Genomic DNA, 56,467 nt, shown 5'->3' on the forward strand with positions numbered 1-56,467 from the left:
AGGTTAGACGGCTTCAAGCTTCTGCATTTCCATGAGACCGCGCTCAACCAGTTGGTCGATCAGGCCGAGCGCGCGGGCACGTCGGGTTGGATGTTCTCTATTTGAAGCATACAGCTTAAGCGCCAGTTCGCCGACTTCGTGCAATTCATATGCTCGAGGATCCCGACCAGAATCATTCCTCTTTCGGACAGTTTCTTCAAGGAGCTTGAGCATAAGATCGTCGAGGCCCGGAGGTGCATGTTCAAGCCGATGCAGGAAATAGGTTCGCTCGCTCTCGAAATACCTGGATGCCGCATAAGCCTTAAACACCTCAGCATGAGCTAAGATGTCTTCAGCCTTCATACGGCGAAAACAGTCAAACGCCTCGTGTCGTACGGCTGTCTCGTCGTCGTCGAAAAACCGGATCAACCAGTCAGTGCAAGTAGTTCCGAAGCGGGCGGAGTCGAAATTGGCAGCGGCGATCGCAGCTGCTGCAGAGCGATAGTCAGCATCGGCTTCAATCAACTTTTCGGCGAATGACAACCAGTGTCGATCATCGAGACATCGCCGGAAGATGGCTAGCGCGCCGAATCCTCTGGCGAGCGGGTCCTCGTTTATCAGATAAAGGTTGATTACTTGGGTAAAGGCTTCGATTTCAAGGTCAGCGACCCAGCTCAGGATCTGCTGCCCATCGTTGGAATATAGAGCTTCGGGACAGGTGCGGGCGATGCGGAGCACCCACCCGATGCCTTGCTTGCCTTCATGTTTGAGTGCACACATCAACAACCCGGTAAGCGCAGACTGGACATGTGGAGCTGCGGGGGCGCCGACGATCCCATCCATCGTTGAGCGGTACTTCTCGAACGTTTTTTTCGAGTGCCAGCAGATGCTTCCAAGGATTTCGAGGGCGGATCCACGTGCCGAGTTAATCGCCTTGGCGCGAAGTTCGCCACCAAAGGTAAAGGCCTTCTTCCAGTCGGGTTCCTTTTCGCGCTCGCCGCGGTTTATGTCGATAATTCCAGTGCTGTCATCAGCTTTCGTTGCAACGATCAGCACCAGAGCTTCAGCAAGCGGACCGATAGGCCCTTTGCACCCCCGAATCATCCAGATCAACGAGCGGTCGTCCGATTTCGCGGCAGGATTTGCATCCAGAGCAACGAGCACCCTTTCGATCATATCTGCGTCGGGCTTAGCTTCCGCTATGCCGGCAGTGACGCCCCAGGTAAAGTCCTCGTGCGAACCCTCGGGAAACCGATCCAGCAACATTATGAAACGCTCTGGCGTTTCTTTCGTGCGCTCCTTCAACTCACACGACAGCTCCCTCGCGCCCCCACGCAATCCGTCTTCGCCCGAGAAGCGTCTCTCGCGCGGCAGGCTAAACTTCGCTATCGCGCGCAGCCAGGCCCGGTCACTCATGAGCTTGGTACGTTCACCGTCGATAGGTGAACGGACCATGCCTCCGCGGATGCCGTCGGGTTGTTCCGGCTTCTGCCCGACGAACTTTCGGTCGAGTTCAGCCAACCGCTGCCGGGCATTTGTTGATAACCAGTCCGAACCAATCTGGCGCAGCACTGACCATTCACGCTTTCCGGAATCGTTGAGACACCAGATCGGATAGTCATTGAGCTTCGGTGTGAGCCGAGGCTTGTCGTCCGTCTGCTCCCGCCGCGCGAGCGCTCGCGTCGCACTGTCGATTTCGGGCCGCAACGCTAGAACCGCATTTTCGCAGCGCATGCGCTCATCGGGTGTGAGCCAAGGCATGGCTGCAGCGATCGCGCGCCCGGCTGAATGCCCGTCAGCACTTTGCCAGCCTGCTTTGAAAAGTCCGGGATTACCGACCTGTTCGACGAGCAAGTCTCGCAGCGCCTTCGGGTTTTCCGCAACGGTCTCGAGCAAGAAATGCAAACTTGTGATATAAAGTTCTGGCTCTAACTCGCGGAGCAATCGAGCTGCGGCTGGCGGGTTCTGTTGGGCGACCTGAGCCAACGAGCCCCGCACTACATCCAATAAGTCGATTGCTTGTATTTCGGTCTGATCCCGGTGCCGCCAATACCAGATCGAATCCTCAGCGGGCCTCGAACCACCCTTCACCGAACGTTCCATTGCTACCCGCATGAAAGGCAAGATCTGCTCCAGGAACCCGAGGGGCGACGCCTTGGCGAGCTCACTCAACCAATGTAGCGAAGTACCTCCATTCTCGTAGCGATGCCCGAATGGATGTCCTTCAGGATGGAGGCGGAACCAGCGACGAAGTTGCGCGCCTAAAATACATGCCGCTTCGTCCGGCGCAGTCTTAATCCAGGCGCCGTAATAGTCGTCCCAATCGTCGGCGCCGGTTTCCCAATCATCAGGTATTGCCCTGTCGAGCGTGGCGATCAGACAATCGGCGAGGGACTTGGCATCCGACTTTGGATCGATGAAACGCAACATTGCAAATACATCGCGAATGCGCTCTGGCCGACGCTCTAGAAAGTCGTTGAGCAGCCGGGACACCTCAATGGGTGCGATCGGCGCGATCGATCTCAGGAAGCCTAGCGCCCAGTTTAGATCCGCCCCATCGCACCCAAGCCAATCTTTTATCAATCCCTGGCTGTTGAGCAGGTCGAACCAAGGTTTGCGCTCGTAAATGACGTTGCCCGACTTGACCGGCAATCCATCGCGTTGAGCGTAGCGTGCGATCAACTCCCATTCCGCCATCGTAGGGTCGGGGATCGTCGCAAGCCAGCGCACGAGCGTCTCCCGGATATGCGGACGCACCCGTGCGTCGCAAAGGACCGTGCCCAAGTCGACAAGGTACCGGTTGCGTTCGCTCTCTCGCTCGAACGCAAGGATTTGTCGGGTCTGAGTGCGTCGGAACAAGGTCTGTTCGCTAGCCAGCAGGAAATCGATAATTGGTTTGCGCTGTTGCGCAAAGGCTCGGGCATGCAAGTAATCGAACAGCGATTCATGAAGGAATCCGATTCGGAGGCCGCGCACGACGATCAGTTCGGCGCGCTGCAGGATATCAATCGCTCCAGCGAAAGGGTCGAGCGTCGCTACCGGAGCGAAGAGTTCCTGCCGCTCGCTCATTGTCGAGGCGAGTGCAGTCAGGGAAGCAAACAGGCTCCAGCCAGGTCGAAAGTCGCGCTGGATCTCCTGATCGCGCGCAGCTAGCAATCGGCCATAAAGTTCGGAAAGATGTTCTACTCGGCGCAAGTCACTGACCCCACTCTGCGCGAGTGCAGCGGCGAGCGTCAGGCCGATCGGAAGTGCCAAGAGCGCCATCAGGCGTGCGTTACTGGGATCGTGCAGAATGCCAAGCCGGGTGAGAACCGCGTCAACTTCGGCACGTTGGAACGGTGCCACGTCGACCCGTATATTGCCCTTGGCCTCGGCAATCTGCCTGAATGCATGATCATTTTCGAGGTCGAAGCTGCGGCAGGCGAAGATCAGTTGGACATGCGGATATTGTGCAGCCTTGCGAACCAGCTCAAGCACAACACGACGCAGTTCGGCGACCCTTCCCGAAACCTCACTGACTGCATCGGCCTGGTCGACGACCAGTACCGCGCGGTTGTCAGAGGCTAGCTGTTCGAGAACTACCGCCGGGTTATCCGCTGTGCCGACTGTTTGCGCGCCCAGTTCGTCGAGTGTTGAAACGGCGCCAGCCTGATCGACGCGGAATGCGAGATGGAGCGTGCCTTGGGCGCGGAGCTGCTCAATTACTTCGCTGAGGATAGCCGACTTACCGATCCCAGCAGCGCCGGCCAGCAGCACGACTCCTGCGCCTGCACGCAGCCCGGCGAGCACTTCGTGTACCTCTGCACGATCAATGCGGTAGAGGCCGGCGCCGAGCGGCGGGTAGGAACCCACGTAGCTAGAGGTTGCATCGCGGATACGCCCAGGTAGCGCGCGGTCTAGTTCGTATTGCTTGGTTTCGATACCTGCACTGCTTAGGAAGCTAATGACATCGTCATATACGAGCGGGCGATTGAAGTTGCGTTCTTCCTCGAGCCATGTACGGAACTGCGCCGCGATCGCATCGGGATCGCCCTTAAACCAATAGGTAATCCGCGCACGCAGGTTTTCAGCGAGATCGGCCTCGGACAACGTGCGGAACTCTGTCCGCCCGAGGAACCGAAATGCCTCCGCTGAATCGCAACCCAGTCGCTCCTTGAGCAGACACCAGTGTTGAGTTTCCTTGTCCGACAGGCTCGCCTCGAACGTCTCGGGACTGTGTGTCGCAGGCAGCTTATCCTGAAGCAGCTTTAATGGCGGTGAGGGATCACTCGACACGAAAAGGCAACGTGCCCCCACGTTCGCAGTTTTGATTCGAAATGCGGCGAGCACGCCGGCGGCGTCGAGAGCGGCGATCGACCAAGTGCCTGTAGCGGTCTGGCGCTTGCACTGATGCCATTCAGCCCCGGCGATGCGGGTCAGCGCAAATTCAAATCCCTGTTCCTCGTCTCCGAGGGCCTCAACCGTAACCCCTCGAACGGTGCCATCCAATAGCCCAAGCAGTTGATGCGTCAGCCAGCGTGCTTCGAAGCGGTTACCCGCTTTATCCGCAATTCCACCCCTGTGCATTACACTCGCCCGTTGTCTTTCGGCAGTCCCAAGTGCATGGAACAGACCTAGAACATTCATAATGGCATCGCAACTGCTGCCGATATCTTGCGGCCAAGTTCGATCGCATACGCCCGCGTCGTCGTGATAGTTGTTAAATATGCTTGTAGAAGGCGATTCCAGCAAACTTCATCACTGTCTCGCGAAGGACGTGCACCGCTTAGAGAATGACGAAGACACGCAACAATCACTACGTCCCGCAATGGTACCAGCAAGGTTTCTTTGAGCCGGGTCAGAACACCTATTCGTATCTCAACCTGAGCCCACCTCAGCACACGCTACCAGATGGGCGGGTGGTCACTGAGAAATCGTCATTCGTTTCACCAACTTCACGCGCATTTTGTCAGAGGGATCTTTATTCAACGTTCTTCGGCACGTCTGTAGTTGATGAGATTGAGCGCAAGCTCTTCGGTGATATCGACACGCGCGGAGCTCACGCGGTACGCGCTTTTGCCGGCGAGGATGCCGGAGAGTGGCGTCGTCACTTCACAACATTCTTCGAGTACCTCGACATCCAGAAAATCCGCACTCCCAAAGGATTGGACTGGCTTAGCGCGCAATATCCGCGACTAACACAGAACGATCTAATGTTTGAGATGCAAGGCATCCGGATGATGCACTGCACGATCTGGGTCGAGGGGGTGCGAGAGATCGTTTCGGCCCAGGATGCCGAGGTCAAATTCATTGTGAGCGACCACCCGGTCACCATCTACAACTATGCCGTCCCTCCGGGCGCCATCGCATATCCGAACGAACCCTCGATCGCGTCTAAAGGCTCGCAGACTATCTTTCCACTGAACCGAGATTTTTGCCTCATCCTTACCAACCTCGAATACGCGGAAGACCATTCGGCCAATCCGCTCGAGAAGCGGACGTTTGCGGGGAACTATCGCAACTCGATCGTGCGCACTGACGCCTTAATCCGTACTCGAATGCTGACGAGCGACGAGGTTATTCGAATTAACCGCGTGCTCAAGGCGCGGGCGAAGCGGTACATCGCTGCCGGCAAAGAGGAATGGCTCCACCCGGACATGTCGTCGGCGGAGCCTTGGGCGGATCTGCGCGATGTCTTCCTCCCACCAAAGAACGGGCTTTGGCACTTCGGCGGCGAGATGTACGCGAGCTTCGAAAGCGGGGAAGTTTACTATCAGGACGCGTTTGGCCGAACCGAAAAGGAGCGCGAGTTTCTAAAAAAGGAGTCTCCAGCGAAGCCGCCTCACGTTCGCGCCCTCTGTGGTTGCGGATCCGGCCGCGCATTTGGTGTTTGCTGCGAGCGTAAACCTGTTGCCCTTCGCCCAACATGGGTGGAGCGCAGCATTCGCGAGCGCAATTTGATGCTGTTCAACGGCATCTCCGAAATCCTCGGGATCACGCAAGACCGGGATTGGGTCACCGTGCGCCGGGAGATCACCGACGAAAAGATTAGACACGCCTATGGCGTCTACAGCGCCTTGTGGCCCCGCGATACGAACTTGCTGGCGATGTTACCCAAGCCGGATGGCGCGGCGCGCGCGATTTATACAGGCGTTCTGCACCCGTCTGCAATTTCGAGGTGCGCGCTCGGCTTGTCGCTGTATTTCGACGAACTGCTGATTGAGCATCCCTTCCTCCATCCAGAGACGGTCAACAAGAAGTTAAGTCCGCTCGAGCACCCCAAGATGTATCGACAGGAATTCCTTAAGTCGGTCATCTTGTTCACGACGATGATGCCGCTTGTCGAACGGGGGCTGGTGACCCTGTTTCCGGATCCCTGCAATTTCGATTTCCACCTACGCAATCAGATGTTCGAAATGGCACAGGTCCGCACAAAGGGGTTGAAAGTTGACCCAGAAGAAGAAGCGGGGTTCATGGAGATGATGAAGGAGGAGCATAAACGGGCAATGTTACTCTTGCCACGCGAAGCCCTTCGGCGCCAAGTTCTCCGCGATTCTCCCGAGCTCAATAAAGCGGCTGTCGAGGCTGTTCTCGATGGCTTCGAAAGGCTTCGTCAACAAGACCCACTTGCTGTGCTGCAAGAGGGTTCGCTTGAGGATGGAGAGGACGGCGGGCAACTCACGCCATTTAAAATGGCACCAAACTTCGAAATAGCGATGTACCTCGCTCAGGCCACTGGCTCATGCATTGTCACTGACAGCGTGTTTCGCTGGCGCGAACTTACGGTGGCCGCTCAACGCGGCAGGTTGGGCGGACGGCCGTTGACCCAGCTACGCGCCAGCATGGAGCAGGCCAATTTTGCCATCCCTTGGGATGTCCAGGAGATCAGCACTCTAGCCGAGCGAGGGGCATTTGACGTTTATCCAAAACTGATGCGGAAGATCTTGAGGTATCTTTCGGCACTTCCAGAGAGAGGCTCAAAGCCGAATTTCGAGGCCAGCGTCAATGCCGAATTTGGGCGCATCCAAGCCTTAAAGGCTTCTATTGGGAAGAAGTCTACAACGCATCTGCCGAGAGCTCGGATATCCTGCCTTTGGCCCGCTGGTGGCATCCAAGACAACACAGTGAATCGGCTCCTGTTGATGTCCAGTTCCGAGCACCATCTGTCCAGCGTACCGATGGCTCTGTTTGTTGAGCGCTGACCTACAGACTTGTCGAGTTGAACGCCCAGCGCCAAATGCCGATGATGGCCGCTTGCAAGCACTTACAAAATTGACCCCAACGTCCGATTTGATGAGCAAAGCCCCGATCGTTGTTCATTGGTCGATTACCGCGCGGAGGGTCTTGCCGCGGCGTGGAACTGCCTCCGTTACATTCTGCCTGTTAGCTCTTAGAATGGGGCGATAAGCGCACTCCGGGCCCGCCACCGTTTTCTGCAATGAAGTCAATTCCTGCAGCTTCGAACGTTGCTCTAAGCCCAGCTATCGTGGACTGTTTCAACGCCTCACCTCGTTCAAATCGCACAACCGTTTGAGTTGAGACGCCAGCTGCTTTTGCAAGTTCCAGAACGCCCCAGCCCAATGCAGCCCGTGCCATGCGGCACTGCACCGGATTCATAAAATCACCATAATATGGTGATTTTGATTGATCATATGCTGCACTTTGTGTAGTCTCGATTTCAACTAGGCGGCCGGATAGGTGATGCAACACCGATCCGGCCTGGCCACGTGCAAGCTGTTGTGGAGCTCGGATCATGGCTGATTCCGACAATAGCACGACTTTGTCTTCCGTCACGCTCGTGGGAAGCGGCGAGGGGGCTATAAAGGCATCCCCTCAGTCCGACGAAGCAGACCCTGCGCTTAACCTGCTACGAGATTGGTTGCGGGCGCAGCATGTCTCGCAGGTTCTCTGCCGACTTCAACAACGGCTGGAAACGCGTGTTCTCGGCGCCGCCTGTCCGGCGTCGATGGATTCGAAGGTTGGCTATTCGATCGCCTACCAGGCGGAAGTCGAGGCCGCGACAGCGGCTTTGAAGATTCAGGATCGTCTTCCGCGTACGCCTGCACATTCACTTCTCGGCGTTGTGGCGAAGCTCGAAATTGTCGTCGGCGCAGATCGCGACATCGACGACCCGACAGATTTCCCCTGGCCACACATTGAATCGATCCTGCGTGATCTGAAGGAAATCGCCGGGAGTGTGCCGCTTGAGCGGCCTGACAGATCCATCGTTCAGGCGGATTGTCGGCGGTATCAAGCCATGGCCGCCGATCTGATCGGTCTCGGAAACCATGTCGCTGATCTCCCGCTTGGTCAGGAACCGGCCATTGGTGTCGATACAGAGTAGAAAAGGATACGTAGGCGCATATAACGGCCATTCGGCGCTGAGGCGATTTCGGCCATCCTTGTCCCGATGCGGATATGCCCGGGACAGAAGCCGTGAAGACCGCGCGGCGCAATGCCAAACGCTGCGTTGGACACGATGCAGAGAGCGATCTGTATTCGCGCCGGCGCATCGTGGACGAGGCTTTCTTAGAACGAACGGCTCGCTTGTTTGGGGCTCGCACGGGGCGATCGCTGTCAACCGAAGATGCACGGCAAATCGTCGACAATCTCGGCGGGTTTTTCCGCATCCTTGCCGAATGGGAACGGATTGACCGGGACAAATAGCGACGCGTTGTGCTCACCTAAATAGCTTCGCTTTTGCGGCCGTGCGCTAAATGAGGGACGCCCCGATGAACCACCGACTTGTCCGGATCGCCAAGCCCGCAGGCCTTGTAAAGGCGCTGCTTTACGCGCGCGTCTCCTCAAAGGAGCAGGAGAAGGAGGGATTCTCCATCCCCGCGCAATGCAAGCTGCTGCGCGACTACGCCCTGCAACAGCGGTTCGAGATTGTGCAGGAGTTTATCGACGTCGAGACGGCCAAGACGAGCGGCCGGACGAACTTCACCGAAATGGTCAAATATCTGCGAAAGCATCCCGGCATTCGAAGCGTCCTGGTCGAGAAGACCGACCGGCTTTATCGCAACCTGAAGGACTGGGTGACTCTTGATGAGCTGGATGTCGAAATCCACCTTGCGAAGGAAGGTGTGACGCTGTCGCGAGACTCGCGCTCGTCCGAAAAGTTCATGCACGGCATCCAGGTCTTGATGGCCAAGAATTATATCGACAACCTGTCGGAGGAAGCCCGCAAGGGGCAGATGGAGAAGGCGGAGCAGGGCATCTGGCCGACAAAGGCTCCGCTTGGTTATGTCAACACGATGGGCAAGGATGGCAGAAAGGTTATCGAGCCGCATCCTGAACTGGCTTCAGTCGTCACACAGCTGTTCGAGCGCTACGCAACCGGCCAGTATTCGTTGAAGGCCCTGGCCAAGGCAGCTCATGGCGATGGGTTGATCTATCCCAAGAGCGGCAATCCGGTTCCGGTCAGCACGGTGCATATGATCCTGCGCAACCGCCTCTACACAGGGCTGTTCCAGTGGAACGGCAAATTGCACCAGGGTAAGCACGAACCTCTCGTGTCGATAGAACTATGGGAACGGGTTCAGGGCATCCTGACGGGCCGAAATGCGGTCCCGACTCACCCGATCGGAAACGAGTTTGCCTTCACCGGCCTGATGACCTGCACCGAATGCGGCTGCGCTGTCGTGGCGGAGATCAAGAAAGGTAAATACGTCTACTATCATTGCACGGGGCACGCGAACAAAGGCCGAGGCGGATACGCAGATTGCCGCCGCAAATATGTCCGCGAGGAAGTGCTCGATCAGGCATTCGCCAACCTGCTCGATCGGTTGCATTTCGACGAAGAGATACTGGAATGGGTAAAAGCAGCCCTCATGGCCAGCCATGCCGACGAGCGCCGCGAGCATAAACAGTCGATCCACCGATGCCAGGTTGAGTACAAGCGGCTCGAGGATCGGCTGCACGCCATGTATCTCGACAAGCTCGATGGTCGCATCGACAACGCCTTCTACGATCGAATGTCCGCGCAGTGGCGAACCGAACAAACGCGGCTGCTTCGCGAGATAGAGCGCCATGGCAGCGCCGAGGAATCATACATGGAGGACGGCATCCGGCTCTTGGAACTGGCGCGCAACGCCAGCCGACTCTTTGCGAAACAGCCAGTGCACGAGAAAAAACGGCTCTTGAATCTCGTGCTGTCGAACTGCCAGTGGGACAAAGGCGAGGTTCACGCCGTATTCAGACAACCGTTTGATCTACTTGCGGAAACGGTCGCATCTGGAGAAGCAAACGGCACACGGCAGACGGCTTTATCGAAAGGGAGTCCAGTTTGGCTGGGGAACCTGGATTCGAACCAGGACTAACGGAGTCAGAGTCCGTGCGAGTCCGTTGTTTTTGTTCTTGTTTTTGCCAATTTTGTTGCAGCTAGGTTGCAGAGCGCCCGCGTCGCCTATTGGTGGCTGCTGTCATGTCGTCTCGAAGCACTTCAAAGGTGCTTGGGCCATTTCTAATACGATACGTATTTACCTTGGAACCATGTCGTCCACCCTCGGTGCTGCGATTCCTTATAACAGTGCCGTTGCTAAGTGATGTCTCTACCTCGATACCAGCATACCTTAGATCGTCGATTAGCTGCACGACCGATTGTTTATTGGGACATCCTAGCTTCTTCACTAGGTCTTCCGGTGACATGGGTCCCTCACGGATCAAGTCGTAAAGCTGACCCCATTTGGGATAAGGATGCTGGCTCACAACGCTGCCTCGTTGCTTTGTTGCACTGAAATCCGTTAGTGTGCTTCTCCAGATACAGGAGAACAGGCAATGTCTGTCAGGAAGCGTTTAGGAACCGATAAGTGGTGCCACGACTATTTCGATGGCAACGGCAAGCGCCACCAAATGCTTTATCGCACCCAGAAGGAGGCGAAGGAGGCGGAAGCCAAAGTGCGCATGGAGCTCAAGGGCAATATCCATGTCGCTGATCCCAATTCCATCACGGTCAAGGAAGCGGGGGCGGATTGGCTGAAGGCGTGCGACAAGCTCGAGCGCTCAACCCGCGACCAGTACAAGGGGCACTTGGAAAACCATATCTACCCGAACATCGGCAAGACGAAGTTGAGCAAGATAGGGGTGCCGTTTGTCTATGCGTTTCTGGACAAGCTTCGGGAGCAGGGCCTTTCGGAGCCGATGGTGCGCGCCGTCAGGGTAAGCCTCGGTGCGATGCTTTCAAACGCCCAGAAGAAGGGCTTGGTCGTTTTCAACGCTGTGAAGGAGATGGGGCGCGACAGCAAAAAGAGCGATGGTCGACACAAGAAGCGCCTCAAGGTTGGTGTCGATATTCCCACCACCGAGGAAGTGAAGCGCATTATCGACGCTGCCGAAGCCGGTCGGCCACGTGTCTTCCTTCGTGTTGCTGCCATCACCGGCATGCGGGCAAGCGAATTGCGTGGGCTCATCTGGGACGCGATCAATCTGACGAAGGGCGAGATCGAGATAGCCCAGCGTGCCGATGCCTACGGCGCGATTGGCTCGCCAAAGTCGAGCAGCGGCAAGCGCACCATACCCATCGGGCCGAAGGCTATTGCTGAGCTGCGCGAATGGAAGCTGCAATGCACATCGCGCGTCTTCGTCTTCCCGAGTATCAAGGGGAAGAACAAGGGTGGCGTCATGAACCACTCCAACATCATCAAGGACTGGTGGCACCCAGCTCAGATGAGCGCTGGCGTGACGATCGACACAGGCAAGGTTGATGACGAGGGTAAGCCCGTCCTTGGACCGAAATATTCGGGCCTCCATGCGCTGCGCCACTACTTCGCGAGCTACTGCATTAACGCGAAGGAGGACAATGGACTTGGGCTTGCTCCCAAGGTGGTCCAGGAGCGCCTAGGGCACTCGTCCATCGTCATGACGCTCGACGTGTACGGCCATCTATTCCCGAAGGGCGACGCAAGTGCTGAGCTTGCTGCGGCGGAGGCGGCGCTTTTCTAAGCTGCTTCGGTCAAAGCCGCCGCCCGTAGCGCGACAAGCACGCGTGCCGCCCCAAGTGCTAGGGCGACGCTGGAGCGGGGTCCAAAATGCTCTCCTACCGGTATGTCGCTTCTGAGCGAGACACCTTCACATCGTGCAAGTCGTGCTTTGCCAATAGCTTCTTAATCAGATCGACGCTGCTGATGTTTCTCGGACCAATTATCACTTCTTTGATGGCAGCGTTGTCGGGCAGCTTTAGCGAAAATTCTCTATAGGGTATGATTCTATCGGTAGTCGCCCGAAACTTGCAGTCGTGGTCGCTCCCCGTCAAAAAAGACACGAGCCTCCATTCAAGCTCCTCCGAAAAAGCTGGGTTTTTCACCTGATAAAGGTGGTTGAGAAGCGTCAGGGTTTCATAGAGAAACTCGTTGAAAAGCTCGGCTCGTAGCGCTTCTTTCTGTTCCTTCTCTTCTTGAGTCATCCCGGCTTCCATCAACAAGTTTCTCGGAACGTCGAACGCCCCTTTTTCAGCGAGATCCTTCAATTTGGCGAGGACTGGCTGAAGGAGTTCGCGCTGCTTGCTTTCGGAGTATTCGACTTTCGAGACGATAAAGCCTTTGCCGTCTGTTACACGGTATTTGGCCGAGACCGCTGCTAGCTCGTCCTTGCCGAAGCCTATGCACATACCCGACGCGTTACTCGCGTAGCCTCTCCACTGGCTAAGCATGTCGCCTGCCTCGGAAAGACAGAAGCCCAGCCCATCGGCGAAATCGCTAAGGCCTTGTATGTGGAACAGCATCTTGTTGGTTTTGTATTCACTGATTTTTTCATCCCGAAGGAGTTCGCCAAATACCTTTACCAGCCACTTTCCCTCCATCGTGTCATTCGAGAGGGATAGCGACGAAAGCCAAATAGATTGGTTCGAAATGATCGACCAAAACGTTTCTGTTGAGCAGTAGTGGTAGAGGATCATGGTCTCTCTGCCTTCCGGGTCACGATGTTATCACCAGGGTTAGTGGGAGGAGTAAAGAGCATAAACCGCAACGAGGTACGATATGGCAATCATGGTGTAGGCAATCTGGAGCGAAGTCATCTTGGGCGAATCTCCGTGTGAAAGATGACTCTGTAAATACTCGGCTTTCGGTTGCGCTTGGGAGGGGGGTTCCAAAAAAGTGAACGTTGGTGCTCGCGATTCACAGGCATCAAAAGTCAGGTGACAACTGCCAGTCGCTCTACCATAGGAATATGTTCCTCCATGCTGTTTTCGTCCATCTGAGGACGCAACCAGACAGGAGAACAGCAATGTCCAAGAGCAAGACTGACACCCCCAAGCCCGCCACCAAGAAGAGCATGGTTGAGACGATGCTGCGCGAGGGTGGCGCCAGCGTCCAGCAGATCGCTGAAAAGCTTTCAATCAGCAAGCAGGCAGCTTACTCGCTGATTAGCGATGTGAAGCGTTCGGGCGTCACGATTACCGGTGCCCTCAAGGACGGCGTGATGTCCTACAGCGTGGACGCTCCCAAGAAGCCCAAGGCAAAGGCCGCCCGGACCTTCGGCAAGGGGCAGGCAGTCAGCGCCGCCCCAGAAGCCCAGTGAAATAGCCGTCAGACGGAGCGGCGCGGCGCTTCCCACGGAAGCCCGCGCCCTCGTCGCTATCGAGAAAGCTCTCCACCAGCCCTTCGACCGAGTGCCGCCTGCCATCGCGGGTCGCGATAACAGTGCCGCCACCAAATTCGTAGCTCTCATCGACCTCGAATGTCGTGTCGCGCGAAAGCAGCGCGATAGCCCCTTCCATCAGCCCGTCGGGAACTCCAGCGTCTTTGCAGGTGCTGTAGAGGGCGGCATCGATCTTGTCCTGCACCCGTGACTGCTTGGCAGTCGCCAAGTCTGTCTCATACTTGGTCTTAAGACCGTCGAACTGAGCTTTAAGGGCTGCAATTTGGGCCGAGCCATCGCGGATGACATCAGCCACGCTGGTCACCAGCCTGAAGCCCCTGCTTGGGTCTTCTTCTTCAACGTAGGCGGCACGGTAGGCTTCCGGAATGTCATCCAGCGCATCCGCCGCGATGCGGCGCGGCAACCGCAACAGTTGCTCTTGATCATGCACCTGGACGTAATAGTTGTTCGGGTCTGCCATGGGTTATACTCCTGCGGCGTGAGCAGCGGCGGCCTCAGCCTCGCGCTGCGCGATTGCTGCCTGACGCGCCATCGGCGTGTCGGCTGCTGACTTCACGATCCCAACAAACAGGCGTCCCGACCGCTCCATAGCCTCCACCGCCTTTGTCAGGCGTTGCAAGCGGGCATAGTCAGCGCCGTGGGTGTGCTGCCGATAGTGATGGCGGATGGAGTCCAGCTGCGCTGCGCCAAGGCCCGTGAGCATGGCAGGGCCGCGCAGCACGGCGGCGATAACGATCTCGTCGTTTCGGGCCTTCGCCTGCGCGATGGCGTCGGCGCGCTCCTTGTCGCCCATGGCAGCGAGGCGCGCCCTGATTTCGGCCTCGATACCCAGTGCAACGCTATCCTTGGGCGGCGGTGGTGCCCCGGTACGCTTCTCGATATTGGCGATCTCCGTCTTGGCTCGCGTCAGCGCGGCGTCAAGCTGAGCGGCAACGCGTTGGCCAGCTTTGGATGCAGCGGTAGCGACGCGCAGGACATTGGCTTCGGGCGTTTGCGTTCGATCTGCCAGCGCTGCCTTTTCAAGATTAGCGAGCACCGTTGCCTGCTCGCGTGCCAGCTTCACCGCGTTCGAAAGCCCGCTGATCACGGGGTCAGCGACAGGAGCGCCGGTTGCCGGATCGGTCTCCGCGAGCCGATCCACGAATGCTTCATTCAGGTCCAGGGGGACTTTGATTGCCATGACTATTTCTCCATCAGACTTTGCAATTTTCGATCACAAACAGCGCGTAGCTGACGCGCGCCACGGCGGGACCAATGTCTATGAAACCAAGGCCGGTGAATGCTCGCCGTCGCGGTGCCAGCATGACGCGAACAACTTCGCCACCTCTTTCGAAGCTCATGAATACGCCCTTGAAGCCCTCGACCAGCACTTTGCTGCCGGGCTTAAAGACCGGCCTTTCAACGGATCGCAGCTTGCTCTCATGGGTTTGCAATCCGCTGTATCCGCCGTGTGCGGACGGCGCCTTGCGGAGGAGCTTTACATCCCGCCCACCGCGAGGATTGGTGATGAATCCAGCTGTCACGTATGTTGATCGCGTAGCCTGCCCGCTGCCAGGTGCTGAAATGACGATATCGCCAATCTGGAAACCCATCACAGCGCCCGATTTTCCAGAACGAGCAGGGCAATGCTCATGCTCGCAATAGCTGCGTCCAGCCCGATGCTAAGGCCCGTCTCCGTGGTCATCGTTCTCGCGTCCAGCAGCACGCGGGCGAAGCCGTTCTGCGTTTCCAGATAGCTCCCTGCCAGCCCATTGACGGTAACGCGGTCGCCCTCCTGAAAGGGCTCGCTTTCAACCACCGTCAGCCCAGCAGCATCCTTGAGCAAGCCAGTCGAACGGCTGTCATCAGACTTGCGGATTAGGCGAGCGTCTTGGCCGCCATGCGCGTTGCCAATCAGTTCCAGCACGACCCATTTGAGGCCGCTTTCCGTGACGACAATATCGCCCTCGCGTGCCATCAGATTTCCCCAGGTTGAGCGAGGCGCTGCTCCACCGCTGAAAGGTCGATTGGCGGCTTGGCGTCGCGGTCCCGCTGCACGAGCAGGGCGAATTGCCAGCGTGGGATCGTCAGATGCTCGGAATGGCCGTCGTCGAAGTCGCGCTGCACGGTGACGAACAACTCAGCGAATTCGCGCGGCGCTCTCGCCAGCATCTTGCCGCTCTCAAACTGCTCGATGAAGGGATGGGTGGGCTTTGGCGCAGCCACCGCCACGTACAGCGCATCCTCCTTGAACAGAGTGATGGAGCTATCGGCACCGAAGCGCGCGCTCGTAAATCCGGGGTCGAAATAGTTGCGCTTGTGCCCGCGGTGCAGATCGCATTCGGGGCGCAGCGTCATCAGAAGTTCGGTGCCGCTCGCTGTGTCGTGATCCCTGATAAGCAACAGGTGGCGTCCAGCTGGCAGGTCGATGGGCGCGCCGTTCTCAATTACAGCGGCGACGATCCAGACGTTCCCTTTGCGGGATTTGATGATGTCACCGGCTCGCATGTCGTGGCTCATCGTGAATAAGTCCCGTCGATGATTTTCATTGGGAGGGCTTTTTGCAGTAGGGAATGAAGCTCGTTGAGCTGCTCTGCTTTCAGCTTTTCTAAGTTGTGGTTTGGCCCTACCAATTCCAGCAGAGGCTTGAGCCGTTCGCGTTCATCTGCGGTGAGCTGGTTGAGACGGTATTCTTGCATCTGCCTAGAGGTGCCATCGCGCGGAGCGTTGACGCGGTCCAGCCCAAGCGATTCCAGAGTGCGGCGCAGGCTGTTCTGCGTGGTTTGGTAGGTCAGCAGGTCCTTCAGGGTGACGAGGGTGTCCTTGCCGATCTTGGCGAACTCGACCTCCCAGTTTTCCAAGATGATGGTCATAGTGGCGGCGGCTTTGATCAGGGTGAATTGGGCCTGAGTGACACGCTCTTCGCCACCAAGGTCTACGACGTAGTTGGCGATTAAGTCGTGCATTCGCCGCGCCCACTTCGAGCGCCCATCGATGCCCGGCAGGAGGTCCTTGCCCATGGTGACGCGCGACTGGAAGTTCCGGTGTCGCGGAACTGGATACTTTGCCATGGCGTGCATGTTCGCTTACGGCGAGGGGATCAGCGCGCTCTCGACCACCAGCGGGCGGGGGTAGATGCCCAGCGCGTAGGTCTCGGTCACGAAGGTTTCGTTGCCGCCGGTTGTGAGGTTGGCACCGGCCACCAGCGCGCGGAAGTAGACGACCGTGTTGGTGTGCTGCTCATCGATCGCGTCGGCAATCTCGACCTTGAAGTTGTACTTGAACTTGGTGGCTTCGGCAGCGCGCAGAGCGATCTGGCCGGGGTCCGTGGAGCTGCGTCCGACGACGAGCGCCGGGTCGCCCGCATTGCGGGTGCCTTTTGCTTTGTCGACGAAGTCATCGCTCACGGTTGGAAACTGGACGATGTTGGCGACAGAGCCGAACTCGCCCATGTTGCTGACCTGCCCGATCTCGACATAGTTGTCCGCCTCAAACTGGCTCTGGTTGATGGCGGCCATGCTTGTGCCAATGTAGATCTTCGAACCTGCGAATGTGTTTGCCATAGCTGCTTGCTCCACTTGGTGCTGGCTGTCTAAAAAGCTGCGCAAGCTGCTATCGGCAGGCTTGTTTTGCTTCTAGTTGACGTAGTGGAAAGCGTAAGGCGACTGCAACTTTCACTGCAACTAGAACTTTTAACCATTATTTTCAGTAGTATTTAGAATCGCTTAGGGGTGACCGAAATCACACTTGAGGATGAATAATATTCTAGTCCTGCCGGAAACTTAGCCCAGTGGTGTCAACGAGGGGCGCGCGCAATAAAACGGCGGTCTTCGCGATGAATGTCTGATCCTCTGAATTTTCCAGGTGGAGCAGCATACGCAGGCAAGGCGTTCTACCGACCTTGCCGACCCTACAGCAACGTTAAGCCGCAGCGTGCAGCTTCCAGTTGGCGTAACACTCCCAAAAGGTCGGTAAGGTCGGTAAGGTCGGTAGCAGCTTCTTGAACCCTCTGGATTTGCTGGGACTTTTCACTACCGACCTTTCGCTTTTTCGCACTGGAACAAAAACAAGGTCGGTAGCCACCGCCTAAAACGGGATGTCCTCGTCATCGACGCCGTAGACTTCCGGCCAATCGTTAGTCTGCTTGGACTCCCTATCAAACCACGCTCGACACTCATCAAGTCGCGGCAACTCCCACCCCGGAGCCGTTGTCGGTATCGGTCTTCTCTTACCGTCACCATCAGTATCCCACTTCGTCGTCCCGACGCGCTTGTCCCTCGGCCATCCATCAGGAAGTATCGAATTCAGGAACATGCCAAGCTCCGTTTGCGTGCCTCGATGCGCCTTAGCACCAGCGTTGCCGGAGTGTTCGAGATAGGCTTGATACACCTTCTCCTTCACCACCTCACGCTTCCAGCCGCTGGCGCTTTCCTCGTCGGTGTCGTCGCTGCGCTTAAGCGTGATTTCGCCGTTCCAGAGGCATTCAAACCACCACGCCGTCTTCTTATCCATCGAATGGATCTTCTGCCTAAACAGGGCAGGGGTCATCGGGGCATGCCGAGGGTTGAAATTGGTCAAATCCAGATGAAGCAGGTCATATAACATCGCCGCCCGCCCACCTTCGTCCAACTGCTTAGCTATGGCGCCGAAGTATTCATGGTCTTGCTGCTTCGCCTTGGATACGTCGAGGACAAAGAAGCGCCTCTCATCCAGTCCGCTTGGCACGGCCCATCGCTCATTGGATGCGACCCAGACGTGGCAATAGTTCCTCGACATAACCACGTCGATCCGCTTCTTCTCGACCGGAATAAACTCATCGGTGATGAGCCGCTTCAAAGTGCCTTCGCCCTTCTTGTCGCCGGCCCAGAAAGCTTCGTCCAAGAACAGGATAACCGTGTCCTTGAGGTGAGCGTTGAACTTGCCGCTGACATGCTCGGGGTTCGAGACAGACACGTAATGCTCGCGCATCAGACTTCCATGCGCGTTGACTACTATGCCCTTGCCGGTGCCACGCCCTCCCATGAGCACGACCGCAACTTCTGGGACTTGCTGCGGGCGCTGCACTGCAAAGGCCATCCAGCCAAGCAGATAGTCGAGGAAAATGGGGTTGGAGCTGCACAGGTTCTCGAAGATGTGGCTTTTCAGAAGCGACCAATCGCCTTGTATCGGTTCGACCGAGAAGCCCTGCCATGTGTTGAACCAACCTGGCGTGTCATCGCCGGGGGCGAACGTTGTCCCGTTGAATTGGCGGCGCTGCGGGTGCGCGAGCCACGCCGCGCCCTTGGCGGCATACTTCTCGCCAAGCTGGACATAGGCATTGCAATAGAGGTTCTTAAAGTCGGTGAAGCTGCTGTAGGTGAGGACACGCCGTTTCATCGCCGGGTCCCAGTCCCGGAGGTTGAGCACGAATGCTTTCCCAGCCTCCGCCACGACAGCATGCCGGTCGTTCATCTCCTCGACCCATTCAGGAATAGGCCTACCTTTCTCGTAGCTCAGCACTCGATTGATGATTGTCTGAACCATGCCAAGCTTAAGCGGCGGGTCGCATCGCTCGGCGTTGACCAACCGCAACTCGGCATCAATCTTTTCATCCTCCCACCCCTTGGCTTGGAGTGAACACCCGTATTTGAACAGGGTGCTGTTTCGCCCGTGGTAGGGACCGCCACTCTCTGGAATCACATCTGGCAGGACGAACTTCTCGCCACGTTTAAGCGGCACCAGTTCAACCGGAACACTTGGGGCGACTAGGCTCTCCACCGCCGCCGCCTTTGCATCCGCCTTGTTCAGAAAGTCATCTAGGGACAGGACATCGCCGTCGTCCGCTACAGCATAGCGGTTCGTCTTTGACTCGAAGAAATAGGGGAGGTTCAGCCAATTGCCGACATCGCCCTCCTTGCGCTGTGTCTGCTTGGGAAAGACTTCGGTCCCAGGGTAACCAAGCGCGGCCGCGCAGGCGACGAGATAACGGCGCACGAAATCGGCGTCAGATGGCTGGGCGAGAAACAGGAAACAATGCGCGCCGCCCGACTTGGATCGACAGACGACCAGTGGCAAGCGAAGTTCATCGATCTTCTTGATCAGGGCCGTATGATCGATGCCGATCTCGTCAATATCAATGCATGCCCAGCTTACCTTGTCGTTGTCGTCGAGCGGCAAGATCCCAAGGGAAGCCTTGCCCTCAAGATGGTCATCAAAAAGCGCTTGCGTCACGGGCTCTTCAATTGTCGTCGCCTTGCCTTCATTCTTGCCCTTCTCGTTCACGCGCTGGATCACATACCGACCGTAGGCGGCAGTGTATCCGCGAAAACGCGCGGCAAAGCGCTCAGACGTTGATGGTGGTTGTGTCATTGCCCTACTCTTTAAAATCCATTGCAATTTGCGGTTGAAATGGGGTAGGGTTTTGCGAGCATTGCCCAAGCTCGGGACGTGCTGTGCTTATGATCTCCTGTCGCGCCGGTCCTGTTCACTCAGGGCCGGCGTTTCTTTATGGGTCATCACGCTGCCTCCTTCTCAAGGAGGTAAGCGAGCAGGGCCTTGCGGCTCGCCACGTATCCGCCCGCAACTTTCTTCACAGGGAAGTCGGCATATCGGTCGATGAGATATTCGACAGCTCGCTTGTCGCGATTGATGACTTTGCCAATCGCTTCGAGCGTCCAAACGATGTCGTGATCTTCGTCTTGCTTTATCGCCATATCGGCTCTCCGTTAGAGACGCCGACGAATCCACTAGACAGTCGGCGCTGAGGCTGCGCTACCGCCGGGTGTTGCTCCCGACACTGTCTAGGTGCCCAAATGAGGGGCTGAGACGTCCATTAATGCATTTTTAAGGACCACCAACAAGGGCAAATTTGCGCAATGAATCACAGTGGTTAACTCCCGCCCGGGGTGGGGCAGGAGCTCCCGTTTTGTTGCAGTTCAGTTGCAGGGGGTGTGTCGGGGTTCTTGGTCCCCTCGTTGTTTTTATTCGTATTTTGTTGCAAACCGCTGCAACAAGTGACGCGCATCCGATGAAGCTAAAAACGCTGCAATTACAAGGAGTTAGAGTGGCTGGGGAACCTGGATTCGAACCAGGACTAACGGAGTCAGAGTCCGTGGGTCTACCGTTAACCTATTCCCCAGCAGGCGCGTCTGGTGTCGCGCTAGCCGAGCGGCTCATATGCCGCGAGCGCTGCCTTGTAGCCGCCATCGGAAAATAGTCAAGCCCGCAACTGAGATCAATTGCAGCCTTTTTGCGGATGCTCCCCGCGGAGGCGGCAGGAGGGTTCAACTGCCGCCTTTGCTGTATTGCGAATGCTCGAAATAGAGCACCATGCAAAGGCCGATCAGAAGCGGAATGATGAGATAGAACAGGCGGAACACCAGAAGCGCGGCAAGCACGCCCACAGGGTCCATGTCGGACAGGCCGGTGAGGAAGACGACCTCGAACACGCCAAGCGCGCCCGGCGCATGCGACAGGAGCCCGATCGAGAACGAGACCATGAACACGCCGAGCACCACGAAATAACCGGGATTGCCGGCTTCGGGCAGGGCAAAATAGATGATCGCGGCGGCTGCCAGCAGCTCGACCGGCCCGATCAGCAACTGTCGCGCCACGATCGGCAGCGCCGGGTAGTGGAGCTCGAAGCTGCCGATCTTCAGCGGTCTCAGCCCCAGCCAGCTGCCGAAGGCATAGGCGCCGACGAGGATGAGCATGGCCAGCCCCGCGGCGAAGGCGGCGCCATGGTGCGGCGCGCCGGTGAAGCGATCGATGATCTGCGGCTCGAACAGCAGGACGAGGCCGCCGAGGAAAACGCTGGACAGGATGAAGGTGAACCAGCAGATCGCCACCAGCACGCCGATCTCCTGGCCGGTCAGCCCCCTTGTGCCATAGGCGCGATAGCGGATCACCGCGCCCGAGAACACCGAGCCGCCGATATTGTGCGACACCGCGTAGGTTGTGAAGGAGCACAGCGTGACGAACAGCCACGACACTCTCTTGCCGATATGTAAGAGCGCAATGTGGTCGTAGCCGGCGAGCGAGGCATAGGCGACCAGTGAGCTCAGCGCCGCGAGCACCCAGCCGCGCGGCGGGATCGCGGCGATGCCGGCCCAGACATCGTTCAACGAAATGCCGCGCAATTCGTGGATGAGCAGCCACAGCGAGAACGCGACGGCCGCGATGCCTATTACCGGCCAGAAATAGCGCCTCCAATTCATGGCGTCGTCATCATGCGTTGCAGCTCATTGTTTGATGGTGCCCAACCTCTTCGAACCCGCATTTGAGACATGCCTGATTGAAGCCGGCTATTCAACCGGCACGACATTGCCCGACGTGACCTTGGCAAAATTCGGATCAATGCGCTCTTGGTGATTGTGAACGGCACTGCTACTCTGTTGCCAACTTGAAACAAACCGAGGTGCCTGCTGCGTCCGTTCCCGGTTCGCGCGGCGCCGGAAGGAACTGAAGTGGAAGACCACGATACCGGCGCGGGCGCGTCGGCAGTGGGCATGTCCGGGGCATCGCCGACGCAGTCGGCGAGCCCGCAACAGGTGCGATTCAGTCGCCACGCGGGTGCGCACCAAAGACATGCCGACCCCAGACATCCCGGCCCCAAACATGCCGGCCCCAAACATGTCGACCAGAGACAAACTGGCGCCAGTCAGGCCGATCAGCCGAAAGGCAAGACGCGCAAGCGCCGCAAGCGCAAGCGCGGTCGCAAGGTGTTCGCGCGCGACGAGAACGGCGCCGTGCCGCAGCCTGCGCCTGCCGGCACGACGGCAAGCCAGCCTCCGAGCCCGCCCTTGCAGGCTGAGCGAAGGCCGCCGCTCCAGTCTCCACCACGTCCGCCGCCGCAGGAATTGCCTGTCTTCGCCGCGCTCGACCTCGGCACCAACAATTGCCGGCTGCTCGTCGCGGTGCCTGGACGTCATGGCCAATTCCGCGTCATCGACGCTTTTTCGCGCATCGTCAGGCTGGGCGAGGGGCTGACGGCCAGCGGCCGGCTCGGCCAGGCGGCGATGGATCGTGCTGTCGAGGCGTTGAAGGTGTGCGGCGAGAAGCTGCGAAACCGCAAGATCAGGAAAGCCAGGCTGATCGCCACCGAGGCCTGCCGCTCGGCCGCCAACGGCGTCGAGTTCCTGGATCGCGTCGAGCGCGAGGCCGGGCTGAAGCTCGAGATCATCGACCGCCAGACCGAGGCACGCCTTGCCGTTTCCGGCTGCGGCTCGCTGGTCGAGCGCGACACGCAGGGCGTGGTGCTGTTCGACATCGGCGGCGGCTCGTCGGAAATCGCGCTGATCGACCTGACCGGACGGCGCTCGCCACGTCTGGCCAATCACATCGTGTCCTGGACGTCGCTGCCCGTCGGCGTCGTCTCGCTTGCCGAACGCTTCGGCGGCCGCACCGTGACGCGCGAGACCTTTGCCGCGATGGTCGACGATGTGGCCGCGCGGCTGAAGGCCTTCGATGGCCGCGACCGGCTCGCGCATGTGCTGGCCAGCCCCAACTTCCATCTGCTTGGCACCTCCGGGACGGTGACGACGCTCGCCGGCGTGCATCTCGATCTCGAGCGCTACGACCGCCGCCGCGTCGACGGGCTGTGGATGGACCGCGACAGCGTCGATCGCATGATCGAGCGGCTGATCGGCTGGGATTTCCAGCAGCGTTGCGCCAATCCCTGCATCGGCGCCGACCGCGCCGACCTCGTGCTCGCCGGCTGCGCCATTCTGGAGGCGATCCGCGGTGTGTGGCCATCCGAGCGGCTGCGTGTCGCCGATCGCGGCCTGCGCGAGGGTATCCTGAGCGAGCTGATGGCCGATGACGGCGTCTGGCGCGATGGCGGGCGCGGCGCATGATCCCAAAAAGTGGAAGCCGGTTTTTGGAAAAGATCATGCGCGAGGATGAGCGCTCATGACGAAGAAACCTGAAAAGCCGGGCTCGGCCAGCTTGCGCGTCCTCAAGACCCGCATCAAGAAGAAGAGCGGCTTGAAGGAATCGTCGCGCCGCTGGCTCGAGCGCCACATGAACGATCCTTATGTGCAACGCTCCAAGGCCGACGGCTACCGCTCCCGCGCCGCCTACAAGCTGATCGAGATCGACGACAAGCACCATTTGCTGAAGCCCGGCATGAAGGTGATCGACCTGGGCGCCGCGCCTGGCGGCTGGTGTCAGGTGGCGGCTGCGCGGACGAAGTCGACGGCGGAAAATCCGCATGTCGTCGGCATCGACTATCTCGAAATGGATGCAGTTCCGGGCGCGGTCATCCTGCAGATGGATTTCCTCGATCCCGATGCGCCGCAAAGGCTTGCCGAGGCGCTGGGCGGCCAGCCGGATGTGGTGCTGTCCGATATGGCAGCACCCACCACCGGCCACCGCCGCACGGATCATCTGCGCACCATGCATCTGTGCGAAGTCGCGGCCGATTTCGCGCTGCACGTGCTCAAGCCCGGCGGCCATTTCCTCGCCAAGACCTTTCAGGGCGGCGCCGAAAACGAGCTCTTGTCGCTGCTGAAGCAGAATTTTCGGTCCGTCCATCATGTGAAGCCGCCGGCTTCAAGGGATGAATCGGTGGAGCTTTATTTGCTGGCGAAGGAGTTCAAGGGGTAGGCTCCCCCTTCTCCCCTTGCGGGAGAAGGTGGCCGCGAAGCGGCCGGATGAGGGGTGTTGGAAGGATCGCTGCGGCGAAGAAATATGCGCTTGAAGCATACTATTCTTCCGCGCCTCATTTCTTCCAGCACCCCTCATCCGTCTCGGCGCTATCGCGCCGATCCACCTTCTCCCACAAGGGGAGAAGGGAAAGGCTCACTTCCCCGCCCCGCCCACCGATTCCAGGGTCTTCGGCGTGGCCAGCCGGCCATGGCCCGACACCGCACTGCCGGCCTCTGGCGCAAGCCGCATGAAGGTGATCGATGCTGCGGCGGACACTGCCGCCACAATGAAGAAGGCGAGGTGGAAGTCGCTGAGCGTCAGCGGCCCGCCATGGATCGAGGTCGAGACTTCGAGGATGCCGCCGGCCAGCGCCACGCCGAGTGCGATCGACAATTGCTGGAAAACCGCGGTGATCGGCGTCGCCTTGCTGGTGTCGGCGGGCGTGATCTCGGCGTAGGAGAGCGCATTGACGCCGGTGAAGAACATCGAGCGGATGAAGCCGCCGACCAGAAGGATCGCTAGCATCAGCACATAGGGCGTCTGCGGCGTGAACAGGCCGTAGATGGCGATCGAGGCGGCCGCGACCAGCGAGCCCCAGATCAGCACGCGCCGGAAGCCGGCGAGCCGGAAGAGCAGCGCGGTGACGAACTTCATGCCGATGGCGCCGATGGCCGAGACGAAGGTGATCATGCCCGACTGGAACGGCGTCAGCCCGAAGCCGATCTGGAACATCAGCGGCAAAAGGAACGGTACGGCGCCGATGCCGATGCGAAACAGCGAGCCGCCGAGCACGGAGGATCGGAAGACCTGGTTGCGGAACAGCTCCAGCGCCAGCAGGGGGTTCTTGGCGCGACGCGCGTGCATCAGATAAAGCACGCCGGAGATCACTCCGACCGCCACCGTGATGAAGCCGGCCATCGGCGGCAGCGCCGGCAGGCTGACCACGGAAAGGCCAAAGACGACGCCGGACGCTGCGAGACCGCTGAGCACAAATCCAGGGAAGTCGAGCGGCGGCGTCTCGGCCGGCGCGGTTTCCGGCAGATAGCGCGTGGCAAGCCAGATGCCCAGCAGTCCGATCGGCACGTTGATCAGGAAGATCCAGTGCCAGGTCAGATAGGTGGTGATGAAGCCGCCGATCGGCGGGCCGACCAGCGGTCCGACCAGCGCCGGCACGGTCAGCCAGGACATTGCCGCGACCAGCTCGCTTTTCGGCGTGGCGCGCACCAGCACCAGGCGGCCGACCGGCGTCATCATCGCGCCGCCTATGCCCTGCAGGAAGCGCGACACCACGAAAGCCGGCAGCGAATTGGAAAAGGCGCAAGCGACCGAGCCGGCGATGAACACACCGATCGCGGCGCGGAACACGTTCTTTGCCCCGAACCGGTCCGCCATCCAGCCGCTGATCGGAATGAAGATCGCCAGCGACACCAGATAGGCCGTCAGCGCCAGCTTCAGCGCGATCGGGCTGGTGTGGATGTCGACCGCGATCGCCGGCAGCGACGTCGCGATCACGGTCGAATCCATGTTCTCCATGAAAAGAGCGACCGCCAATATGAGCGGGATGATGCGGTTCAAAGGGAAACGCCCTGATTTGTCTTTACCAAGCTGGAGCCAGGCTGGGGGCGAGCTGGCACGCCCGGCGGTTATCACGCCTTGGCCCGAGTGTCGCATTAAATTGCTGTCACTTTTGCGCGAACGCACCACTGGTGGTCATCGCAACTGCTTGCCAAAGGTGACACCGATCCACTATTGTAGTGAATATAACTACAATCTAGGTGCAAATTATGGATGAAGCCGTTTCTGCTGCCGAAGCCAATCGCAAGTTTTCCCTCATTCTTCGTGGCGTGCGGGATGGCCAGAGCTATGTCGTGACCAGTCATGGCCGGCCTGTGGCTCGGATTGTGCCCGCGGAGAAGAGCGAAGGCGTGGCTTCTCGCTCGCGGGCATCGCTGCTGTCGCGTCTCAGGCGCCAGCCTGTTGTCAACGCCGGAAAATGGACCCGCGACGAACTTTACGAGGACGACCGGTGAAAGTCGCAATCGACACCAATGTCCTTGCCTATGCTGAAGGTGTGAACGACGCGGAAAAACGCGACATCGTCCTCGAACTGCTGGCTAACGTTCCGCAAGAGGGGACGGTCATTCCTGTTCAGGTTCTTGCCGAATTGTTCAATGTGTTGGTGCGCAAGGCAGGTCGATCGCATGCAGAAGCCCGGGACGCACTTCTGAACTGGCGCGATGCATTCCCAGTTGCCGAAACGGCGCCCGAGGCGATGATGATGGCCGTGGACCTGGCCGCAGACCATCGATTCGGCATTTGGGATGCGGTCATTCTGTCCACAGCCTCGCAATCGGGTTGCCGGCTGCTCTTGTCGGAGGACCTGCAACATGGCTTCACTTGGGGCGGCGTCACCATCGTCAATCCCTTTGTGTCACCGCGCCACGAGTTGCTCGACGACCTGCTGGGCACCAAATGAGAAGCAGGCGCGCCGCGCAACGACCGGCTTTTCTTCCGTCCCGGGACGTGTTACCAGCCAGCGCCAATCCTGAAAGGGAAGATGAGAGTCGGCGCTGGCCAATCGGCCCAGCGCCTTTTCCGCATTCAAAAGGACTGGCCATGGGAAAAATCATCGAAACGTCCACCGGCGCCTTGGCGCTGACCTTCGACGACGTGCTCTTGCAGCCCGGCCATTCCGAGGTCATGCCGGGTGAGACCGACATCCGCACCCGCATCGCCGGCGATATCGACCTCAACGTGCCGATCCTGTCGGCGGCGATGGACACCGTCACCGAGGCCCGGCTGGCGATCGCGATGGCGCAGGCCGGCGGCATCGGCGTCATCCACCGCAATCTGACGCCGGCCGAACAGGCCGAGCAGGTCCGGCAGGTCAAGAAATTCGAATCCGGCATGGTGGTGAACCCGGTCACCATCGGTCCGGACGCCACGCTTGCCGACGCGCTGGCGCTGATGCGCTCCAACAGCATTTCCGGCATTCCGGTGGTGGAGAATGGCGGCACCGGCGGCCACACGGTCGGCCGCCTGGTCGGCATCCTCACCAACCGCGACGTGCGCTTCGCCTCCGATCCGGCGCAGAAGGTCTACGAGCTGATGACCCGTGAGAACCTGATCACGGTCAAGGAGAATGTCGACCAGGACGAGGCCAAGCGCCTGCTGCACAAGCACCGCATCGAGAAGCTGGTGGTGGTCGACAGGAACGGCAATTGCGTCGGCCTGATCACCGTCAAGGACATCGAGAAGTCGCAGCTCAATCCGCATGCCACAAAGGACGCACAAGGGAGGCTGCGCGCCGCCGCTGCCACCAGCGTCGGCGACGATGGTTTCGAGCGCGCCGAACGCCTGATCGACGCCGGCGTCGACCTGCTTGTCATCGACACCGCGCACGGCCACTCACAGCGCGTGCTGGATGCGGTGGCGCGGGCCAAGAAGCTCTCCAACTCCGTGCGCATCCTGGCCGGCAACGTCGCCACCGCCGATGGCACGCAGGCCCTGATCGATGCCGGCGCCGACGCCGTCAAGGTCGGCATCGGCCCGGGCTCGATCTGCACCACGCGAATCGTTGCGGGTGTCGGCGTCCCGCAATTGTCGGCGATCATGTCGGCGGTAGAGACGGCCAGCAAAGCCGGGGTGAGCGTCATTGCCGACGGCGGCATCAAATATTCGGGCGATCTCGCCAAGGCGCTCGCCGCGGGCGCAAGCGCGGCCATGATCGGCTCGCTGCTTGCCGGCACCGACGAGAGCCCAGGCGAGGTCTATCTGCACCAGGGCCGCTCCTTCAAGGCTTACCGCGGCATGGGCTCGGTCGGCGCCATGGCGCGCGGCTCGGCCGATCGCTACTTCCAGGCCGAGGTCCGCGATACGCTGAAACTGGTTCCGGAAGGCATCGAAGGGCAGGTTCCCTACAAAGGACCTGTGGCTGGCGTGTTGCACCAGCTTGCGGGCGGCCTGAAAGCCGCTATGGGTTATGTGGGTGGGCGTGACCTTGCAGACTTCCGCGAGCGCGCCACCTTTGTGCGCATATCCAACGCCGGACTTCGTGAAAGCCACGCCCATGACGTCACGATCACCCGCGAAAGCCCCAATTACCCGGGCGGAATTTGATCGGGAGGCCGATCAGTCCGATCGCCAGGGCGGACTGCGGCGCGATTTGAGTGTGGCGGTGCTGCGGCTGTCGCGTCACGCGGCGGCCCTTTCCCTTGCCTCGATTGCGCTCTTCCTCGCCATGACAGCGCTGGAGTTCCTGTATTTCCAGCGCCTGAGCGGCGGCCTGGCCTCGCTCGACATCCGCGTCGCCGGCTTCACCCCCGACGAGGGCATGGCCTGGCTCACGGCGCTCGGCCAGCGCGGCGGCGAGATCATCATCGTCTGGCACTATCTGACCTTCGACCTTCTGTTCCCGGCGCTGCTGTCGCTGACGCTGGTCAGCCTCATCCTCGTTTTCGGGCGGCAGCTCAGCACCTTCCGCGCCATGTCGGTGCAGTTGCAGGCACTGTTCTCGCTGGTGCTGGTACTTCCCTATGCGGTCGCCGACTATGCCCAGAACTTTGCCGTCGCGCGGCTCTTGTCCGATTTCCAATCGGCCAATCCCGATTCGCTGGCGTTCGCCTCCTTGCTGACCGTCACCAAATTCGCGCTGCTGGCGATCCCGGTCTTCGTCATCGCGATCTTCGCGCTGGCCGGACAGCGGCGGCGCTGAGGGCCACGGATGCGCCAGACCGCCATCTTCTGGCCGATGTTGGCGCATGTGCTCCTCGTCTATATCGTCTATCTGGTGATGCTGAAGCGGCGCTACGCGGCCGTTAAGTCTGGCGAGGTCAGGGTCAGCCAGTACAAGCTCCGCTCGACCGAGCCAGCCTTGAGCGTCACCGTCGCCAATAATCTGATCAACCAGTTCGAGCTGCCGGTTCTCTTCCACGTGCTCTGCCTGGCGCTGTTCGTCACCAACGGCGTGAACTATCTGACGCTGGCGCTAGTGTGGCTGTTCATAGCCACGCGCTATGTACACGCCTGGGTGCATCTCAACGGAAACCATGTGCCGCACCGCACCAGCGTCTTCTTCCTCGGCGCGGGAATACTTCTCATCGGCTGGACCTGGTTCGCGCTGCACCTGCTTGGAGCGGTGTAGCTTAAAGATCGAACACCGCGATCCTGCGCTTGTCGAACTTGATGCCGATCTCGCCGCGCACCAGCCTCAGCGCTTGCTCGCCGAAAACGGCGCGCCGCCAGCCCTGCAGTGCCGGCACGTCCGCTTCGTCGCCCTCGGCTGCTATGCGGTCGATGTCATCGCTGGAGGCAAGCACCTTGGTGGCGACGCCTTCCTTTTCGGCGACGATCCTGAGCAGCACCTTGAGCAGTTCCGCCGCAGCGCTGGATCCTTCCGGCGGCTGCACGCTCTTCGGCAATTTCGGCATCGCATCTTTGGGCAGCGCGAGGGCGGTATTCACCGCGCCGAGCAGCGCGCTCGCCGTGGCGGACCGTTCCCAGCCTTTCGGGGTGGTGCGCAGCTTGCCAAGCGCCGCCGCGTCGCGCGGCGCCTGTTGCGCGATCTCGTAGATCGCGTCGTCCTTCAGCACGCGGCCGCGCGGCACGTCGCGCTCGCGCGCCTCGCGCTCGCGCCAGGCGGCCACCGCCTGCACGATCGCCAGCTCCTGCGGCTTCCGCAGCCGCATCTTCAGCCGCTTCCACGCATCCTCGGGATGCGGATCATAGGTCTCGCGCGAGGTGAGGATATCCATTTCCTCATTGAGCCAATGGCCGCGATCCTCGCGCTTCAGCTCGGCGCTGAGATGCTGGTAGACCTTGATCAGATGGGTAACGTCGGCAAGCGCGTATTCAAGCTGCTTGTCGGAAAGCGGCCGATGGCGCCAGTCGGTGAAGCGCGAGGATTTATCGAGCCGCGCTCCCGTGACCTTCTGCACCAGCTGATCGTAGGAAACGCTGTCGCCGAAGCCGCAGACCATCGCCGCCACCTGCGTGTCGAACACCGGATGCGGCACCAGATTGCCGAGATGGACGATGATTTCGATGTCCTGGCGCGCCGCGTGGAAAACCTTCAGCACCGCTTCATTGGCCATCAGCCGGAAAAACGGTTTTAGGTCAATGCCGGGCGCCAACGGATCGATCAGCGCCTCGATCCCAGGCGCGGCGATCTGGATCAGGCAGAGGATTGGCCAGAAGGTCGTCTCGCGGATGAATTCGGTATCGACGGTGACGAATTCCGACTTTTCGAACGCCGCGATAACGCTCTCGAGTTCTTCTTGTGTGGTGATGACGCGCATCAAATCGCTTTGGCACAATATTAGGCCTCTTTCAATTTCAGCCGCGCGCGCTTTCGTCAAGCGCCGCAACGCCGCCGCGCACCGCTAACTTTCGCGAAAGCGCCTTGCTTCCCTATCGGAATGGCCAAGGATCAAGGAACATATCTCCCGTTTTATAGGCTGTGCGCTTGGCGCAGGCGCATTTCCGGCAGAGCAAGGGTAGCGACGGAGCCCGATATATCGCTGTGTGACCGGTTGCCTTGACAAAGCCGGCCTCTCATGCGCTTTTCGCGCCAATTTTCGAGCCGGGCTGGTGCCCGCAATTTCCGGACTTTACCCATGACCACGCATCGTTACCGCAGCCACACCTGTGCCCAGTTGAGAAAGAGCGACGTCGGCAATTCCGTCCGCCTGTCGGGCTGGGTGCATCGCGTGCGCGACCATGGCGGGCTGCTCTTCATCGATTTGCGTGACCACTACGGCTTGACCCAGATCGTCGCCGATCCGGATTCGCCGGCCTTCAAGGTCGCCGAGACCGTGCGCGGCGAGTGGGTGATCCGCGTCGACGGCGAGGTCAAGGCGCGGCTGCCGGAGACGGTGAACGCCAACCTGCCGACCGGCGAGATCGAGATTTTCGCGCGCGAGATCGAGGTGCTGTCCGCCGCCAAGGAACTGCCGCTGCCGGTTTTCGGAGAGCCGGAGTACCCCGAGGACATCCGCCTGAAATACCGCTTCCTCGACCTGCGTCGCGAGACGCTGCACCGGAATATCGTGGCGCGCACCAAGATCATCGCCGAAATGCGCAGGCGCATGGGCGAGGTCGGCTTCACCGAGTTCTCGACGCCGATCCTCACCGCCTCCTCGCCGGAGGGCGCGCGCGACTTCCTGGTGCCGTCGCGCATCCATCCCGGCACTTTCTATGCCCTGCCGCAGGCGCCACAGCAGTACAAGCAGCTGATCATGGTCTCCGGCTTCGATCGCTACTTCCAGATCGCGCCCTGCTTCCGCGACGAGGATCCGCGCGCCGACCGGCTGCCCGGCGAATTCTACCAGCTCGACCTCGAGATGAGCTTCGTCGAGCAGGACGACGTGCTCTCCACCATGGAGCCGGTGCTTCGCGGCGTCTTCGAGACGTTTGCCAACGGCAAGCCGGTGACGCAGAAGTTCCGCCGCATTCCTTATGACGAGGCGATGCGCACCTACGGCTCCGACAAGCCGGACCTGCGCAACCCGATCGAGATGCAGGCGGTCTCGGATCATTTCCGCGATTCCGGCTTCAAGGTGTTCGCCAACATCCTGGCAAACGATCCGAAGGCCGAGGTTTGGGCGATTCCCGCCAAGACCGGCGGAAGCCGTGCCTTCTGCGACCGCATGAATTCCTGGGCGCAGGGCGAGGGTCAGCCGGGGTTGGGCTACATCTTCTGGCGCAAGGAAGGCGAAAAGCTCGAAGGCGCCGGCCCGATCGCCAAGAACATCGGCGAGGAGCGCACCGAGGCGATCCGCCAGCAGCTTGGCCTTGCCGATGGCGATGCCGCCTTCTTCGTTGCCGGCGACCCGAAGAAGTTCGTCACCTTCGCAGGCGCCGCGCGCACCCGCGCCGGCGAGGAGCTGAACCTCGTCGATCGCGAGCGTTTCGAGCTCTGCTGGATCGTCGACTTCCCGTTTTTCGAATGGAACGAAGACGAGAAGAAGATCGACTTCGCCCACAACCCGTTCTCGATGCCGCAGGGCGGCATCGACGCGCTGAACGGCGAAGAGCCGCTCGGCATCAAGGCATTCCAGTACGACATGGTCTGCAACGGCTTCGAGATCGCGTCGGGCGGCATCCGCAACCATCTGCCGGAGACCATGGTCAAGGCTTTCGAGATGGTCGGCCTGGACCGCGCGACGGTGGAAGAGCGCTTCGGCGGCCTCTACCGCGCCTTCCAGTATGGCGCGCCGCCGCATGGCGGCATGGCGGCCGGCGTCGACCGCATCGTCATGCTGCTGGTTGGTGCCAAGAACCTGCGCGAGATCACCATGTTCCCGATGAACCAACAGGCCTATGACCTTTTGATGAACGCGCCGTCGGAAGCCACCCCACAGCAGCTGCGCGAGCTGTCGCTGCGCGTCGCGGTTACGAAGAAGGACTGACGGCAGCGTAGCAACTGCCCATTTCTCCCCGTATAGTGACGGGGAGAAGGCAGCTAGTTCGATCAGTCCTGGTTCGCCTTGACCTTGACGCCAAGCGTCTTGGGCAGGTCGAGCGGGTTGGACATGGCGCCGGCCATGATCAGCGCGAACGGCACCGACGACGGCGGCTCGGCCGAGATTTCCAGGCTCTTCGGATTGTCGAGGAAGGTGTTGACCGCCGCCGAGACTTCCGCCGTCAGCTCGGGATTGTTGAGCTGCGCCATGCCGAACGGCACGATCGCCTTGGCCTGGTTGGCGACGTCCTTCCCCGACATGCCCTGCTGCTTGCCGACATAATCGAGCACCTTGCCGGTTAGCGAATCGTCCTCGAAGCGCACCGATGCGCCGTTGAAGGAGAGCTGCTGCATCAGGCCGAGCATGGCCATGCCCTGCGCGGAATTGTCGGCGCCTTCCGGCTGCGAGGCGAGCTGCTTCTGCATCGCCTGCATCGATTTGATGAAATCGACCGTGTAGCCGCCGAGGTTGAAGGTCATGCCGAGCGTGCCGGCATTCTCGACCGAGATGTCATATTTGGACAGCTCCATCTTGCCGTCGCTCGGCTGCCAGGTACCGGCCATGGCAATGTTGCCCGATATGTTCTGGTAGCCGAGCGCTTCGATCGCCTCCTTCGACTTGGGATCGTCGATCAGCGACAGGTCGGCGGTGAATTTTTCGGTGTTGGCGGTGAAGTCCATCGCTTTGCCGTCGGCCGGAGGCGTGATCTGGACGGCAAGCCCGTCCATCGCGAACGCTGTCTTGTCGCCGACCTTGACCGTCATGTTGGACAGCTCCGCCGACTTGTACATCATCAGCGAGCCGAGCGGATCGGTGCCGCCTTCGGCCGGGACCTTCATGTCGTGGATCACGACGGGGCTAAGGTTGAGTGTCACGCCGTCCTTGCTGTGTTCGAGAGGCGAGGTCGAGACGGTGGCGATCTCATAGCCGCCATTGGCCTCGGTGACGCCTTCCAGCTTCACGTCGCCGATCGGCAGCGCTTCCTTCTCGGCCGCCGGCTTGATGGAAACACCCTGCAGCACGGCGTTCGAATCGTCGCCGGAGACGCCGGTCCAGGAAATATCGACGCCCTGGGCGGCAAGGGTTGCCTTGATACGCTCGGCCACGGCCGGATCGGCGGCGAAGGCCGCATTGAGAGGCAGCGTCAGCAGAAAGGTCGAAAAAGCCAGTTTCTTGAGCGTTGAGCGTTGGATTGTCATGGCGAGTTCCCTGTCCTGATTTGGCTATGATGAAAATTGTTTTGAAACCTGCTCCATCACCATTCCGTGACGAACGGGACGGGAAGAAGGCATTTTCCAGCACATGTGTCGAAAATGGCGGCGAAAAGCAAACACTGGGCGGCAGCCATTGCTTGATGCGGTGAATTTGTCATGAAGATCGCGGCTTTCCTCCGCCAGCGCGTTGCATGCCAGATAGAGGCCGCGTGTAACCAGTTGATGTTGGCCGGCGTCATGGTGCCGCCGCGGCCTGTTGCAGATCGGCGGCAAATTGCCGCCGCCTCCCGGGCGCTTCCGTGAAATCCTTCACATCACCGGCCGTGCTTGCCGGCCGCGGCGAAAGCGCCGATGTTCACGCGACGCTTGCCGCGAATCACCCGCTCGGCTAGTCCAAATCCATGGGAAAGAGGCTTTTGCCGCCCGATGACAATGGCGGCGGCGACAAAATCGAACCGGTCGATCTGAAGGAAGCGCTGGAGCGGCGCTATCTCGCTTACGCGCTGTCGACCATCATGCACCGGGCATTGCCGGATGTGCGCGACGGACTGAAACCGGTCCACCGCCGCATCATGCATGCCATGCGGCTGCTCAGGCTCAATCCCGATCAGGGTTTTGCCAAATGCGCCCGCATCGTCGGCGACGTGATGGGCAAGTTCCATCCGCATGGCGACCAGTCGATCTACGACGCGCTGGTGCGCCTGGCGCAGGATTTCTCGATGCGCTACCCGCTGGTCGACGGGCAGGGCAATTTCGGCAACATCGACGGCGATAACGCCGCCGCCATGCGCTACACCGAAGCGCGCATGACCGAGGTGGCGAGCGAGCTGCTTGCCGGCATCAATGAAGACGCGGTCGATTTCCGCCCGACCTACAATGAAGAGGACGAGGAGCCGTCCGTCCTGCCCGGTGCCTTCCCGAACCTGCTCGCCAATGGTTCCTCCGGCATCGCCGTCGGCATGGCGACCTCGATCCCGCCGCACAACGCGGCAGAGCTTTGCGACGCAGCACTGCATCTGATCGAGCATCCGGAAGCGCCGGTGGCGAAGCTGATGGATTTCGTCCAGGGACCGGATTTCCCGACCGGCGGCATCATCGTCGACAGCCGCGCCTCGATCCTTGAGGCCTATGAGACGGGCCGCGGCGGCTTCCGCGTGCGCTCGAAATGGGGGCAGGAGGACCAGGGCAGGGGCACCTGGAGCATCGTCGTCACCGAGATCCCTTACGGCGTCCAGAAGGCCAGGCTGATCGAGAAGATCGCCGAGCTTCTGATGGCGCGCAAGCTGCCGCTGCTCGAAGACATCCGCGACGAGAGCGCCGAGGACATCCGCATCGTCCTGGTGCCGAAGAGCCGCACCGTCGATCCCGGCATCCTGATGGAATCGCTGTTCAAGCTCACCGAGCTCGAAAGCCGCTTCCCGCTCAACATGAACGTCTTGTCGCGCGGCAAGGTGCCGAACGTGCTCTCGCTGAAAGGCGTGCTGAAGGAGTGGCTCGACCACCGCCGCGACGTTCTGATCCGCCGCTCGAAATACAGGCTCGGTGAGATCGAGAAGCGGCTGGAAATCCTTGCCGGCTACCTGATCGCCTATCTCAACATCGACGAGGTGATCAGGATCATCCGCGAGGAGGATGAGCCCAAGCAGGTGATGATGGCCCGCTGGTCGCTCAGCGACAACCAGGCCGAAGCCATCCTCAACATGCGGCTGCGCGCGTTGCGCAAGCTCGAGGAAATCGAGATCCGCAAGGAGTTCGACGGCCTCACGGCGGAGAAGAAGCAGATCGAGGCGCTGCTCGCGTCCGACGCCAAGCAATGGGCGACGATCAAGTGGGAGGTCACCCAGCTTCGCGACAAGTTCGGCCCCGAGACCGAACTCGGCAAGCGCCGAACCCAGTTCGCCGACGCGCCGGAGCACGATCTCACCGACATCGCGCATGCGATGATCGAACGCGAGCCGGTCACGGTTGTCGTCTCGGAAAAGGGCTGGCTGCGCGCCATGAAGGGCCACCTGACCGATTACTCGCAGCTCGCCTTCAAGGAAGGCGACAGCCTGAAGCTTGCCTTCCATGCCCAGACCACGGACAAGATCCTGGTCTTCACCACCGGCGGCAAGTTCTACACCATCGGCGCCGACCGGCTGCCGGGCGGGCGCGGCCACGGCGAACCGATCCGCATCATCGTCGACATGGAGAACGACCAGGACATCGTCACCGCCTTCGTCCATGACCCGAAGCGCAAGCTGCTGCTCGTCTCCTACGATGCTAATGGCTTCGTCGTTTCGGAGGAAGAGGTCGTCGCCAATACCCGCAAGGGCAAGCAGGTGATGAACGTCAAGGCGCCGGACGAGGCCAAACGCTGCATCCCCGTGTCGGGCGACCATCTCGCCATTGTCGGCGAGAACCGCAAGATGCTGGTCTTCCCGCTGGCCGAGATCCCGGAAATGGCGCGCGGCAAGGGCGTACGCCTGCAGAAATACAAGGACGGCGGCGTGCTGGACCTGAAGACGTTCACGCTGGAGACAGGGCTCTCCTGGCAGGATTCGGCCGACCGCACCTTCACCAAATCGCGCGAGGAACTGGCCGAGTGGATCGGCGCCCGTGCCGCCGCCGGCCGCATGGTGCCGAAGGGTTTCCCGAGGACCGGCAAGTTCGGATAGCGCCGCCTTTCCCTTCTCCCCTTGTGGGGTGAGAAGCGGTCCGCGTTAGCGGACGAAAAGCCAATTGCTTGGCTTTTCGAGCTTCGAACGCCCTGAGCCTGTGAAGGGCCGGGTGGCGACCGATCCACCCCCGGCCGGGTCCCCGCTGCTTCGCAGCGTCCCGGCGTTCGCCGGCCTTTCATCGTGCCACTGGCACGATGAATTCACCTTCGGTGAACCGGCTGCTCACCCCACAAGGGGAGAAGGAAAAGGCACTATTTGGACTATCGTCACGATTGCTGCACTATGATGGTGCATAAGCTTCCATCGAACCATCGGGCAGGGGAGAGACGCCGGGTTGAAGCGGGCTGAGATCCAGAAGCCGGGGCAGCGCCTGTTCGGCCTGTCGACGCCGCTCAGGGCTGCCGTCATCCCGCCGCTGTCGGCGGCGCGCTGGCTCCTGGTGCTGATTGTCGCCGCCGGCGTCTATTTCTTCCATGGTTTCCTGTTCCCGGTTCTGGCCGCGCTCGTCATCGCCTTCGCCAGCTGGCCGCTCTACCGCCGGCTGCTTGTCGCCGTCGGTGGCAGCCGCACCATAGGCGCGACGCTCGCGATCCTCTTCATCCTCACCTTCCTGGTGGTGCCGATCGCGCTGGCTGGCACCTATGCCATCAACGAGCTGCGCGAATGGGTGGTCTGGGCGATCGAGACCAACCGCCACGGCGCGGCGACACCACGTTGGATCGCCACCATGCCGGTCATCGGCGAGTGGCTGAACGGGCAGTGGACGGCCTATCTCGGCCATCCCGGCGGCATCGGCGAATTGATCCAGGCGGTCAGCGGTTCCAATATCGGAAATATCTATCGCGGCGCTTTGGCTGCTGGCGGCAGTGCCTTCAGCCTGCTGCTGACGCTTCTGTTCATGATGATCGCGTTGTTCTTCGCCTATCGAGATGGCGAGTCTTTCGCGGCGCAGGTCGATCGCCTCGGCGAACGCATCCTGCCGACGCGCTGGGAGCGGATCTCGCGTGTCGTGCCGGCGACCATCTCCTCGACCGTGACGGGCATGACCATCATCGCCATCGGCGAAGGCCTGGTGCTGGGCATCGCCTATTGGCTCGCCGGCGTGCCGTCGCCGGTCACGCTCGGCGCGCTCACCGGCATCATGGCGCTGATCCCCGGCGGCGCGCCGCTCTCCTTCACCCTGGTCTCGATCTACCTCGCCGCCAGCGGCAAGCTGTTCGCTGGCGCCGCACTGTTCACATGGGGCGCGGTCGAGCTCTTCATCGTCGACAAGACACTGCGGCCCAAGCTGGTCGGCGGGCCGATCAAGCTGCCTTTCCTGCCGACCTTTTTCGGCCTGATCGGCGGCGTCAAGACCATGGGCTTCCTCGGCCTGTTCATCGGCCCGGTGCTGATGGCGCTGCTCGTCGCCATCTGGCGCGAATGGCTGCGCGAGGTGGACTTGATGGACGAGATCCCACCGGTGCCCGACGAGGCCGGCGCGCCGCCCCAAATCGAGGCGGCGGCCAAGCCGAGGAAGATTCAGGCCGGGTGAACCACGGCAAGCGCGGCCCGGCGCTTGCGGCCCTCATGCAATTGCCACAGCGAATGCGCCACCAGCGTCACGATCAGGATCGTGCCGCCGATCAGGCTGTTGCGCGTGGGTGCCTCGGCGAAGATCAACCAGACCCAGATCGGCGCCAGCACGGTCTCCAGGACATAGAACATCGCCACTTCCGGGCCCGAAATGTATTTCGGTCCGTTCGCCAGGCAGAAGAACGAGATTGGCATGATCACGGCGCCGTTGAGGATGATCCACCACGGCGCGTTGACGTGAAAACCTTCGCCCGGAACCATGACGATGGCGAGCGCCAGCGGCAGGATGACGCCGACTAGCCCGGTGAAGCCCATATCCTCGCCGCTGGCGCGCGAGATGGTGATGGCGAGCGCGACGAAGAAGGCAGAGCAAAGCGCCATGAAATCGCCGAACAGATGCCCGGCGCCGACCGAGCCGCCGACGATGATCAGCACGCCGAGGATCATCGCCAGCATGGCGATCACGGTTGCAAGCCGTGGTCTTTCCTTGAGGAAGAGCCACGACAGCAGCGCCGCGAACACGGTGTTGAAGGCCAGGATGAAGACGAGGTCGGCCGTCGAGGTGTGATAGACCGCCGTGACGAAGCTTATCCCGGTCATGCCATAGCAGAATGCCACGGCAAGCCCCGACCAGCCCGGAATGAGCCGCGGCGCGTTTCTGTTCAGCGACCTCCAGATCGCCCATATCACCAGGCCCGCCAGCAAGGTGGTGCCGGTGCGCAGCAGCATGATCGTCCAGGGGGTGCCGTCGGCAAGCCGGATCAGCGGTATGTCGATGGTTAGTGTCAGGCCGCCGATGGCGGTGATCAGAAGACCTTTTTGGTGATCGGTGTGGGTGGACACGTGGGCAATCTCGCAAAGCAGTCTTGAAGAGGCGCACAGCTATGCCGCGGTCCTCCCAGCCTGAGGGCCGAAAGACCAGCGTCCTCCTCCTTGAAACAGTTTAAGGGTGAAGCGTGAGGCTGTTCAGCGACTGACCGCTTCGTGGTCGTAGCGTTCCCAGCCTTTCGGGCCGAGATGCTCCTGCGGCATGAAGCGCATCTTATAGTTCATCTTGCGCGAGCCGTTGACCCAGTAGCCGAGATAGACGTGGGGCAGGCCCATCGCCTTGGCGCGGGCGATGTGGTCGAGGATCATGAAGGTGCCGAGCGAGCGGTCCTCGAGGTCGGGATTGAAGTAGGAATAGACCATCGACAGGCCGTCGGCCATCTTGTCGGTCAGCGCCACAGCGATCAGCTCGCCCTGGCCTTTGCCGGTTATGAAAGTGTCGGGGCCACGACGCCGGTATTCGATGATCTTGGTATCGACATGCGTGTCTTCCACCATCATCGCATAGTCGAGCACGGTCATGTCCGACATGCCGCCACGGCGATGGCGGGCGTCGAGATAGCTGCGGAAGAGCGAGTACTGCTCGGTCGAGGGCTGCGCGTCATGCATGGCGCCGACGAGATCGGCATTGTGCTGGATGACGCGGCGCATGTTGCGGCTGGGGTCGAATTCCTGCGCCAGGATGCGCACCGACACGCAGGCGCGGCAGGACTCGCAAGCCGGGCGGTAGGCGATGTTCTGCGAGCGCCGGAAGCCGCCTTGCGTCAACAGGTCGTTCATCTCCGGCGCCTTGTCGCCGACAAGGTGCGTGAACACCTTGCGCTCGAACTGTCCCTCCAGATAGGGGCACGGCGACGGCGCTGTCAGGAAGAACTGCGGCGACTGGGTCGGATGCTGCGTCATCTAATCTTGGAAACGCTCCTGCGAATCACCCTACCTTTGGCCCGGCCGGCGAAAAATTCAACAGGATTATGCTGTCGTGACGGCTCCGGCCTGTTCATATACGCCCTGTTCATCGTTGAGCACGGGCGGCGCGGCGGTTCGGTGAATGCCGCCGCGGCCATCGTCAGATGTCGGTTCGGGTGACCACGGTGCCGAGCAACAGGTCGTGCAGCGTGCGCTTGCGGTCGGAAAACAGCGTGACCAGCAGCACCAGCGGCGTCAGGATGACGTTGCCGGCCCAGAACAGCACCGAGTGCACCACCGCTGTCATGCCGTCGATGCGGCTGCCGTCGAGCTTCTCCAGGCGGATGCCCATGATCTTCATGCCGGTCGTCGCCTGGTCGCGGCTGCCCAGGGTGTTCCAGATGTAGAGGATGGCAACCATCGGCACCAGCACCGAAAACAGCGCCCAGCCGAGGCCGAAGGTCAAAAGCCCGAGAATGGCCACTAGTATGGCGAAAGGAATGGTGAGCAGCGCGACGAAGAAATAGTCGAGCATGAAGGCAAAGATGCGCCTTGTCCGCACCCCGCGATAGGCGCGGGTGTCCTCGAACCTGGTCGTAATGATCTCACCGTCCAGCACGCGTGCGTTCATGTCCGTTCCTCGATCGCCGCATCCGCATAAGGATGCCTGCCGCCTTCTCAAATGGTGAAAGCGGCCCCGAATTCAAGGAACGTGCCCGCCGGCGGCCGGCTTGATCTCAGAAAATGCCGGGACAGAGCCTGTAGCGAACCCGCCCGAGATAGTCGCGATATTCCTCCGTCAGCGCCAGGATGCGTTCCTCGCGCAGGATGCGATGGACCTGGAACAGTGTGATGATCGCGTAGACGGTGAAATTGTAGACGGAAAAGCTCGACAGCAGGAACAGGATGTGCCCCGCTAGGTAACCCGCATAGATCGGATGCCGCACGAACCGGTAGGCCCCTCCGGTGACGACGCCGCGATTGGCGGGCAGGATGGCGAAGGAGCGACCGAGCGACATCTTGCCCCAGATGACCAGCCACAGGGCCAGGAACTGCAGTGGCGCCGCGATAAAGAGCGGAATGATGGCGGTACCCTCCTGAAGCGAGACGAAGCCCGAGCCAAAACCGGCGGTCACCGCGATGAAGACCGTGAAAGGGCTCCAGTCGCGCACCAGCGGCCGCCGCGCCAAAAGCAGCCAGACGAAGGTAAGCGTCTCGGAGATCGTCAGCAGCAGGACGTTGAGGCGGCCCGGATCGACGATGACGTTGTTCACGCCGCGATAGACGAAAATCGCCGCGACGAGCAGCGCGATGAAACGGAACAGGCCTTCACGTAGGTCCACGAAAACCGGGTGGGACTGCAGGTCGGACAGGAATCCAGTCGCTGTGCCAGGCAAGGTATCGCTTTTGGACATGAACACTCGGCTACCCCATGGTTCCCCTCGATTGTGACCATTGCACGCAAGCGTTGCCGTGGGGTTAAGTTTCACGGCGCACATGGTTGAGTTCTCGAAATTTCCGCGATTGGCGGGCGCGATAGGCAGTTGAATATGACGCCGCTGCCAGTTTAGCTTGCTGCGGCGCACAAGATGCGGGGACGGGGTTCATGGACTACGATATGCTGGTCATCGGCAGCGGCCCTTCGGGGCGCCGCGCCGCCGTGCAATCGGCCAAGCTCGGCAAGTCGGTCCTGGTGGTCGACCGGGGCAGGCGCCTGGGTGGCGTCTCCGTGCATACCGGCACCATCCCGTCGAAGACGTTGCGCGAGACCGTGCTCAATCTCTCGGGCTGGCGCGAGCGCGGCTTCTACGGACGCGGCTACCGGGTGAAGCAGGACATTTCGATCGGCGATCTGGTCGACCGGCTGCACAAGACCCTCGATCATGAGGTCGAGGTGCTGCAGCACCAGTTCATGCGCAACACCGTGAAAAGCGCGCGCGCCGCGGTTAAATTCCTCACGCCGAACAAGGCCAGCCTGACCGCCGACAATGGCGATTACAGCGAGGTTGGCTTTGCCAACGCGCTGATTGCCGTCGGCACCCGGCCGCACCGGCCGGCCGACGTGCCCTTCGACCAGAAGCGGATCTTCGACAGCGACGAGATGCTGGAACTCCACCATCTGCCGCGCACGCTGACGGTGATTGGCGCCGGCGTCATCGGCGTCGAATACGCCACCATCTTTTCGGCGCTCGACGTGCCGGTGACCTTGGTCGAGCCGCGCAACTCCATCCTGGATTTCATCGACCGCGAGATCGTCGACGACTTCATCCACCAGATGCGCGACCGCGGCATGACCATCCGGCTCGGCAGCACGGTGAAGGAGATCGCCTCGAAACCCGACTATGCCGAGGTGACGCTGGCCGACGGCCGCACCATCCGCTCCGAGATGGTGCTCTACGCCGCCGGCCGTACCGGCAACATCGCCAGCCTCGGCCTCGACGCGGTCGGCATCGAGGCCGACAACCGCGGCCGCATCAAGGTCGATCCTCAAACTTTCCAGACCAGCGTGCCCAACATCTACGCCTCCGGCGACGTCATTGGCTTCCCGAGCCTTGCCTCGACGTCGATGGAGCAGGGCCGGGTGGCGGCTTGCCACGCCTTCGGCGTCAACCTGCCGCCGCCGCCGGAGAGCTTTCCCTACGGCATCTACGCCGTGCCGGAAATCTCGACGGTCGGCCTGTCGGAAGAGCAGGTGCGCGAGAGCGGCGCCGCCTACGAGGTGGGCCTGGCGCGTTTTCGCGAGACATCGCGCGGCCATATCATGGGCGTCTCAAGCGGTTTCCTGAAACTCTTGTTCTCGGTCGAGACGCGTCGCCTGCTCGGCGCCCATATCGTCGGCGAGGGCGCCACCGAGCTCATTCATATCGGCCAGGCGGTCATCAATCTCGGTGGCACGGTCGACTTCTTCGTCAACAACACCTTCAACTACCCGACGCTGGCCGAAGCCTACAAGATCGCGGGCCTGGACGCCTGGAACCGGATGGGACGGGGGTAGGGATCCTCGAGCCGCCGCGTGCTGAGCCTGCCTTCTAAGGGCATCGAAGCCCGGCTGGCGGGCGCGGTCAGGCCGCCGGCATAGGGCCTGCCAGCCACTGCCGCGCGATCGCCGCGTCCGCATCGCCGAATTCATGGCCCGAGGCGACGATGCGCGCGTCGACCTCGGCGCGGCGCTCGCTGAACAACGTCACCAGAGCCGGCGCGAACGGGCCGTAGGTCTGGTCGGCGGCGCCGGCGATGATCAGCACCCGCGTTCCGCCGAGATCGGTCATCGGCGAAGTGACCAGCACCGGCATCGCCCGCAACAGCGCCGCCTGCCGGACCAGGCCCGGATGAAGAAGCATCAGGCTGGAGATGACGTTGGCGCCGTTCGAATAACCAAGGAAGGTCGCGCGTCGCAGGTCGAGGTCATGGCGCTTCGATACCTCCACGGCGAATTCAGCATAGGCGGCGGTCTCGTCGCGGATGCTGGCCTGTTCAAAACTTGTCGGCGTGATTCGCTCGAACCAGCGGAAGCCGTCCTCCTGAGAGATGCGCCCGCGCGCGGCAACCAGCGTCATGTCAGGCGCGATCTTCCGTGCAAGCGGGATGAGCGTTGTTTCATCCACACCCGATCCATGCAGCACAAAAAGGCATTTGCCGGTCGACTTTGACGGCGTCGCCACCCGGTAGCGAAAGCCCAGATCACTGTGCAGGATACTGTTTTCGTCGCTATATTCGGACACGCTCACATCCATTTGATTCCATGAGAGATTTGTTGATTTGCCGGCTTCAAAACGGAATATTTTCGCGCTCCGCGAAAGTTGATTGAACCAGGCGCATTTCAGTCCGTTTCAGCGCCGATACACCTCCCCGTGGGAGGAATCGAAGCGGTGCGCCCCGGGGGTCGCATTGCTGGCTATGAACAACCAGCTTTGAGGCCTTTTGTCGATGACCACCTCTGTTTCCAACGAACGCGACAAGCGTATCGGAGAGCGTGACATACGCATCAACGATCGTGACACACGTATCGACGTGCTGCGCGCGCTCGCGCTGCTCACGATCTTCGTCGACCATGTGCCGGGCACGGTCTTCGAGAACTGGACCTACAAGAATTTCGGCTTTTCCGACGCGGCCGAAGCCTTCGTGCTGATCTCCGGCATCTCGGTAGCGCTGGCCTACGGCACGAAGTTCAAGCCTGGCGGCCGGTTGCTCGCGATCCTGAAGATGTGGCGGCGCGCCGGTGTGCTCTACATCTCCCACATCGTCGTCACGATGGTGGTGATTGCGCTGTTTTGCGCTGCCGCGGTGTTCGCGCACCGGCCGGAAATGCTGACCATGATCAACATCGAGCCCTTGATGAAGAACACGCCGCAGGTGCTGCTCGGCATCGTCGCGCTCGGCCATCAGCTCGGCTACAACAACATCCTGCCGGTCTATGCGGCACTGCTTCTGGCGGCGCCGGCTTTCGTGCTGTTCGTCAGCTATCGGCCGGTGCCGGCGCTGATCGTGTCCGGGCTGCTCTGGCTCGTCGCCGGCATCTGGCAGATCGGGCCGCCAAACTATCCTGAGCCTGGCCTCTGGTTCCTCAACCCGTTGTCGTGGCAGTTCCTGTTCAACATTGGCCTTGCCGCCATGTTGCATGTGAAGCGCGGCGGGCGGATCCCGGTCAATCCGTGGCTGCTGGGTGCCGCGGGCATCTATGTGGTCGGTGCGGCGATCTGGGTGCACAGCCCGCTCTGGGGCCAGATAACCTGGTTCGACCTGCCGGTGGTGATCGGTGGCTTCGACAAGACCTTCCTGTCGCTGCCAAGGCTCCTGCACATCCTGTCGGTCAGCTACCTGGTCGTCGCACTGCCGGCTGTCTCCAACCTCTTCCGCGTCAGGCCTGACAATCCCCTGGCGATCCTGGGTAAGCGCTCGCTGCCGGTGTTCATCGCCGGCACGCTGCTTGCCATGGCGGCGCAGGTGCTGAAGCTGATCAATCCCGGTGGCCCGGCTTACGATACGCTGCTGATCGCGGCAGGCATCGCCGTGCAGTTCGCGCTTGCGCTTTATCTGGAATGGCTTGCCGGTCTTGGCCCGTCCCGCGCCAAGGCGGAAGCTCCGCACAGGCCGTTCGGCGCGCACCCGGTGCCGGCGAGGGCGGGCGGATACTGACGCAAGCCGGGAAAAGCACCCGGTGGACTTGCGTGCGGATCGCCTGAGCTTGCTCAGACTTTCGGGGCTAGGCCGGTCGAGGCTCTAACGATCAGCTCGACGCCCATCGTCTCGCGCCGCACCGCGCCGTCATGATCGAGGATCATGCGCGCGGCGCGGCGGCCGATCTCGGTGATCGGCTGGGCAATCGTGGTCAGCGCGGGCGTGCACAGCGCGCCGTCCGGCACGCCGTCGAAACCGACGATCGAGACGTCCTGCGGCACCTTGAGGCCCCGCGCGGTCAGCCAGTCGATCGCGATCAGGGCCATGCGGTCCGACATCGCCAGGATGGCCGTCGGCGTTTCATCCTTGGCGAAGATCGCCTCGAGGGCGGCTCTGGTGCTTTTTTCCTCATTCTCGGTCTCGTAGACCGGAATTTTCGTCGTATCGACGCCGAAGCGGGCAAGCTCCTCGAAATAGCCGGCAAGGCGATCGCGTGTTCCGGTGTAGAGCGCGCCGCGCACGATTTCCGGCGTGGCGAAGCCTGTGCGGTTGTCGGCGAAGGCCAGCGACAGCACCGCGAACCGGCGATGGCCAAGCTCGGCGAGATGGCGCGCCGCGAGCCGCGCGCCGGCGACATTGTCGACGCCGATGGCTGAGACGGTCTCGTCCTGGAAGCCGAGCTCCAATGCCACGAAGGGCAGCCTTCGCTCGCGCGTCAGGTCGACAAGGCGCGAGCCGCCTTCGATGCAGAACAGGATGAAGCCGTCGACAAGCGCGCTCTGGATGTTCCAGGCAAGCTTCTCCTGGTTGGCGGCCGACACCAGCGCGATGCCCGCGCCGGTGGCGTCGCAGGCTTCGGAAATGCCGGCCATCATGACGCGCGCGAACGGATCGTCGAAGAAGTAGGAGAGGGGCTCGGTGGTGGCGACGCCGATGGCGTTGACCTTGCCGGCGCGCAGCAGCCGGCCTTTCGGATCCGGACCGGCATAGCCCATCTGCTCCGCCACCGCCTTGACCCGCTCGCGCACTTCGGCGCGCACGATCTCGGGACGGCTGAAAACATTGGAGGCCGTGCCATGCGAGACGCCGGCGGCTCTGGCGATGTCCGCCAGCCTGATCGGCCTTGCCTGGCCTTCGAGGAGTGAAGCCATGTCGTTCCTCCGAATCCGGTCACGGGACGACCATGACCGCTGAATTGTCGCTGGTCATCTAACATTTTTGTTGTATCGATTCAAATTTCGCTTGACGACATACGATGGAGGCCTATGATTTGAATCGATCCAAGCTTCATTCTCGTGATGAAGCGGCTTTCAGTAGGAGGGTGCCATGCATCCGATGAGCTATTTGTTCGAGGACATCTACCGTAACGATTGGGCCATTGCCTCGGCCGCCGCTAGCGAGAAGCGGCGTGGCAGAATGGGTCCCTGGCGCCGGGAACCGCGCTTCCTTCTGGAGCGCAAGCGCGGCTGAGCCGCAGCCATTTTTTGCATCCATGGATTGGATCGATTCAAAATGAAGGAGAGACGATGATGCATCCGATCGGCCACCTGTTTCAGGACATTTATCGCAACTACTGGGGTATCACGCCCGGAGCCGAGCAGCCCGAACGGCGCCGCGCCGGCGAACCGCCCGCGCGCAAGCGTAAGCGGCGTACCGGCGGGAAGTAGTCGCCGGAAATAGTCTATGGCCGCGGGCGCCACAGCGCCGACACGGCGATCGCCACCCAGCCGGCGATCAAAAGGGTGCCGCCGATCGGGGCCGACATCGGAAACAGCCGCGAACCGAGAAAGTCGCGGGCGAGCAGATCGCCGCAGAACAGCAGCAGGCCGGCAAGCAGCGCAAGGCTGGCGACCCTGAGGCAACGGTTGCCGCCGGCTAGGCCGATGGCAAGAAAAGCCGGAGCATGCATCAGCAGGAAATTGGCGGCAGTGCCGGTAAAGGCGCCGCCGCGATGTGCGGCCGCCGCCGACAGCGCCACGCCCGCCGCGCCGACGAGGCCTGCGGACAGCACGAGGACGCGGCTCCTGCTGTCCGATGCTTGCCCGGTGAGGCTCATCTTTGAATGCTCCATGGCGGTTGGGCGGAAGGCCGATCAGGACTCTCCGGCCTTCAGCAGCATACGCCGCGCCCGGCGCGACTGGACAATCCAGTTGTAGGCAGCACCCAGCGCCATCAGCACCGCTGTGCCCAGAAACACCGAGCGCATGCCGAAATGCCCGCCGACGAAGCCGCCCGACAGCGGCCCTGCGACCTGGCCGACATATTGCGCCGAGATCGCCAGGCCAAGCACGTTGCCGCCGACGCCATCCGGGATGTTGTGGCGGATGACGCTGGTGATGCAGGGCAAGAGACCGCCGAGCGCCAGGCCCATCAGGAAGCGCAGCCCGATCAACTGCCAGCCATTGGTGACGAAGGCTTGCGGAATGAGCAGCAAGGCCGAGACGGCAAGGGCGCCGACCACGACGTTCCAGTGGCCGACGCGGTCGGCGAGCTTGCCCAGCCAGGACGACGACAGGATTGTGCCGAGCGCGGCCGCCGACATGACGACGCCGGCGACCATGGTCACCTTGCTCTGGTCCTCGACGAGTTGCTGCACGTAGACGGTGATGATCGGCTCGATCGACATGGTGGCGAAGGCGAGCAGCATGCCCGTGGCCAGCATGGCGACGATCGGCCGCTTGTCGGGGATCTGCGACCAGCCGCTTTTCGGTTTCGCCGCCGAGACCGTCTTGGGCGCCGGCGGGTTCTCCTTGATCAGGAAAGTCGTTGCCAGGAACGCCAGGAAGATGACGGCGCCCGACAGCAGGAAGGTCGCCCGGATGCCGATCAGCGGCGGCAGCAGGCCGCCGAGCAACGGTCCGACCAGCGAGCCGGCGGTGATGCCCGCCGCGAGCACGCCCAGCGCCCAGCCCGAACGCTCCTTCGGCGTCTGCATCGCCACCAGGATCGTGGAACCCGACGAATAACCGCCGGCAAAGCCGATCAGCAGCCGAAGCAGCACCAGTTGCCACACGCTCTGCACCATGCCGGTCAGCGACATGCAGATCGCCATGCCGAAAGACGCGCGCACCAGCATCAGCTTGCGGCCGTAACGGTCGCCCAGCCGCCCCCACAAGGGCGCGACCAGCGCCGCCGCGAAGAAGGTGGCGCCATAGGCGATGCCCGACCACTGCACGATTGCCGCGTGGCCCTCGGCGCCGAGCTGCTCGACATAAAGCGGCAGGAACGGAAGAAGCAGCGTCATGGCGATCAGTGTGCTGAATGAGCCGGCGAAACAGACGGCAAGGTTGCGCCGCCAATGGATGTTGTAGCCGCCCTGTTCGGAAGGTTTCTCGCTCATGTCATGCCTGCCGGATGATCCGGATTGTCGTGGATACCATTTTGGTATACCAAGCCGGTATCCGTCATGAACCTCAAGCTTGCCGCTGTCAATGCGGCTTTGAAAAAGCGGGACGACAAATGTCGCAGATGCAAAATGTCGAAAGGCAGCTTCGCGAAATGATCCTCGGCCTGGAGATCGGCCCGGGCGAAAGGCTGACCGAGCGCTGGATCGAGACCCGTTTCGGCGCCTCGCGCACGCCGGTGCGCGCAGCGCTGCTGCGCCTGGAGACGGAAGGGCTGATCAGCCGCGACGGCCGCGGCTGGATGGTGGCGCCGATCAACCTCGCAGAACTCGGCCAGATCGCTGTCTACCGCGAGGCGGTCGAAGTCGCGGCGGTCCGCCTGACGGCGGCGCTTGAAGACCGCAGCGGTATCGACGTGATCGCCGCTATGCTTGATTCCTGCGACGCGGAGACGCCGCGCGAAGAGTGGCATCGCGTCGGCATGGATTTCCACATCGAGCTGGCAAGGCTTTCCGGCAACGAGTTCCTATTGAGGGCCGTACGCGATGCGATGACGAGGCTGTCTCGGGCACGCTGGCTGGAAGTGCGCGATGAAGCGGCGCTCGGCCGAGCCTGGGCCGAACATCACGCCATCCTCGCCGCTGTCAGGAGCGGCGATGCCGAAGAAGCGGCGCGGCTGCTTTCCGCTCACATCGCCGGCAGCCGCGACCGGCTGGTCACCTCCTTGCATGACGACCGGCGCGGTTTGCGCGCACGCGGATTTGCGGTGGTCGCGGCTTGAGGCTGAACATACATGCACCGTCAGCAGTACTCGCGGGCTTGCAACATGGCCGGGAGAATGCTGTAGGAGGTCAGGGGGATGAAGGCCGACTACCACTGACCACCTCGCTGAATTCTCGGACACATGGCCACACTCTCTCGAACCGCCTCGAAGCTGTTCTACTATGCGCGCAATTTCGCGCGTGACCGCGCACCGCAATCGCTGTTTCGCGATCGCCTGGCCGGCCGGCTCGATCAGGCCAGGCTTTCAGGCAAGGCGGTTCGCGAGCGGCTGAACTACTACAACAAGCTGGAACAGCCGTTCTCGCCCAGTCCGGACGCCGTGGCTGTCGGCAAGCTGCCGACCGCTTCCAGCATGTATTATTACGACCTCAAGGAATTCGCCCGCTACTTCGATCCCAGCCTTCTGATCGATTTCGAATTCGGCGATGTCGTTGGCGTCCCGGAGATTCCGAGGATCGTCAAGGACCGGCCCATCGGCGACGACAACGCCAATGGCGTGCTGATGAAGCTGAACAAGTTCCGCCACTTCTACATGCCGCCCGACAGCCTGCCTTTCGCGGCCAAGCGCCCGATGGTGGTGTGGCGCGGTCATCTCAACAATCCGATCCGCACCCGCTTCGTGGAAAAGGCCGCCGACCTGCCGATCTGCGATGCGGGATCCCACAGGGCCGATGCGCCGGACGGATACCGCAAGCCGTTCCTGAATATCGAGCAGCAGCGGCGCTATCGCTACATCGTCTCGCTCGAAGGCAATGACGTGGCGACGAACCTGAAATGGATCATGAGCTCCAATTCGCTCTGCCTGATGCCGAAACCGACCTACGAAACCTGGTTTGCGGAAGCCAAGGTCAAGCCCAATGTCCATTACGTGCCGCTCGAGCAGGATTTCTCCGACCTTATCGACAAGGTGGCTTATTTCGAGAAACACCCGGCCGAGGCGGAACGGATAACCGCCGCGGCCAATGCCTATTGCCGCAAATTCGACAATGAGCAGGACGAGCAGGCGATCTCGCTGCTCGTCCTCTACAAGTATTTCGTGCTGAGCGGGCAGATCAAACCAGACGCGGAAGTCTGGCGCTTTATCGCCGGCTGAGCGCGAAGCCCTAGGCGTGGGAGCGGTCGAGCACCTTGTCGGCCGGCCCGAAACGGTCCCTGGCCGTGAACTGCTGGTGCCAGTAGGGGTAAAGCACCGGCGGCCGGCTGACCGCATCAAGGCGCTGCCGCTCGTCTTCCGTGAGCGAAAGGCTTGCCGCGGCCAGATTGTCCTTGAGCTGCGTCTCGTTGCGGGCGCCGATCACCAGGGAGCTTACGGCCGGACGACCGAGCAGCCAGGCCAGCGCCAGCTGCGCCCCTGAGATGCCACGCGCCCTGCCGATCTCGTTGAGCACGTCGACGATGCGCCACAGGCGGTCCCCGTCGCGGATCGGCGGTTCCTTCCAGCCGCCGAGCTGGCGCGCGGTCGGGCTGTCGCGATGATATTTGCCGGAGAGCAGGCCGCCCGCCAGCGGACTCCAGACCAGCACGCCGACGCCCTGGTCGACCGAGATCGGCAGCAATTCATACTCGGCCTCGCGCGCTTCCAGCGTGTAATGGATCTGCTGGGTGACGAAACGGGCCTGATGTCGGCTGTCGCTGACGGCAAGAGCCTTCATCACCTGCCAGCCCGACCAGTTGGAGCAGCCGATATAGCGGATCTTGCCCTGGTTGACCAAAGTGTCGAGCGCCGCGATCGTCTCCTCGACCGGCGTGAGCCCGTCCCACTGATGGACAAAATAGACGTCGATGACATCGGTCTTGAGCCGCTTCAGGCTCTTTTCGCACTCGCGGATCAGATGGTGCCGCGACAGGCCCTCGTCGTTGGGGCCGCTGCCGATGCGCATGCGCGCCTTGGACGCGATCAGCACATCGTTCTTGCGCTTGCCGCCGAGCGCCTCGCCGATGATCTCCTCCGACAGCCCGTTGGAATAGACGTTTGCCGTGTCGATGAGGTTGATGCCGGCATCGATGCAGGTATCGATGATGCGTTTGGCCTCCGCAAGATCGGAATTGCCGACGGCGGCGAACGGGCCCGTGCCCCCGAAGGTCATGGTGCCAAGCGTCAGCGTCGAAACCTTGAGGCCGGAACGGCCAAGGGTGCGGTATTCCATGTCTGATCCTCGCAATTTTGTTTGAAGAGGCGCCGCGGGGGCATCGCAAAGAGGCGAGAGGATTTGTAGGACAAATCGAGCGGTTTGTCGCCCCGCTATCGATACGGGCCGATCACATATCTTCTATCGATGCCCGGCTGAGGTCGCCTTGCAATAAAACCGTCATTGCGCCTCTGTATCTCAGTCGGCTTACGGAGTGGCGTGCCCGGCCGGAGCCGCGGCGCATTCCGAAGCGATGATGGGCCGACAGGCGACGGAGCTGCGCGATGAACGAACTCAAACCGAATTCCGGGGCGAAGGACTGGCTGGAAGCCGAGCTCGAGGACACGCTCGACGAGGACTACGAGCTGGAGATTTCCGAACCGGCGCTCTCGCTCGAGATCGCCAAGATCTACAAGAAGTCGCATCCGCCTTCCATCGAGCGGATGACCTACTTTCGCGAGCTGCTGAGGCTCCAGTCCGAACTGATCAAGCTGCAGTCCTGGGTCGCCTACCACAAGAAGAAGCTGGTGGTGATCTTCGAGGGCCGCGACTCCGCCGGCAAGGGCGGCGTCATCAAGCGCATCACGCAGCGCCTCAACCCACGCATCGCCCGCGTGGTGGCGTTGCCGGCGCCGACCGAACGCGAAAAGTCGCAATGGTACTTCCAGCGCTACGTGCCGCATCTCCCCGCCGGCGGCGAGATCGTGCTGTTCGACCGATCCTGGTACAATCGCTCCGGCGTCGAGCGGGTCATGGGTTTCGCCGACCAAAATCAGGTCGAGGAGTTCTTCCACGACGTGCCGGAATTCGAACGCATGCTGGTCCGGTCCGGCATCACTCTGGTCAAATACTGGTTCTCGATCACCGACGAGGAACAGCAGATGCGCTTTTTGATGCGCATCCACGATCCGATGAAGCAGTGGAAGCTGTCGCCGATGGACCTGCAGTCGCGGGTGCGCTGGGAGCAATACACCAAGGCCAAGGAAGAGACTTTTGCCCGCACCAACATCAAGGAGGCGCCCTGGTTCATCGTCGAGGGCAACGACAAAAAGCGCGCGCGGCTGAACTGCATCGACCATCTGTTGCAGCAGATGCCGTATGAAGAGGTGCCGCACGAGGAGATCACGCTGCCGGAGCGTGTCTTCAACCCGGACTACGAGCGCCAGGTGCTGCCGCGCGAGCTCTACGTGCCGCAGAAGTATTGAGGCGCTTTCCTTCTCCCCGTTCCACGGGGAGAAGGTGCCCGAAGGGCGGATGAGGGGCAGCGCCGACGCAGGCGATTGAGCGCCAATCCGCGGCGCAGGCCCAAACGCCCATAGGCAGCTTGTCGCCAATCTCCGACCGGCAGCGCTGCCCCTCATTGCCCTGCCGGGCATTTCTCCCCGTATAGTGACGGGGAGAAAGAGCTGTAATCACGCCCGTCCAATCATCACATGCGTCGCATCGGCTGTCGCCACCTGTCCGGTGCAGCGGTAGGCCAGCTTCAGCATGTCGAGCCCGGCGAACAGATGCTCGCCCGACCCGAGCAGGAGCGGCGAGACAGCCAGATGCATCTCGTCGATCAAGCTCTCCTGCAGATACTGCCGGACGGTCGAGACGCCGCCGCCGACGCGCACATCCCTGCCGTCGGCGGCCGCCTTCGCCTGGTCGAGCGCCGAATGGATGCCGTCGGTGACGAAATAGAAAGTCGTCCCGCCTTCCATCTCGATCGGCGCGCGCTTGTGATGCGTCAAAATAAAGGTCGGCACGTGATAGGGCGGGTTGGGACCCCACCAGCCCTTCCAGTTGTCGTCCGGCCACGGGCCGCGGCTCGGCGCGAACATGTTGCGACCGAGGATCCAGGCGCCGACATTCTCGAAGCTGCGCACGGCAAAGTCGTCATCGGTATCCGTTGTCCCACCTTCCTTGCCGATCATTTGGTGGAACGAGCGGGTCTTGATCATCCATTTGTGCAGATTTTCGCCACCCACGCCGAGCGGGTTGGCGAGGCTCTGGTCGGGGCCGGCGCCGTAACCGTCCAGCGACAAGGTGAAAGCGTTGACGCGCAGCTTGGACATCATTGGCCTCCTGACCCAGTTGTGATTTGCAAGCGGTCAACTGATAGCTTGACCGATTGCGAATTGCAAGCGGATGGGCAGCGGCATCGCGCTCGGCGGCACGATTCCCGGCTTGTGGATTTGACTAAAGAGGAAGCGGGCGGCCACGGCGCCGGTTCGCGCGTCCGCGCGTGTCCCGCTATTCCATCGCCAGGATGAGGTTGCGCACCACGGGATAGATTTCGCGTTCCCAGCGCTTGCCGTTGAAGACGCCGTAGTGGCCGACATTGGCCTGCAGGTGATGCCGCTTCAGATGTGGGCGCAGCGAGCGGCACAGATCATGCGCCGCCGAGGTCTGGCCCAGCGCGCATATGTCGTCGCGTCCGCCCTCGACGGTGAGCAGCGCCGTGTTGCGGATCGCGCCGGGATCGACCTTGCTGCCGCGGAAGGTGAACGCGCCTGTGGCAAGCTCCGCCTTCTGGAACACCCGGTCGATGGTCTCGAGATAGAATTCCTCGGTGAGGTCGAGCACCGCGAAATACTCGTCGTAGAAAGTCTTGATCTTATCGGCTTCGGCGGTCTCGCCGGCCGCCAGATGCTCCTGGAGCTTGCGATGAGCCGTGACGTGGCGGTCGCTGTTCATGGCCATGAAGGCGGCGAGCTGCAGGAAGCCCGGATACACCCGCCGCCCGCCGCCAGGGTGACGGAAGGGCACATGAGAGATGACGTAGCTCTGGAACCAGGCCAGCGACTTGCTGACGGCGAATTCGTTGACCTCGGTCGGGCTTTCGCGCGGGTCGATCGGCCCGGCCATCAGCGTCATCGAGCGCGGCGTCGCCGGATGCCTGTCCTCGGACATGATGGCGACGGCGGCGAGCGCCTGGACGCAGGGCTGGCAGACCGCCAGGATATGCGCCCCCGGGCCGATCGCCTCCAGAAAACGGATGAGGTAGTCGACATAGTCGTCCACGCCGAAGCTGCCGGCCGAAAGCGGCACGTCGCGGGCATTGGCCCAGTCGGTGACATAGACCTCGTGGTCGGCGAGCAGCGTCTCCACCGTGCCGCGCAGCAGCGTCGAGAAATGTCCCGACAAGGGCGCGACCACCATGACCTTCGGCTGGCGGGCGTCGATGTCCTTGGCAAAACGCAGCAGCTTGCCGAAGGGCAGGGCGAGCACCGTTTCGACGGCGACCGGCACCTCGCGGTTACCGACCCTGACAGTCGCGATGCCGAAATCCGGGCGCGTATGGGTGAGCCTGAAACGGGCGATCATCTCCAACCCGGCCGCGATGCGCCGTTTGGCGGCGTCGCCGAGCGCCATCCCGCCCGTCGCCGAGCCCATCAGCTCGGCAAGCATGCGCGCCGGAGCTATGAGGTCGTCCTGGAGCTGGTAGGCCTGGTAAAGCATTGCGCCTCGTTCCGCTGACAGCCCATCGTGCAGCGCAAAAAAGCTAGTGCAATTTATTTTGCATTGCGAGAGGATTGTTGCCGGCGAAAGGCTTGGAGGTTTTACGACATGGCCAAGGCGGGGAAGGCGAAGGCGGCGAAGCCGGAAAGCGCGACGAAGGCGACGTTGACGATCTCGTCGAAGAACTACTCGTCCTGGTCTCTGCGCGGCTGGCTGCTGTGCCGCATGGCCGGTCTGGAGTTCGAGGAGAAGCGCGTCGACATCGATGATCCGGAGCAGCGGCAGGAATTGCTGCTCCTGTCGCCATCGGTGTTGGTGCCGCGGCTGACGCATGACGGCGTTACCGTATGGGATACGCTGGCCATCGCCGAATACCTTGCGGAGACGATGCCGCGCGCCGGCCTGCTGCCAGCCGAGCGCGTGGCGCGCGCCCATTGCCGCGCGGTGTCGGGCGAAATGCATTCGGGTTTCCACAATCTGCGCTCGGCACTGCCGATGAACCTCAAGGCGAGGCACAAGAGCTTCAAGATCTTTTCCGGCGCGCGGCCCGATGTGGAGCGGATCAAGGCGATCTGGTCGGAATGCCTGGCGACCTATGGTGGACCGTGGCTGTTCGGGGCATGGCCCACCATGGCCGACGCCATGTATGCTCCGGTCAGCACCCGCTTCCGCACCTACGCGGTTGACCTCGAAGCGCCGCTCGCCGCGTTCTGCGAGACGGTTTTCGCCTGGCCGCTGATGCGGGAATGGACCGAAGGCGCGCTCGCCGAGCCGGAGGAGATCGTCGAGCTAGAGGTGGAATTCTGACGGCAGGTCAGCGCCGCTGCTTGCCGGTTCCGCGGCTTACCCCTTCAGCATCTCCGCCACGGTTGGCGCGAAATAGGTCAGCACGCCGTCGCAGCCGGCGCGCTTCAGCGAAAGCAGCGATTCCAGCATCGCCTTCTCGCCGTCGATCCAGCCATTGGCGGCGGCCGCCTTGATCATCGAATATTCGCCGGACACCTGATAGGCGAAGGTCGGCATCCGCAGCTCGTCCTTCAGCCGGCGGATGATGTCGAGATAGGGCAAGCCGGGTTTCACTATCAGCATGTCGGCGCCTTCGGCGAGGTCCTGCTCGGCTTCGCGAACCGCCTCGTCGGAATTTGCGTGGTCGATGTAATAGGTCTTCTTGTCGCCCTTGAGCAGGCCGGCGGTGCCGACCGCCTCGCGATAGGGGCCGTAGAAGGCCGAAGCGAACTTCGTCGCATAGGACATGATCGCCACGTCCTGGAAACCGTTGGCGTCGAGCGCGTCGCGGATGGCGCCGATGCGGCCGTCCATCATGTCGGACGGCGCGATGATGTCGGCGCCGGCGGCGGCCTGGATGACGGCCGCGGCCGCGACCTGCTCCACCGTTTCGTCATTGACGATGATGCCGTCGCGCAGGATGCCGTCATGGCCGTGGCTGGTGAAGGGGTCGAGCGCGGCGTCGGTGATGATGCCGATCTCCGGCACCGCGTCCTTGATGGCGCGGGTCGTGCGGTTAATGATATTGTCCGGGTCGAGGATGTGCGATCCCGTCTGGTCGCGCAGCGCAAGCTCGATATTGGGGAAGGTGGCGATCGCCGGAATGCCGAGCTTGGCCGCGCGCTCCGCTTCCTTCACCGCGAGGTCGATGGAGAGGCGATAGACGTCCGGCATGGCGGCGATCGGCTCGCGTATGTTCTTGCCGTCGACGACGAAGATCGGCCAGATCAGGTCGTTGACCGAAAGCTGGTTCTCCTGCACCAGCCGGCGCGACCAGTCGGCCTTGCGCATGCGCCTGAGCCGCCGGCTGCCGGTGATCTCGTCGACGCTGCGCGC

At 61.3% G+C, this 56,467-nt stretch carries 52 protein-coding genes and 1 tRNA gene (1 of these 53 only partly in view); 24 read left to right on the forward strand and 29 right to left on the reverse strand.

The window, feature by feature from the left end; all coding sequences use genetic code 11:
- Positions 1-3: 3 nt before the first annotated feature.
- Positions 4-4,545, reverse strand: a complete 4,542-nt coding sequence (locus EN862_RS20820; RefSeq protein WP_127867778.1) for an ATP-binding protein — start codon at positions 4,543-4,545, stop codon at positions 4-6.
- 206 nt (positions 4,546-4,751) lie between these two features.
- Here EN862_RS20820 and EN862_RS20825 point away from each other — a divergent pair, with 206 nt between their 5' ends.
- Positions 4,752-7,160: a DUF4238 domain-containing protein gene (locus EN862_RS20825; RefSeq protein WP_127867779.1), complete on the forward strand. Its 2,409-nt coding sequence runs from the start codon at positions 4,752-4,754 to the stop codon at positions 7,158-7,160.
- Between the two features lie 181 nt (positions 7,161-7,341).
- On the opposite strand, the gene EN862_RS20830 is transcribed toward EN862_RS20825, so the two are convergent.
- Positions 7,342-7,575 carry a helix-turn-helix domain-containing protein gene (locus tag EN862_RS20830; RefSeq protein WP_127867954.1) on the reverse strand — a complete coding sequence of 78 codons (234 nt, stop codon included), beginning with the start codon at positions 7,573-7,575 and terminating at the stop codon, positions 7,342-7,344.
- Between the two features lie 136 nt (positions 7,576-7,711).
- On the opposite strand from EN862_RS20830, the gene EN862_RS20835 reads away from it, so the two are divergent.
- The 4 genes from EN862_RS20835 (at position 7,712) to EN862_RS20850 (ending at position 11,901) form a co-directional block, all read left to right on the forward strand.
- Positions 7,712-8,302: a hypothetical protein gene (locus EN862_RS20835; protein ID WP_127867780.1), complete on the forward strand. Its 591-nt coding sequence runs from the start codon at positions 7,712-7,714 to the stop codon at positions 8,300-8,302.
- A 92-nt stretch (positions 8,303-8,394) separates the two neighbouring features.
- Positions 8,395-8,625: a hypothetical protein gene (locus EN862_RS20840; RefSeq protein ID WP_127867781.1), complete on the forward strand. Its 231-nt coding sequence runs from the start codon at positions 8,395-8,397 to the stop codon at positions 8,623-8,625.
- A 65-nt stretch (positions 8,626-8,690) separates the two neighbouring features.
- Positions 8,691-10,280: a recombinase family protein gene (locus EN862_RS20845; RefSeq protein ID WP_127867782.1), complete on the forward strand. Its 1,590-nt coding sequence runs from the start codon at positions 8,691-8,693 to the stop codon at positions 10,278-10,280.
- 457 nt (positions 10,281-10,737) lie between these two features.
- Entirely contained in the window at positions 10,738-11,901 is a 1,164-nt protein-coding gene (locus EN862_RS20850; RefSeq protein ID WP_127867783.1) for a site-specific integrase, read from the forward strand.
- A gap of 94 nt (positions 11,902-11,995) precedes the next feature.
- Here EN862_RS20850 and EN862_RS20855 read toward each other — a convergent pair whose 3' ends face one another.
- Positions 11,996-12,853 carry a DUF2971 domain-containing protein gene (locus tag EN862_RS20855; protein WP_127867784.1) on the reverse strand — a complete coding sequence of 286 codons (858 nt, stop codon included), beginning with the start codon at positions 12,851-12,853 and terminating at the stop codon, positions 11,996-11,998.
- 329 nt (positions 12,854-13,182) lie between these two features.
- Here EN862_RS20855 and EN862_RS20860 point away from each other — a divergent pair, with 329 nt between their 5' ends.
- Complete coding sequence (locus tag EN862_RS20860) at positions 13,183-13,476, forward strand: HTH domain-containing protein (protein ID WP_189401264.1); 294 nt, start codon at positions 13,183-13,185, stop codon at positions 13,474-13,476.
- Here EN862_RS20860 and EN862_RS20865 read toward each other — a convergent pair.
- The 11 genes from EN862_RS20865 to EN862_RS20915 form a co-directional block, all read right to left on the reverse strand.
- Entirely contained in the window at positions 13,451-14,017 is a 567-nt protein-coding gene (locus EN862_RS20865) for a hypothetical protein (RefSeq protein ID WP_127867786.1), read from the reverse strand. The genes EN862_RS20860 and EN862_RS20865 overlap by 26 nt on opposite strands.
- 3 nt (positions 14,018-14,020) lie before the next feature.
- Entirely contained in the window at positions 14,021-14,737 is a 717-nt protein-coding gene (locus tag EN862_RS20870; protein ID WP_127867787.1) for a hypothetical protein, read from the reverse strand.
- 13 nt (positions 14,738-14,750) lie between these two features.
- Positions 14,751-15,149, reverse strand: a complete 399-nt coding sequence (locus tag EN862_RS20875; protein WP_127867788.1) for a hypothetical protein — start codon at positions 15,147-15,149, stop codon at positions 14,751-14,753.
- Complete coding sequence (locus tag EN862_RS20880; protein ID WP_127867789.1) at positions 15,149-15,514, reverse strand: hypothetical protein; 366 nt, start codon at positions 15,512-15,514, stop codon at positions 15,149-15,151. Before EN862_RS20880 ends, EN862_RS20875 begins: the two co-directional genes overlap by 1 nt.
- Positions 15,514-16,056 (reverse strand): hypothetical protein, encoded by a 543-nt coding sequence (locus EN862_RS20885; protein WP_127867790.1) that lies wholly within the window; start codon positions 16,054-16,056, stop codon positions 15,514-15,516. The genes EN862_RS20880 and EN862_RS20885 overlap by 1 nt, the downstream gene beginning before the upstream one ends.
- Positions 16,053-16,556: a hypothetical protein gene (locus EN862_RS20890; RefSeq protein ID WP_127867791.1), complete on the reverse strand. Its 504-nt coding sequence runs from the start codon at positions 16,554-16,556 to the stop codon at positions 16,053-16,055. Before EN862_RS20890 ends, EN862_RS20885 begins: the two co-directional genes overlap by 4 nt.
- Before the next feature lie 66 nt (positions 16,557-16,622).
- A complete protein-coding gene (locus EN862_RS20895; protein ID WP_127867792.1) occupies positions 16,623-17,054 on the reverse strand; it encodes a hypothetical protein in 432 nt (143 codons plus the stop codon).
- Between the two features lie 568 nt (positions 17,055-17,622).
- Positions 17,623-19,884, reverse strand: a complete 2,262-nt coding sequence (locus EN862_RS20900) for a DUF5906 domain-containing protein (protein WP_127867793.1) — start codon at positions 19,882-19,884, stop codon at positions 17,623-17,625.
- Positions 19,885-20,030: 146 nt separating this feature from the next.
- Positions 20,031-20,228, reverse strand: a complete 198-nt coding sequence (locus tag EN862_RS20905) for a hypothetical protein (RefSeq protein WP_127867794.1) — start codon at positions 20,226-20,228, stop codon at positions 20,031-20,033.
- Between the two features lie 351 nt (positions 20,229-20,579).
- Positions 20,580-20,653 (reverse strand) — tRNA-Gln (locus EN862_RS20910).
- Positions 20,654-20,798: 145 nt separating this feature from the next.
- Positions 20,799-21,731, reverse strand: a complete 933-nt coding sequence (locus EN862_RS20915; RefSeq protein ID WP_127867795.1) for a YbhN family protein — start codon at positions 21,729-21,731, stop codon at positions 20,799-20,801.
- A 249-nt stretch (positions 21,732-21,980) separates the two neighbouring features.
- On the opposite strand from EN862_RS20915, the gene EN862_RS20920 reads away from it, so the two are divergent.
- The gene (locus EN862_RS20920; protein WP_127867796.1) at positions 21,981-23,369 is read left to right on the forward strand and encodes a Ppx/GppA phosphatase family protein; all 1,389 of its coding nucleotides are present in this window, start codon (positions 21,981-21,983) and stop codon (positions 23,367-23,369) included.
- Positions 23,370-23,424: 55 nt separating this feature from the next.
- A complete protein-coding gene (locus EN862_RS20925) occupies positions 23,425-24,120 on the forward strand; it encodes an RlmE family RNA methyltransferase (RefSeq protein WP_127867797.1) in 696 nt (231 codons plus the stop codon).
- A 195-nt stretch (positions 24,121-24,315) separates the two neighbouring features.
- Here the strand turns inward: EN862_RS20925 and EN862_RS20930 are convergent, their stop codons facing one another.
- On the reverse strand, positions 24,316-25,737 hold the full coding sequence (locus tag EN862_RS20930; RefSeq protein ID WP_127867798.1) for an MFS transporter: 1,422 nt from the start codon (positions 25,735-25,737) through the stop codon (positions 24,316-24,318).
- A 209-nt stretch (positions 25,738-25,946) separates the two neighbouring features.
- Here EN862_RS20930 and EN862_RS20935 point away from each other — a divergent pair, with 209 nt between their 5' ends.
- The 5 genes from EN862_RS20935 to EN862_RS20955 all read left to right on the forward strand — a co-directional run bounded on the left by EN862_RS20935 (position 25,947) and on the right by EN862_RS20955 (position 29,305).
- On the forward strand, positions 25,947-26,192 hold the full coding sequence (locus EN862_RS20935; protein ID WP_127867799.1) for a type II toxin-antitoxin system prevent-host-death family antitoxin: 246 nt from the start codon (positions 25,947-25,949) through the stop codon (positions 26,190-26,192).
- Complete coding sequence (locus EN862_RS20940; protein ID WP_127867800.1) at positions 26,189-26,638, forward strand: PIN domain-containing protein; 450 nt, start codon at positions 26,189-26,191, stop codon at positions 26,636-26,638. Before EN862_RS20935 ends, EN862_RS20940 begins: the two co-directional genes overlap by 4 nt.
- Before the next feature lie 140 nt (positions 26,639-26,778).
- On the forward strand, positions 26,779-28,281 hold the full coding sequence (guaB, locus tag EN862_RS20945; protein ID WP_126082971.1) for an IMP dehydrogenase: 1,503 nt from the start codon (positions 26,779-26,781) through the stop codon (positions 28,279-28,281).
- A 46-nt stretch (positions 28,282-28,327) separates the two neighbouring features.
- A complete protein-coding gene (locus tag EN862_RS20950) occupies positions 28,328-28,876 on the forward strand; it encodes a hypothetical protein (RefSeq protein ID WP_245519658.1) in 549 nt (182 codons plus the stop codon).
- 9 nt (positions 28,877-28,885) lie between these two features.
- A complete protein-coding gene (locus tag EN862_RS20955) occupies positions 28,886-29,305 on the forward strand; it encodes an MAPEG family protein (RefSeq protein ID WP_127867801.1) in 420 nt (139 codons plus the stop codon).
- A gap of 1 nt (position 29,306) precedes the next feature.
- On the opposite strand, the gene rnd is transcribed toward EN862_RS20955, so the two are convergent.
- Complete coding sequence (rnd, locus tag EN862_RS20960) at positions 29,307-30,458, reverse strand: ribonuclease D (RefSeq protein ID WP_127867802.1); 1,152 nt, start codon at positions 30,456-30,458, stop codon at positions 29,307-29,309.
- Positions 30,459-30,776: 318 nt separating this feature from the next.
- Here rnd and aspS point away from each other — a divergent pair, with 318 nt between their 5' ends.
- Positions 30,777-32,570: an aspartate--tRNA ligase gene (gene aspS / locus EN862_RS20965; RefSeq protein WP_127867803.1), complete on the forward strand. Its 1,794-nt coding sequence runs from the start codon at positions 30,777-30,779 to the stop codon at positions 32,568-32,570.
- 62 nt (positions 32,571-32,632) lie between these two features.
- On the opposite strand, the gene EN862_RS20970 is transcribed toward aspS, so the two are convergent.
- Positions 32,633-33,823 carry a hypothetical protein gene (locus tag EN862_RS20970; protein WP_127867804.1) on the reverse strand — a complete coding sequence of 397 codons (1,191 nt, stop codon included), beginning with the start codon at positions 33,821-33,823 and terminating at the stop codon, positions 32,633-32,635.
- A gap of 416 nt (positions 33,824-34,239) precedes the next feature.
- Here EN862_RS20970 and parC point away from each other — a divergent pair, with 416 nt between their 5' ends.
- Positions 34,240-36,495, forward strand: coding sequence for a DNA topoisomerase IV subunit A (parC, locus tag EN862_RS20975; RefSeq protein ID WP_127867805.1), 2,256 nt, complete (start codon positions 34,240-34,242; stop codon positions 36,493-36,495).
- 337 nt (positions 36,496-36,832) lie between these two features.
- A complete protein-coding gene (locus EN862_RS20980; protein WP_127867806.1) occupies positions 36,833-38,032 on the forward strand; it encodes an AI-2E family transporter in 1,200 nt (399 codons plus the stop codon).
- Here EN862_RS20980 and EN862_RS20985 read toward each other — a convergent pair.
- From EN862_RS20985 to EN862_RS21000, 4 genes are all read right to left on the reverse strand, one after another.
- Entirely contained in the window at positions 38,020-38,916 is an 897-nt protein-coding gene (locus tag EN862_RS20985) for a DMT family transporter (RefSeq protein WP_127867807.1), read from the reverse strand. The genes EN862_RS20980 and EN862_RS20985 overlap by 13 nt on opposite strands.
- 123 nt (positions 38,917-39,039) lie before the next feature.
- Positions 39,040-39,804 carry an arginyltransferase gene (locus tag EN862_RS20990; RefSeq protein ID WP_042640082.1) on the reverse strand — a complete coding sequence of 255 codons (765 nt, stop codon included), beginning with the start codon at positions 39,802-39,804 and terminating at the stop codon, positions 39,040-39,042.
- A gap of 163 nt (positions 39,805-39,967) precedes the next feature.
- Positions 39,968-40,438 carry an RDD family protein gene (locus tag EN862_RS20995; RefSeq protein WP_127867808.1) on the reverse strand — a complete coding sequence of 157 codons (471 nt, stop codon included), beginning with the start codon at positions 40,436-40,438 and terminating at the stop codon, positions 39,968-39,970.
- 106 nt (positions 40,439-40,544) lie between these two features.
- Positions 40,545-41,222, reverse strand: coding sequence for an isoprenylcysteine carboxylmethyltransferase family protein (locus EN862_RS21000; protein ID WP_127867809.1), 678 nt, complete (start codon positions 41,220-41,222; stop codon positions 40,545-40,547).
- Between the two features lie 191 nt (positions 41,223-41,413).
- Between EN862_RS21000 and sthA the strand changes: the two genes are divergently transcribed.
- On the forward strand, positions 41,414-42,802 hold the full coding sequence (gene sthA, locus EN862_RS21005) for a Si-specific NAD(P)(+) transhydrogenase (protein ID WP_127867810.1): 1,389 nt from the start codon (positions 41,414-41,416) through the stop codon (positions 42,800-42,802).
- A gap of 67 nt (positions 42,803-42,869) precedes the next feature.
- On the opposite strand, the gene EN862_RS21010 is transcribed toward sthA, so the two are convergent.
- Positions 42,870-43,529 carry an alpha/beta hydrolase gene (locus EN862_RS21010; protein WP_245519659.1) on the reverse strand — a complete coding sequence of 220 codons (660 nt, stop codon included), beginning with the start codon at positions 43,527-43,529 and terminating at the stop codon, positions 42,870-42,872.
- Positions 43,530-43,734: 205 nt separating this feature from the next.
- Here EN862_RS21010 and opgC point away from each other — a divergent pair, with 205 nt between their 5' ends.
- Entirely contained in the window at positions 43,735-44,943 is a 1,209-nt protein-coding gene (opgC, locus tag EN862_RS21015; protein WP_127867812.1) for an OpgC domain-containing protein, read from the forward strand.
- 53 nt (positions 44,944-44,996) lie between these two features.
- Here opgC and EN862_RS21020 read toward each other — a convergent pair whose 3' ends face one another.
- On the reverse strand, positions 44,997-46,076 hold the full coding sequence (locus EN862_RS21020) for a LacI family DNA-binding transcriptional regulator (RefSeq protein ID WP_127867813.1): 1,080 nt from the start codon (positions 46,074-46,076) through the stop codon (positions 44,997-44,999).
- A 175-nt stretch (positions 46,077-46,251) separates the two neighbouring features.
- On the opposite strand from EN862_RS21020, the gene EN862_RS36275 reads away from it, so the two are divergent.
- Together EN862_RS36275 and EN862_RS36280 are read left to right on the forward strand one after the other, a co-directional pair.
- Positions 46,252-46,395, forward strand: coding sequence for a hypothetical protein (locus tag EN862_RS36275; protein WP_189401267.1), 144 nt, complete (start codon positions 46,252-46,254; stop codon positions 46,393-46,395).
- A gap of 56 nt (positions 46,396-46,451) precedes the next feature.
- The gene (locus EN862_RS36280; protein WP_189401385.1) at positions 46,452-46,592 is read left to right on the forward strand and encodes a hypothetical protein; all 141 of its coding nucleotides are present in this window, start codon (positions 46,452-46,454) and stop codon (positions 46,590-46,592) included.
- A 14-nt stretch (positions 46,593-46,606) separates the two neighbouring features.
- Here EN862_RS36280 and EN862_RS21025 read toward each other — a convergent pair whose 3' ends face one another.
- Together EN862_RS21025 and EN862_RS21030 are read right to left on the reverse strand one after the other, a co-directional pair.
- Positions 46,607-46,981 (reverse strand): DUF423 domain-containing protein, encoded by a 375-nt coding sequence (locus tag EN862_RS21025; RefSeq protein WP_127867814.1) that lies wholly within the window; start codon positions 46,979-46,981, stop codon positions 46,607-46,609.
- A 36-nt stretch (positions 46,982-47,017) separates the two neighbouring features.
- Positions 47,018-48,265, reverse strand: coding sequence for an MFS transporter (locus EN862_RS21030; protein WP_127867815.1), 1,248 nt, complete (start codon positions 48,263-48,265; stop codon positions 47,018-47,020).
- Positions 48,266-48,384: 119 nt separating this feature from the next.
- On the opposite strand from EN862_RS21030, the gene EN862_RS21035 reads away from it, so the two are divergent.
- Both EN862_RS21035 and EN862_RS21040 read left to right on the forward strand, forming a co-directional pair.
- Entirely contained in the window at positions 48,385-49,050 is a 666-nt protein-coding gene (locus EN862_RS21035; protein WP_127867816.1) for a GntR family transcriptional regulator, read from the forward strand.
- A gap of 123 nt (positions 49,051-49,173) precedes the next feature.
- Entirely contained in the window at positions 49,174-50,145 is a 972-nt protein-coding gene (locus EN862_RS21040; protein WP_127867817.1) for a glycosyl transferase family 90, read from the forward strand.
- 10 nt (positions 50,146-50,155) lie between these two features.
- Here the strand turns inward: EN862_RS21040 and EN862_RS21045 are convergent, their stop codons facing one another.
- The gene (locus EN862_RS21045) at positions 50,156-51,199 is read right to left on the reverse strand and encodes an aldo/keto reductase (RefSeq protein WP_127867818.1); all 1,044 of its coding nucleotides are present in this window, start codon (positions 51,197-51,199) and stop codon (positions 50,156-50,158) included.
- Positions 51,200-51,465: 266 nt separating this feature from the next.
- On the opposite strand from EN862_RS21045, the gene ppk2 reads away from it, so the two are divergent.
- Entirely contained in the window at positions 51,466-52,386 is a 921-nt protein-coding gene (gene ppk2, locus EN862_RS21050; RefSeq protein WP_127867819.1) for a polyphosphate kinase 2, read from the forward strand.
- Between the two features lie 207 nt (positions 52,387-52,593).
- On the opposite strand, the gene EN862_RS21055 is transcribed toward ppk2, so the two are convergent.
- A complete protein-coding gene (locus EN862_RS21055; RefSeq protein WP_127867820.1) occupies positions 52,594-53,238 on the reverse strand; it encodes a dihydrofolate reductase family protein in 645 nt (214 codons plus the stop codon).
- Between the two features lie 178 nt (positions 53,239-53,416).
- A complete protein-coding gene (gene phaZ, locus EN862_RS21060; RefSeq protein ID WP_127867821.1) occupies positions 53,417-54,625 on the reverse strand; it encodes a polyhydroxyalkanoate depolymerase in 1,209 nt (402 codons plus the stop codon).
- 108 nt (positions 54,626-54,733) lie between these two features.
- On the opposite strand from phaZ, the gene EN862_RS21065 reads away from it, so the two are divergent.
- A complete protein-coding gene (locus EN862_RS21065; RefSeq protein WP_127867822.1) occupies positions 54,734-55,432 on the forward strand; it encodes a glutathione S-transferase in 699 nt (232 codons plus the stop codon).
- Between the two features lie 36 nt (positions 55,433-55,468).
- Here EN862_RS21065 and hemB read toward each other — a convergent pair whose 3' ends face one another.
- On the reverse strand, positions 55,469-56,467 hold the 3' portion of the coding sequence (gene hemB / locus EN862_RS21070; RefSeq protein ID WP_127867823.1) for a porphobilinogen synthase. 33 nt of this gene lie beyond the right edge of the window; 999 of the gene's 1,032 nt are visible here — the last part of the coding sequence; the start codon falls outside the window, past its right edge — the gene reads right to left on this strand; the stop codon is at positions 55,469-55,471.

Source organism: Mesorhizobium sp. M2E.F.Ca.ET.219.01.1.1, from assembly GCF_004016445.2.
In the GTDB taxonomy this organism is placed as follows: domain Bacteria; phylum Pseudomonadota; class Alphaproteobacteria; order Rhizobiales; family Rhizobiaceae; genus Mesorhizobium.

Excerpts from the sequence above, each read along its gene's own strand:
- EN862_RS20820 (WP_127867778.1), bottom strand. The coding sequence starts at position 4,545 with ATGCACAGGGGTGGAATTGCGGATAAAGCGGGTAACCGCTTCGAAGCA.
- EN862_RS20825 (WP_127867779.1), top strand. The coding sequence starts at position 4,752 with ATGACGAAGACACGCAACAATCACTACGTCCCGCAATGGTACCAGCAA.
- EN862_RS20830 (WP_127867954.1), bottom strand. The coding sequence starts at position 7,575 with ATGAATCCGGTGCAGTGCCGCATGGCACGGGCTGCATTGGGCTGGGGC.
- EN862_RS20835 (WP_127867780.1), top strand. The coding sequence starts at position 7,712 with ATGGCTGATTCCGACAATAGCACGACTTTGTCTTCCGTCACGCTCGTG.
- EN862_RS20845 (WP_127867782.1), top strand. The coding sequence starts at position 8,691 with ATGAACCACCGACTTGTCCGGATCGCCAAGCCCGCAGGCCTTGTAAAG.
- EN862_RS20850 (WP_127867783.1), top strand. The coding sequence starts at position 10,738 with ATGTCTGTCAGGAAGCGTTTAGGAACCGATAAGTGGTGCCACGACTAT.
- EN862_RS20855 (WP_127867784.1), bottom strand. The coding sequence starts at position 12,853 with ATGATCCTCTACCACTACTGCTCAACAGAAACGTTTTGGTCGATCATT.
- EN862_RS20860 (WP_189401264.1), top strand. The coding sequence starts at position 13,183 with ATGTCCAAGAGCAAGACTGACACCCCCAAGCCCGCCACCAAGAAGAGC.
- EN862_RS20865 (WP_127867786.1), bottom strand. The coding sequence starts at position 14,017 with ATGGCAGACCCGAACAACTATTACGTCCAGGTGCATGATCAAGAGCAA.
- EN862_RS20870 (WP_127867787.1), bottom strand. The coding sequence starts at position 14,737 with ATGGCAATCAAAGTCCCCCTGGACCTGAATGAAGCATTCGTGGATCGG.
- EN862_RS20875 (WP_127867788.1), bottom strand. The coding sequence starts at position 15,149 with ATGGGTTTCCAGATTGGCGATATCGTCATTTCAGCACCTGGCAGCGGG.
- EN862_RS20880 (WP_127867789.1), bottom strand. The coding sequence starts at position 15,514 with ATGGCACGCGAGGGCGATATTGTCGTCACGGAAAGCGGCCTCAAATGG.
- EN862_RS20885 (WP_127867790.1), bottom strand. The coding sequence starts at position 16,056 with ATGAGCCACGACATGCGAGCCGGTGACATCATCAAATCCCGCAAAGGG.
- EN862_RS20890 (WP_127867791.1), bottom strand. The coding sequence starts at position 16,556 with ATGGGCAAGGACCTCCTGCCGGGCATCGATGGGCGCTCGAAGTGGGCG.
- EN862_RS20895 (WP_127867792.1), bottom strand. The coding sequence starts at position 17,054 with ATGGCCGCCATCAACCAGAGCCAGTTTGAGGCGGACAACTATGTCGAG.
- EN862_RS20900 (WP_127867793.1), bottom strand. The coding sequence starts at position 19,884 with ATGACACAACCACCATCAACGTCTGAGCGCTTTGCCGCGCGTTTTCGC.
- EN862_RS20905 (WP_127867794.1), bottom strand. The coding sequence starts at position 20,228 with ATGGCGATAAAGCAAGACGAAGATCACGACATCGTTTGGACGCTCGAA.
- EN862_RS20915 (WP_127867795.1), bottom strand. The coding sequence starts at position 21,731 with ATGAATTGGAGGCGCTATTTCTGGCCGGTAATAGGCATCGCGGCCGTC.
- EN862_RS20925 (WP_127867797.1), top strand. The coding sequence starts at position 23,425 with ATGACGAAGAAACCTGAAAAGCCGGGCTCGGCCAGCTTGCGCGTCCTC.
- EN862_RS20935 (WP_127867799.1), top strand. The coding sequence starts at position 25,947 with ATGGATGAAGCCGTTTCTGCTGCCGAAGCCAATCGCAAGTTTTCCCTC.
- guaB (WP_126082971.1), top strand. The coding sequence starts at position 26,779 with ATGGGAAAAATCATCGAAACGTCCACCGGCGCCTTGGCGCTGACCTTC.
- EN862_RS20955 (WP_127867801.1), top strand. The coding sequence starts at position 28,886 with ATGCGCCAGACCGCCATCTTCTGGCCGATGTTGGCGCATGTGCTCCTC.
- rnd (WP_127867802.1), bottom strand. The coding sequence starts at position 30,458 with ATGCGCGTCATCACCACACAAGAAGAACTCGAGAGCGTTATCGCGGCG.
- aspS (WP_127867803.1), top strand. The coding sequence starts at position 30,777 with ATGACCACGCATCGTTACCGCAGCCACACCTGTGCCCAGTTGAGAAAG.
- EN862_RS20970 (WP_127867804.1), bottom strand. The coding sequence starts at position 33,823 with ATGACAATCCAACGCTCAACGCTCAAGAAACTGGCTTTTTCGACCTTT.
- parC (WP_127867805.1), top strand. The coding sequence starts at position 34,240 with ATGGGAAAGAGGCTTTTGCCGCCCGATGACAATGGCGGCGGCGACAAA.
- EN862_RS20990 (WP_042640082.1), bottom strand. The coding sequence starts at position 39,804 with ATGACGCAGCATCCGACCCAGTCGCCGCAGTTCTTCCTGACAGCGCCG.
- EN862_RS20995 (WP_127867808.1), bottom strand. The coding sequence starts at position 40,438 with ATGAACGCACGCGTGCTGGACGGTGAGATCATTACGACCAGGTTCGAG.
- EN862_RS21000 (WP_127867809.1), bottom strand. The coding sequence starts at position 41,222 with ATGTCCAAAAGCGATACCTTGCCTGGCACAGCGACTGGATTCCTGTCC.
- sthA (WP_127867810.1), top strand. The coding sequence starts at position 41,414 with ATGGACTACGATATGCTGGTCATCGGCAGCGGCCCTTCGGGGCGCCGC.
- opgC (WP_127867812.1), top strand. The coding sequence starts at position 43,735 with ATGACCACCTCTGTTTCCAACGAACGCGACAAGCGTATCGGAGAGCGT.
- EN862_RS21020 (WP_127867813.1), bottom strand. The coding sequence starts at position 46,076 with ATGGCTTCACTCCTCGAAGGCCAGGCAAGGCCGATCAGGCTGGCGGAC.
- EN862_RS36275 (WP_189401267.1), top strand. The coding sequence starts at position 46,252 with ATGCATCCGATGAGCTATTTGTTCGAGGACATCTACCGTAACGATTGG.
- EN862_RS36280 (WP_189401385.1), top strand. The coding sequence starts at position 46,452 with ATGATGCATCCGATCGGCCACCTGTTTCAGGACATTTATCGCAACTAC.
- EN862_RS21025 (WP_127867814.1), bottom strand. The coding sequence starts at position 46,981 with ATGAGCCTCACCGGGCAAGCATCGGACAGCAGGAGCCGCGTCCTCGTG.
- EN862_RS21030 (WP_127867815.1), bottom strand. The coding sequence starts at position 48,265 with ATGAGCGAGAAACCTTCCGAACAGGGCGGCTACAACATCCATTGGCGG.
- EN862_RS21035 (WP_127867816.1), top strand. The coding sequence starts at position 48,385 with ATGTCGCAGATGCAAAATGTCGAAAGGCAGCTTCGCGAAATGATCCTC.
- EN862_RS21040 (WP_127867817.1), top strand. The coding sequence starts at position 49,174 with ATGGCCACACTCTCTCGAACCGCCTCGAAGCTGTTCTACTATGCGCGC.
- EN862_RS21045 (WP_127867818.1), bottom strand. The coding sequence starts at position 51,199 with ATGGAATACCGCACCCTTGGCCGTTCCGGCCTCAAGGTTTCGACGCTG.
- ppk2 (WP_127867819.1), top strand. The coding sequence starts at position 51,466 with ATGAACGAACTCAAACCGAATTCCGGGGCGAAGGACTGGCTGGAAGCC.
- EN862_RS21055 (WP_127867820.1), bottom strand. The coding sequence starts at position 53,238 with ATGTCCAAGCTGCGCGTCAACGCTTTCACCTTGTCGCTGGACGGTTAC.
- phaZ (WP_127867821.1), bottom strand. The coding sequence starts at position 54,625 with ATGCTTTACCAGGCCTACCAGCTCCAGGACGACCTCATAGCTCCGGCG.
- EN862_RS21065 (WP_127867822.1), top strand. The coding sequence starts at position 54,734 with ATGGCCAAGGCGGGGAAGGCGAAGGCGGCGAAGCCGGAAAGCGCGACG.